Source organism: Thermomonas sp. (assembly GCF_047606765.1).
GTDB lineage: Bacteria > Pseudomonadota > Gammaproteobacteria > Xanthomonadales > Xanthomonadaceae > Thermomonas.
Map to the genome: position 1 here is coordinate 1 of NZ_JASGED010000087.1, position 48,712 is coordinate 48,712.

Below are 48,712 nucleotides of genomic sequence, written 5' to 3' on the forward strand. Positions count from 1 at the left end.
CGCACCACGTCTTCCACGCTGCGGTTGTGGCCGAGGTGGATCACCTCCGCGCCCTGGGCCTGGATCAACCGGCGCATGATGTTGATCGCGGCATCGTGGCCGTCGAACAGGCTGGCGGCGGTGACGAAGCGCAGCGGCGTGGCGTCGGGCTGTTGCTGCGGCACATGCTTGTCGAAAGGCGTAGCGGCGGGCGTGCTCATGCGCGGCGTTCCGGCGTGTTGCGAAGATGGTTTCGATTGTAACCCTGCCCCCGCGCGTGGCCCTGGGCCATACCCTTGCGTATTCAGACCGGCATCGGACGATGGCTTAGAATGCGCGCCCTGCGCCACCCGCCCTGCCCGTCCAAGGCGCATCCACCGGGTTTCCAACCTCCTCAACCACCGTCGGCACCGATGGCTTCCACGCGGTACCGGCCGGAGTTCTCCCATGATCTTCGAAACGCTCGACACCTTCGGCCACGAACAGGTCGTGTTCTGCCACAACAAGGACGCCGGCCTGAAGGCGATCATCGCCATCCACAACACCGTGCTGGGCCCGGCGCTGGGCGGCACCCGCATGTGGCCGTACCGGAGTGAAGCCGAAGCGCTGAATGACGTGCTGCGGCTGTCGCGCGGCATGACCTACAAGAACGCAGTGGCCGGCCTGAACATCGGCGGCGGCAAGGCGGTCATCATCGGCAACCCGGCCACCGACAAGTCCGAGGCGTTGTTCCGCGCGTTCGGCCAGTTCGTGGAATCGCTGGGCGGGCGCTACATCACCGCCGAGGACGTGGGCATCGACGTCAACGACATGGAATACGTCTATCGCGAAACCGAGTACGTCACCGGCGTGCATCAGGTGCATGGCGGTTCCGGTGATCCTTCGCCGTTCACCGCCTACGGCACCCTGCAGGGCCTGCTGGCGACACTCAACCGCAAGTTCGGCGACGAAGACGTGGGCAAGTATTCCTATGCCGTGCAGGGTCTGGGCCACGTTGGCATGGAATACGTGAAGCTGTTGAAGGAACGCGGCGCAAAGCTCTTCGTCACCGACATCAACCAGTCGCTGGTGGACAAGGCCGTGTCCGAATACGGCGCGGAAGCGGTGGCACTGGACGACATCTACGACGTGCCGGCAGACGTGTATTCGCCCTGCGCGCTGGGCGGCACCGTCAACGAACAAACCCTGCCGCGCCTGAAGTGCAAGGTCATCTGCGGCGCGGCCAACAACCAGCTGGCGAGCAACGAAATTGGCGATGAAGTGGTGCGTCGCGGCATCCTGTACGCGCCGGACTATGCGGTGAATGCCGGCGGCGTGATGAACGTGGCACTGGAGCTGGACGGCTACAACCGCGAGCGCGCGATGCGGATGATGCGCACGATCTACCACAACCTTTCGCGCATCTACGAAATCGCAGATCGCGACAACATCCCGACCTACATGGCTGCCGACCGTCTTGCCGAAGAGCGCATCGAGAAGATCGGCAAGCTGAAGCTGCCGCTGGGGCGTGGGCGCACCCGTTTCCAGGGGCGCATTCGCGGGCATTGACAACCCGCCCTGCGTTATCGGCTTGATCGTAGGTATCGAGCTTGCTCGACACACAGTGCGGAGCAAGCTCCGCACCTACGGCCAAGCCCATTGCATTGCGCCACCCATCACACCTGTGAGACCTGCACATGCGTCCATTTCCCCTCGGCGATGACATCGATGCCCTGCGCGAGGCGGTGCGCCGCTTTGCCGAAACCGAAATCGCGCCGCGCGCGGCGAAGATCGACGAAGACAATGCCTTCCCGCAGGATCTGTGGCCGAAGCTCGGCGAAATGGGCCTGCTGGGCATCACCGTGCCGGGTGCGCATGGCGGCAGCGAAATGGGTTACCTCGCGCATCTGGTGGCGATGGAGGAAATCAGCCGCGCTTCCGGCTCCGTGGGGCTGAGCTATGGCGCGCATTCCAATCTGTGCGTCAACAATCTGCATGCCAACGGCAACGATGCACAGCGCGCGAAGTACCTGCCGAAGCTGTGCAGCGGGCAGTTCAAGGGCGCGCTGGCGATGAGTGAGCCGGGCGCAGGCTCCGACGTGGTGGGTTCGATGAGTTGCCGCGCCGAGTTGAGAGGCGATGTGTGGGTCGCCAACGGCAACAAGATGTGGATCACCAACGGCCCGGAAGCCGACGTCCTCATCGTCTATATGCGCACCGCCAGCCGCGAGCTGGGCAGCAAGTGCATGACCGCCTTCATCGTCGAAAAGGGCATGCAGGGCTTTTCCACCGCGCAGAAGCTGGACAAGCTGGGCATGCGCGGCAGCAACACCTGCGAGTTGGTGTTCGAGAACTGCGAGATCCCGCAGGAGAACGTGCTGGGCGAAGTCAACAACGGCGTGAAGGTGCTGATGAGCGGCCTGAACACCGAGCGCCTTGTGCTGTCAGGCGGGCCGCTGGGATTGATGCAGGCGGCGCTGGACATCGCCCTGCCTTATGTGCGCGAGCGCCGGCAGTTCGGGCAGGCCATCGGCACCTTCGGCATCATGCAGGCCAAGATCGCCGACATGTACACCGCGCTGCAGTCCAGCCGCGCCTTCGCCTATCAGGTGGCGCGTGATTACGACGCCGGCCACAAGAGCCGCATCGACGCCGCGTCCTGCCTGCTGCATGCAAGCGAAGCGGCCGTGCAGGTGGCGCTGGAAGCCATCCAGACCCTCGGCGGCAACGGCTACATCAACGAGTTCGCCACCGGGCGCATCCTGCGTGATGCCAAGCTGTACGCGATTGGCGCAGGCACCAATGAAATCCGGCGGATGCTGATCGGGCGCGAGTTGTTCGCCGGCAACAGCTGATCTGGTTTTCTCCCTCTCCCGCTTGCGGGAGATGGCTGGAGAGGGGTAATCCCTCACTTGAGGACTCGGCGCTGCGCGCCTCGAACCCCTTCCCAGCCTCCCCCTGCAAGCAGGGGGAGGAGTTGACGCTCAAAACCGATACAACGCCTGCACCGACGCCATGCTGCTTTCATTCACGTCACTGCGGCGGCGGCTCAGGTCGAAGCGGAACACGGCATTCCCGCTCACGGCATTCAGGCCGATGCCGAACAACTGGCTGCGCTGCGCCAGCCCGATGCCTTGCAGCGGTGCCCACTGCGACAGGCCGGTGTAACTCGCATCGAAAGCGAAGCCGTCCGCCGACAGCGTGCGCTGCCATTCGGCGCGCGCATCCGCAGTGAACGCGACATCACCCACGCGCCAGCCGCGCGTGGCGCGCATGCCGCCAAAGGCCTGCCAGCGACTGCTGTCCCATGCGTTCGCACGCAGGCCAAAGCCGGTCGCGCTGCCTTCGGCGAAGCCATCGTTGGCGATGCGCACGTACTGGCTGCCGAGATACGGCGTCAGCGCGAACGCACCGGCATCGAAACGCCTGCCCACTTCACCGGACAGCGCGAGGTAATCGCCGGACAGCTGCGTCGCCACGGCATCGCGCAGCGCGCCGAGTTGCAGGTTGCGCTGCATCTGGCGGTCATAGCTGCCTGATGCAAATTGCGCCCGCGCCTGCCACGGCCCCTGCCAGCTGGCTGCGTATAGCTGCAGCTCGCGCTGGCGACCACGGCTGCGATCCCCGAACGCGCTCAGCCAGCTGGATTGTTCAAGGCGGTTCATCGCCACGCCCAGCACCGCATGCTCGCCCAGCCGCCAGTCGTTGCCGATCATCTCGCCGGCGGCATCCATGCTGACGCTGTCGAAACCGGCCTGCGCCAATACGCCGCCGCTGGACAGGTCGCGATACCAGCCGCCACTGGCCTGCGGGCGGCGCGCCAGCGTATCGATGCGACCATCCAGCGTGCGCCGGCCCGCGTCGATGGCATCCAACGTCATCGATGCCGACGCAGCATGCAGCTCGCCCGACAGGCTGCGCAGCGAGGCATCCGCACTTGCAATGCTGGTGGACTGCTGCAACGCGCCTGCGGCATCGATGAACGTGGCACCGATGCCGACGGGCTGCAGCCCGGACAGTTGCCCGTCGATGGCCTGCATCGCCGATTCCACGCGCGCCGCCGAGGCGATGCTGATGCCATCCAGACCCAGGCCCGCCACGGCATTGGCCACGTTGATGCGGTTGATGTTGAGGAAGACGTTGTTGGCGTCGTAGCCCAGCGACGCATCCAGGAACACGTTGGACGCTGCCTTCAACGAGGAGAAGCTGCCGCTGACGCCGCCATTGGCGGTCAGCAGGGTTTCCTTCGCACTGGTGGTGTAGCCGGTCTTGACCCCGAGGATGGACATGGTGCCGGCAAGGCTGGCGCTGCCGGTGACCTGCAGTTTGCTGCCCAGCCAAACGCCAAGATTGCCGGTGGAAGACTGGGTGTAGTTGCCGGCGATGCTGGCAGGCGTGCTTGCTCCGCTCAGGAACTTGCCACTGTTGCTGACGTTGCCGCCAAACGCGCCGCTGGCCCAGACCGTACCCGCGCTGGCGATGGTGAGATTCGACTGCAGGCCCTTGCGCACATCCAGCCCGCCGGCGTTGACCTGGGTCGCGCCGGTGAACTTGCCGGCCTCGGCCAGGGTCAGATTGCCGCTGCCGTTCTTGACCAGCCCGCCGCTGCCGATGATTTCGTTGCGCCACACCGAATTGCCGGTGAACGACACGCTGAAATCACCCCATGCGAAGTTGCTCGGGCCCATCGCCGCCTTGGTGACATCCAGCAAGCCCCAGCCAAAGACCGTATCCACGCCCGCTGCGCCGAGATCCTTGGCCCCGCCAAGAATCGCCTGGCGCACCTGGTCGTTGGTGAAATACGGGAACGCCGCCCACACCACCGCCGCAGTACCGGACACCTGCGGCGCGGCATACGACGTGCCACCGCCTTGATACAGGCCACTGGTGGCCTGCGAAGTCGCGTCCGGGTCAATGAAGACCACGTTGCCCGGCGCGACCAGGCAGTAGTTCATGGCCGGCCCGCATTCCTGCGAATAGCTGGTCAGTTGGGTCGGATTGAGCGGATCCAGCGCGCCCACCGTCAGCCAGCCCTTTTCCAGCTCCGCATCGTTCGCCAGCGTGGGCAGCATGGCGTTGTCGGAAGGTTGCGAACGGAAACGCGAATCCTCGCCACTGTTGCCGCTGGCAAACACGATGATGCCGCCACGGTTCACCGTGAAATCCTTCCACGCCGTCGCAAGCTCGGTGGTCAGCGCCGGATCGTTCCAGTACAGACCACCCCACGAGTTGTTGATGATCTTGGCACCGGCATTCGCCATTTCCGCGTTCAAATCGCGGAAAAATGCGCCGTAACCATCGCCTGCCGTGATTTCGTTGCCCTCGCCAGAACCATCGTCGCTCGGCGGTGCATCACTGATGATGCGCGAGGAGACGATGGAGGCATCCTGCGCCACGCCACCGCCCCAGGTGGCGGTATTGCCCGAATTGGTGCCATCGCTATTGAGGTAATTGCCCAGCGCCGGGCGACCGGCGGCGAGCGACGCCACCACGGTGCCATGCCCGACGGCGTCATCCACGCTGAGATCGTTGCCGCATGCTGCCGTGGTGCAGATGTGGATGAAGCTCTTGGTCACCCGTCCGCTCAGCGTGGGGTGGTTGCGGTTCACGCCGGAATCCATGAAGCCGATGGTCACGCCCTGCCCCTTCAAGCCGGCGCCCAGCGCGCCCGCCGCATTGGTCAACAGCAGGTGACGATTGAGGCTGTTGTTGGTCAGCGCAAGCGGAGCGGCCAGCGTTGGAATGGTCGGCGGATTGACCGTCAGCGTGGCATCGTTGGCAACCGTGGGCGTGAAATCCAAGCCGGTTGGCGGCGTGGGCGTGCTGGGGGTTGTTGGCGTCGAGCGCACATTGCTGCCGCCGCCCCCGCACGCCGCCAGTGCCAGCGCGATGGCGCAGGGCAATACGGCAGCCGCATGCAGGCGGCGGATTGACGATGTGTTAGATGCGTTGCTGTTCATGATGTTCCTTGCTTCCCCGTTGCGCAGGCCACCGTTCTGGTGGATTGCTTGCGCGCCCTTTGTAAGCCCCGCGCCTGATTCGCGCAATGCGGGATTCCCGTATCCCGGCAAGCGGTCGCATTTCACGCAATAATCGGCGCTTCCGGCCATCCGGCCTCCTGCCCGGAGCTTTCCTCATGAGCGACGTCGTCATCGTTGGTGCCAAGCGCACCGCCATCGGTTCCTTCCTCGGCCAGTTCACCGGCACGCCCACGCCGGCACTGGGTGCAGCTGCGATCTCCGCCGCGCTGGCGCAGTCCGGCATCCCGGCGGACAAGGTGGACGAGGTCATCATGGGCTGCGTGTTGCCGGCCGGTCTCGGCCAGGCACCGGCGCGGCAGGCCTCGCGTGCCGCCGGCATCCCCGATGCCGCCGGCTGCACCACCATCAACAAGGTCTGCGGCTCCGGCATGAAGGCGGTGATGCTGGCCCACGACATCATCAAGGCCGGCTCCGCGCAGACGGTGGTTGCCGGTGGCATGGAATCGATGACCAATGCCCCGCACCTGCTGAACGGCTCACGCACCGGCCTGCGCTTCGGCAACGGCGAACTGGTCGATCACATGGCCTGGGACGGCCTGACCAATCCCGAGGACGGCAAGGCGATGGGCGTGTTTGGCGATGCCACCTGCGCCCAATATGGCCTGGATCGCGCCACCGTCGATGCCTTTGCCGCCGAAAGTGTGAAGCGCGCACAGGCCGCGCAGGCCGCTGGCGCGTTCGCCGCCGAAATCGCCCCGGTCACGGTCAAGAGCCGCAAGGGTGACGTGCTGATCGACAAGGACGAGGAACCGGGCAAGATCGACCCGGCCAAGATCCCCGACCTGCGCCCGGCCTTCGGCAAGGAAGGCGTGCTGACCGCCGCCTCGTCCTCCAAGATTTCCGATGGTGCCGCCGCACTGGTGGTGATGTCGTCCGCTGCCGCCACTGCCGCCGGCGCAACGCCACTGGCGCGCATCGTCGCGCACGCCACCCATGCGCAGGCACCGGAATGGTTCACCACCGCGCCGGTTGCGGCCATCAAGACGGTATTGGACAAGGCAGGCTGGACGGTGGCCGACGTGGATCTGTTCGAAGTCAACGAAGCCTTTGCCTGCGTGGCGATGGCGCCAATGAGCGACCTTGGCATCCCACATGGCAAGCTGAACGTGAACGGTGGTGCGTTGGCCTTGGGCCATCCCATCGGCGCGTCCGGCGCACGCCTGCTGGTCACCCTGATCCATGCGCTGAAAGCCCGTGGTGGCAAGCGCGGCGTGGCTTCGCTGTGCATTGGCGGCGGCGAGGCGGTGGCACTGGCACTGGAACTGGCGTAAACACCGCCGCAAGCACTGAACGCACAACGCAAAAAAAATCGTCTAACCGCTTGACACGCGACAATGGCTTGTCATCATGTTAGGGGCGCGCGGTTCGCGCGTTGTCCTAACACCCCATTCATCCAAGGAAATCGCATCATGTCCATCAACAAGATCCTGCTGGCGATGGCGCTGGGCCTGGCTCTGACCGCTTGCAACAAGCAGGAAGCCGCTGCCGAAGCCACCGCCGACGCCGCTGCTGCTGCCGACGCTGCCCAGGCCACCGCCGACGAAGCCGCTGCCACCGCCGACGCTGCCACCGCTGACGCCGCCCAGGCTGCTGCCGACACCGCCGCCCAGGCTGCCGACGCTGCTGCCGCTTCCGCTGAAGCCGGTTCCGCCGAGGCTGCTGGCCAGGCTGCCGATGCCGCCGAGCAGGCTGCCGACGCTGCCGAAGCCGCTGTCGAAGAAACCAAGTAATCGAGACGGCGACTCTTCGCCCTATCAATTACGCAGAATCGGAGAAGCCGTCGGTACGCCGACGGCTTTTTCGTACCCCCGGCCCGCCGGGGTTGTTGTAAGTCAGTGAACGACCCGCCGGCCCTGCCGGATCGCTAAGCGCACTGGCGTTGCCTGATCCGAAAACCGCTGTAATTTCAGACAACCCTTTCTGGAGAGAATCATGAACACCAAGCTCTACGTGCTCCTTGCCGCTGGCGTCCTCGCTCTGTCGGCCTGCAAGAACGAAGCCACCGAAGCCGCTGCCGCCGACGCGGCTGCCGCATCCGAACAGGCTGCCGACGCTGCCAGCGACGCCGCCGCTGCTGCCGGTGACGCTGCCGCCGCTGCTGGCGACGCTGCCGCTGCCGCTGCCGACGCAACCGTCGATGCAACCGCCGACGCCGCTGCTGCCGCCACCGACGCGACTGTTGACGCTGCCGCTGCTGCCGGCGACGCCGCTGCCGCTGCCGGTGACGCGACCGTTGACGCCGCCAAGGACGCAGCCGCTGCTGCTGCCGGTGCCGTCAAGGATGGCGCTGCCAAGGTCGAAGAAGCCGCCAAGAAGTAAGCCGCTTCGCGACATTGCTGTACAAGGAAGGCCCGCTTCGGCGGGCCTTCTTCTTTTTGGGGCGTTATCCTTGCCGGCTACGCATACATGGCCTGCCGCATGCCCGCGCTGACCTCGCAACTCGATACCCGCTCGCAGGATTTCCTCGACAACACCGCGCACCATCGCGAACTGGTGGCCGAACTCGACCGCCGGCTGGCCCGTGCGGCGGACGGTGGCGGCGAGAAGGCGCGTGCCAAACATGTCGAACGCGGCAAACTGCTGCCGCGCGAGCGCATCGACGCCCTGCTCGACCCGGGCTCGCCCTTCCTTGAAATCGCGCCACTGGCCGCCGAAGGCATGTACGACGATGCCGCGCCTGCGGCAGGCATGGTCTGCGGCATCGGGCGCGTGTGCGGGCAGGAAGTCGTCATCGTCGCCAACGACGCCACCGTCAAGGGCGGCACCTATTTCCCGATGACGGTGAAGAAGCACCTGCGCGCACAGGACGTGGCACGCGAGAACAAGCTGCCCTGCATCTACCTGGTCGATTCCGGCGGCGCGTTTTTGCCCTTGCAGGACGAGGTGTTTCCCGACAAGGAACACTTTGGCCGCATCTTCTACAACCAGGCGCGGATGAGCGCCGAAAACATCCCGCAGGTCGCGGTGGTGATGGGCAGTTGCACGGCCGGCGGCGCCTACGTGCCAGCGATGTGCGATGAATCCGTGATCGTGAAGGAACAGGGCACGATCTTCCTCGGTGGCCCGCCGCTGGTGAAAGCGGCCACCGGCGAGGTGGTGGATGCCGAGACGCTTGGCGGCGCAGACGTACACACCAGCATTTCAGGCGTGGCCGACCACTTCGCCGAGGACGACCGGCATGCGCTGGAAATCGCGCGCGGCATCGTTGCCAGCTTCAACCGCAGGAAAGTGCTGCCGGTGGCAACCCAGCCCGTGCGCGAGCCGCTCTACTCCGCCGAGGAGTTGTACGGCATCGTGCCGAAGGACGCGCGCCGCCCGTTCGACATCCGCGAGGTCATCGCCCGCGTCACCGACGGCAGCGAATTGCAGGAATTCAAGGCGCGCTACGGCAAGACGCTGGTGACCGGCTTCGCGCACCTGCACGGCTACCCGGTTGGCATCGTCGCCAACAACGGCATCCTGTTCGCGGAAAGCGCGCTCAAGGGCGCGCACTTCATCGAGCTGTGCAACCAGCGCGGCATCCCGCTGGTGTTCCTGCAGAACATCACCGGCTTCATGGTCGGCAAGAAGTACGAGCAGGCCGGCATCGCCAAGGATGGCGCGAAGATGGTGACGGCGGTGGCCTGTAGCCATGTGCCCAAGTTCACGGTGGTCATTGGCGGCAGCTTTGGCGCAGGCAACTACGCGATGTGCGGCAGGGCTTATGGGGCAAGGTTCCTGTGGATGTGGCCGAACGCGCGCATCAGCGTGATGGGCGGCGAACAGGCCGCCAGCGTGCTGGCAACGGTGAAGCGCGACGGCATCGAAGCAAAAGGCGGTGTGTGGACGCCCGAGGAAGAAGACGCCTTCAAGACGCCGATCCGCCAGCAGTACGAGGATCAGGGCAACCCCTACTACGCCACCGCGCGGCTGTGGGACGACGGCATCATCGACCCTGCCGATACCCGCCGCGTGCTGGGGCTGGGGCTGTCCGCCGCGCTCAACGCGCCTATCGAAGACCGGACACGCTTCGGCGTGTTCCGGATGTAAGCCACGATCTTGCAGGCCGGGATGTGATGTCCATCGCGCTCAACGACTTGCGCGATGATCTTCCCGCATTCAGGAAGATAGTTGCGCTAAATCGGTGATAGCCTCGGCAGTCCGCCCCCGAGGAGATTGCCACATGGCTATCTGGAAAGACCCGAGTCCGGCCCCCAAGGCCAATGAACCCGCCCGCTTCGACCTGGCATCGCCGACGCCCACCGACGAGCCTGTAGCACCAGCATCAACGCCCACGCCGATCCGCGCGGTGGAAACTGCCGCGCGTGAATCGGTGATCGCCGCCGATCTCGCCATCGAAGGCAAGATCGAAGGCAGCGGCCACGTCCGCATCGCCGGCAAGTTCAAAGGCGACGTCAAGGTGCAGGGCAACCTGACCATCGAACAAGGTGCCAAGGTCGCCGGCGGCGTGTCCGCCAACAAGGTGACATTGGCCGGCGAGCTGGAAGGCAACATCGCCTCCGCCCAGCAGGTGGAATTGCAGCAGAGCGGCGTCATCAATGGCGACCTGAAGGCCGGCACCCTGACCGTGGCGGCTGGCAGCCGCATTCGCGGCCATGTGGAATGCGGCTGGGGCGACAAGGATGGCAAGTCCGCAGGCAAGCCGGAGAACGGCAGCGCCGCATGAGCGCCATCCGCCCGGGAACGGCAGGTGCCACCCGCACCTGCCCGCACTGCAAAGCTACCATCCTGGAAAGCTCGGCGGTCTGTCCGGCCTGCCGTGGGCATCTGAAGTTCGATGCCCCGGCCATCGACGCCGCCCAGCGCTTCGTGCCGCTTAAAGTGGAAGGCACGGTGAACGCGCTGGATGACAATGCGTTCGAGTACACGATGGTGGTGGTGATCCGCAACGAACGCGGCGAGGAAGTCGGTCGCCACGTGGCGGGCGTCGGCGCGGTGTTTCCCGGCGAATCACGCAGCTTCAGCGTGACGGTGGAAGCGGTGCCGGCAAGTGGCAAAAAGCGGTTGAAGCACTAGCTAGGCGCTTAGGCGCAAGACCCTGCCGCCGTTCATTCCAGAACCCGAGGAAACAACCGGCGTGCCGATGAAGAAAAAAGCCAGCCGAAAAAGAAGACGAAGCCCCGCAGTGCGGGACTTCGCTGCCTTTCAAAACATACTGGCTATTTGAACTTGCAAACTACGTCGGCATTGCCCCAGTTAACTTGCAGAGCGTATGAGTCAGCCGATTTCAGTGGCACCACTTCCGCAACCAGGTCGCCTTTACAATAACGGTCAATGCCCCCATAAGCCACTTGTGCTTTTCGCCACCCATTGGCTTCCATTCGCTTCTGACCGTCCGCGGTTGTGAGCGCATCACCTGTCGCTCTCATATGCACACGTGCAGAGATGTAGACAGATTTCTTGTCGAATATTTCAACCTCGGACGACCTTGTGCCAGGGAAAGCCACAGTCACTTCATCCAACTCTCTGCAAATGGTCTCTCGGCTTGGTCTGGAAGATTTTCTCAAATAGCGCATATGACCAATGACGAGGTAAAAGCAGGCCGCGATAAAAGCCAGGCCGATTACATTCACGAAAATAGGTCGCAGTGACATCCTCACCACCCCGGCAACGACCACGGCGTTTGGGCACCGACGGAACCAGGCGAGACTTCTACACCAGCACCAACTCCATAGAGAATCGCACCGCCGCTACCAGGGGAATAGGCGGCACCACCGCCGATGACGCCGTGTGCTGTGGCGGAATAGCCAAGACCAGTAAGGAACTTATCCGTCTTAGCACCCCGTTCTTTTGCATCAGGGCAATTCGAGATCAGGTTTCCTGCATTTAACGAAAAACCAAGTCCACGTACCGGGTTTGGATACGCCCTTCCAATTCCGCCGGACGCAAAGATGTTGCCGCTACGGCTCAACGCGATGCTGCCCCCAAATACATATAGCGACCCCGATAGCTGAACGAAATCAGGCCCACGCGCTCCATTATGAGCTGCCATGTACGCATCACGTTGCGGCCCTGGCGGGAAAGTCCACGGCCCAATGCCTTCCAATCCAAGAGGATCCACGAACGATATTGGATTCCCGCCAACATAGGCATACGTGTTAATCCCGCCCCGCAGCCCAATCGGATCGCTCTGGAGATACCGCCCGCCGGCGTCGGGCAGATAATCCCGGTAGCCGTTGTGCCAGATGCCCGATTCGGCATCAAAGTACTGCCCCGGAAATCCGAGGTTGAGTCCGCCGATGCTGTCCGTGGTGACGCTTCGGTCGAATGCGGTATTGCTGGCCTTCCACACAATGGCCTTGCTGCTGTTGGTTGCCAGTTGCGGTCTGCCCAGATGGTCGTTGTGGAGGTAGTAGATCTGGTTGTTACGCACCATGGCGATGGGTTCGCCACCGTTCCAGATATAGCTGGTCCAGCCGTTGGCGTTCTTTTCCGCCAATAGCTGGTTCTGGCCTGCGTAGATGTAGCGGGTGTCGGCCACGGCCGGGCCGTACTTCGCCACCCGCTGATCCAGTGCATTCGTCGTGTAATAGGTCGTGGCACCTGACTTGGTGTGGCTTGCCAGCCTGCCAAATGGATCGTAGGTCAACGTATTGGTGACGCCATCCGTGCCGGTAAAGGCGGTGATGTCCCCGTTCGGGTTGTGGGTGAAGCTCCGGGTCAGGCTGCCGGTTACCGCCTGCGTCAGCCGGTTGTTTGTGCCGGCGATGGTGTAGGCCGTCGTGCTGGCCGGGCTGGTATTGCCCATGCTGGTGCGGTTGCCCACTGCGTCATGCCCATAGGTGGCAATATTGCCGCCCGCCAGTTCTGCCCGTGTCAGCCGCGAGAGCGCATCGTACTGGTACTGCTGGGTCTGATTGGCATCCACGCCATTGGTGATCGCCGTGATCCGGTCTGCCACATCAAAGCCGTAGGTCAGGCTCTGGATTGGCGTGCTGCCGTGCTTCGTGCTGATCCCGGTGACCCTGCGGTCGATGTCGTAATTGGTCGTCCGCCACAGGCCATTGCCATACCCCATGTACGCGGGTGGCCCCAGATACTGGTAACTATCGATGTGGGCAATGGTCTGCGTGCTGCCGTTTACCGTCGCGGTAATGGCGGTCAGATTGCCTGCGGCATAGCCGTAACCCACGCTGATCCCGCTGGGATAACCAATCCCGGATAAACGCCCCATGCCGTCGTAGCTGTAGGCCGTCCAGTCGTCATAGCTCATGCCTGCATTGCTGTCATGCCGAATCGAGACTTGCCCCTCCGGTGTATAAGCAAAGTGCGTCCAGACGCCGGCACTGCCATCCAAGCCACAGAGCATGCCTTTACCGTTTGTGCACCAGTCGTAACTGTATGCGCGACTTTGACCGCCACCCGTCACTGCCACCAACCGGCCCAGCGTGTCGTAACTGTAGGTCAGCGTGGACAAGTCCGCGCGCTGTGCCTGCGTTTGCTGCCCGGCACTGTTGTAAGTGAAGGTGGTCATGCCCGTGTCCGGGCTGGTCTGGCTGAGCAGGTTGCCCAGGCCGTCATACGCATAAGCCGTGACGTTGTTGCGGGCGTCGCGCACCAGTGCGGTCAGCCCCAGCGGCGTGTAGCCCATCAGGGTGACGCCACCGTTGGCATCGGTCACGCTGCTGACCCGGCGATGGCGGTCGTAGGCATAGCTGGTCGTGTTGTTCAGTGCATCCTTCACCCAGTCCACATCGCCATTGGCGTTGTAGTGGTAAGTAATGCTTTGACCGTTCTCGCCCTTGCGCTTGCTCAGGAAACCACCGGCATCGTATTCGTAGCTGACCTTGTGCTGGGTGGTCGTATAGAGAACCGGCATGAGCTTGTTGCGCGTCTCGTCCCACATCCTCGCCTGATAGCGATACGTGGTTGTCTCGCTGGTTGGTTGCGAGAGCAGGTTGTAAACGAAAGCCTGCTTCCGGGTTTCGACGCGGTTATATTCGTAATCGAGATCACCGAATTCGCCGATGTCTTCCAACTCCTCCGTTTTGGACACCGAAGTCACCCGGTCATAGGCATCGTAATTGGTTTCGATCCAGTTGCCGTCCGGCGTGGTGACCTTGATCGGGCGTCCACGATTGTCGTAGGTGGTGGTCGTGGTCTGCGCCACCCCGTTTACCGTCCGCGTCTCGGTCAGCACCTGCCCCCGCGCGTTGTACGTATAGCTGACCACTGCGCCGTTGGGCGAGGTGATCGTGCCGGGCTGGCCCAGCGCGTTGTAATTCGCGTAGGTCGTGGCGTGGTTCAGGCTGTTCTTCACCTCCAGCAGATTGCCGGCGCTGTCATAGGTGGAGGTCACGGTGTCGCCAGTGCCGGACAACGGGCCATCCACTGTCATCGTGGCGATCAGGCCATTGGGATGCACGATGTAGTCGTATGTGGTGGTCAGCGTACCCACGGTACCGCCGCCGTGGTTGGTCACCGCTACTGATTGCAGCAGCCGGGCGCGCGGGTCGCCGTCCGGATAGTAGGTGTAGGTGGTGGTATTCAGCGGCTGGCTGGTGCTGGTGCCAAACACCTTGATCTGGTTCAGGCGCGTCTTGCGGGTCGCATCCCAGATGTATTGCGTGATCTGCTGCTGGTCGGTTTCCCCGTTCGGGCCGATGCCGGTGATCTTCTGGACAATGCGGTTGTCGGCATCGTACGTGTAGTCCGTCTTGACCTCATCGCCATCCAGTTCGTAATCCACGTTGCCGTTGGTGTCATACACGGTTTCACGTACGCCACCTGCGCAAGTGCCCGATGGTGGGCGGGTGATACCCATGACGCGGCGTGCGCCATTAATGGTTGCGATGTCGTACACCGTCGTTTGCCCGAGGGCATTGGCAACCTCGGTCCTGTCATTTAAATAATTGAAATTGCTGCGTTCGACACCACCCTCGAGCCCCGACCATTGGACTCGCCCGTCAGCAAGATACTGGTAACGGGAATAACGCACTCCGTTAATCGAGATGCCCGTCAGGCGCCCCGCATCGAAATTGTCTTCGTAATGATAGATGCGCGTACCAAGCCCGTCCGGGTACACGACGCTGGCAAGAAAGCCGGCGGAACTGTAGCCATAGCCATAAGCTTTGCCGTTCGGCGCGGTGATCGCCACGACCTTGCCACCCGACCATGTCAATGAAATTGACCGACCGGAGGTATGGGTAATTGTCACCAGCTTGTTATTGGCATCGTAGGCATATGCAAGACCGATCCCGCGCTCGCCCAGAATCTTCTTCGGCTTGCCCTTCGAACTGAAAAGATGACGGGAACCATCCAGATAACTGACGATCCACTCACCATCAACAAACTGTAGGGTATCGCCCTCATCAGATGTCCAGACACCATCGCTCAAGCGGAAATGTGTTGCATATCCTGATGGATTATAGGCATGCACCGTCCGCAAAGGCTTGCCATTTGGATTACAGGTCTCATCTCGATCCAGCCATGCCCAGCAAACGTAATTTTCGTACTCGAATACCAAGGTGTAGTCGAAACTGGCGCTCCAGGACTGCCCAAATGCACCAATCTTGCTGTTGCTCCCGGTGTAGAGCCTCACTACCTGCAACGCCACGCCATCACCCATTGGGGTGATGTCGCCTTGCGGGAGGATTTTCTCGCCCGTCGCAATCAAGACCGGATGGGACGTCGCCATGACGCCTGGCTCGATCGACTGCGCGGCATCACCACTCCCCTTGCTTTTTTCACAGCCGGATTTCTGTAGTTTCTGGGCCTTTCCACCCACCCGGCCCACTGTCTGGGCATAACCGCCCACTTTATCGCGCGACCCCATGTAACTGGCATCCATGCCCCAGATGGGGCCTGACCAACCATATACGCTAAAAGATGCCCTGCTGCCCACAGCGGTTACTGTTTCAAGCGTCTTGATGCATTCACCCGGATGCGTCTGATCTGGACCCCATCCTGATGGGCATGTGCCATCCGGGCCAACAACCATGGCCTGCACCTTCCATGGTGCCAACAAGCTACCGAGTCCCAGCGCGCCACATACCATGTATTTCCAACATGTCGTACTCATGAATCTCCTTTGTGCCTTTTACTGCCAACGCGCGCATGAATACCCATGTCTGGCGGATCATGCCTGCGTCTTAAGACTCGCAAGACACACTCTTCACCACTCGCAACGAGTACCTTTCACCGCACCGATTCCCCCTCACAGAGGAAGATTGTTATCCACGATTGAAATCGTTTGCAACCCTTCCTCGCCGCGCCGGACTACGGCGCACACGCTTCCGTCATTCCCGCTTTTGATCGTCATTCCCGCTTTCGCCGGAATGACGGCATCGCTAGTCGCAGCTATCACACCCACCACAACCACCGCCGCCTGCCTTCGGCGCAGGCGCGATGAAACGGCCTATCGACTTCACCCATCCCGCCCTGCCCTCGCGCAGCAGCGGCAATGCGATGGCGACGCGCAGCTTGCGGGTGGTGGCGGGCAACTGCGAACGCATCACGATGGCGACGCTGGCAAGCACCACCAGCGCCACGATCAGGTATTGCGCCAGCAGCCCGGCGTCCATCTCATCCAGCACCGAGCGCCACCGCAATGCGGTAGGTCACGCACGAGGCCAGATACGCCAGCACGAACAGATAGCCTGCCGCCAGCGCCATCGTCTTCCACGAGCCGGTTTCGCGCTTGATCGCCGCCCAGGTGGCGAGGCACTGCGGCGCGTAGATGAACCACACCAGCAGCGACAAGCCGGTCGCCAGCGACCAGCCATCCTGGATCAGCGGCGTGAGTGCCTGCGCAGCGGCATCGTCATCCGCCGCAGACAGTGCATAGACGGTGGCAAGTGACGACACCGCCACCTCGCGCGCGGCAAGGCCGGGAATCAGCGCGATGCAGATCTGCCAATTGAAGCCGAGTGGCGCGAACACCGCCGCCAGCGCATGGCCGATGCGGCCTGCGAAGCTGTAGTCAATCGCCGGCAGCGTGGCATCCGCCGGCGCAGCCGGGAACGTGAGCAGCACCCACAGCAACACGGTCAGCGCGAAGATGATCCCGCCCACGCGCTTGAGGAAGATCATCCCGCGCTCCCACAGGCCGATCAGCACATCGCGCGGATTGGGCAGGCGATAGGACGGCAGCTCCAGCAGCAGCGGATGCTCGCCCTTGTCGCGCTTCCACTTCTTCATCACCCACGACACCGCCAGCGCACTGAAGATGCCGGCCATGTACAGGCCGAACAGCACCAGCCCCTGCATGCTGAAACCGCCCCACACGTCACGCGCAGGAATGAAGGCACCGATCAGCAGCGCATACACCGGCAAGCGCGCCGAGCAGGTCATCAGCGGCGCGACGAGGATGGTGGCAAGGCGGTCGCGCGGATCCTGGATCGAGCGCGTCGCCATGATGCCGGGGATGGCGCATGCGAAGCTGGACAGCAGCGGGATGAAGCTGCGCCCGGACAGGCCCGCGCCGGCCATCAGCCGATCCAGCAGGAACGCCGCGCGCGGCAGGTAGCCGGATTCTTCGAGAATCAGGATGAAGGCGAACAGCACCAGAATCTGCGGCAGGAACACGATCACCCCGCCAAGGCCGGCGATGATGCCCTCGACCAGCAAGCTGTTGAGCGGGCCTTCCGGCAGATGCGCGCCGGCCCATGCGCCCAGCGCTTCGGTGCCGGCCTCGATCAGATCCATCACCGGCGTCGCCCAGGCATAGACCGCCTGGAAAATCAGGAACATCACCACGCACAGCGCCAGCAGGCCGAACACAGGATGCAGCAGCCAGCGATCCAGCGCGTCGTCGATCTTCGCGGTGCGCGCGGGCATGCGCACGGTGGCGGCAAGCAGGCGGCGGGTTTCCTCGTGGATGTCGCTGCCTTCCGGCAACGCGGAAGCTGCGGTAGGCGGATTGGTTGCGAAGGCATCAAGCTTCGTCACCAGTGCATCGGCGCCATGGCGCTGCACGGCCACGGTTTCCACCACCGGCATGCCCAGTTCGCGCTGCAGGGCATCGACATCGATTTCGATGCCGCGACGTCGCGCGGCGTCGGCCATGTTCAACGCCACCACGATGGGTTTTCCGAGTTCGCGCAGCTCCAGCACGAAGCGCAGGTGCAGGCGCAGGTTGGTGGCATCGACCACGCACAGCAGCACATCCGGCGCGGCTTCGCCCGGATAGAAGCCGCGGATCAGGTCGCGGGTGACGGCCTCGTCCAGACTCGCCGGATTCAGGCTGTACGCACCCGGCAAGTCCAGCAGCGCATAGCTGCGGCCGGACGGCGCATGCAGCCGCCCTTCCTTGCGCTCCACGGTGACGCCCGCGTAGTTGGCGACCTTCTGGCGGCTGCCGGTGAGCAGGTTGAACAGGGCGGTCTTGCCGCAGTTCGGGTTGCCGACCAGGGCGATGCGCGGCGTGCTGGCTGCGGTGTTCATGCGCCGGCTCCCTGCTGCCGCAGGCGCACGCGCGCGGCTTCCGAACGGCGCAAGGCAAAGCGCGTGAAGCCCACCTGCACCAGCAGCGGTTCTGCGCCCAGCGGGCCAGCGGCCACCACTTCCACCTGCTCGCCGGAAACGAAACCCAGCTCACGCAGGCGGCGGGCGATGGGATCGTTCGGCGCGCGATCTTCCACGGCGTCAACGATGGCCGGCGTGCGGCGGGAAAGTTCGGTCAGGGTCATCGGTCGCCTGCGGCTGCCAGACAAATGGGAATTGTTCTCAATTCTAGCATCCAGGCCTGCCGGTATCATTCGCAACTGACGCATCTGTCCGTTCCGGAACCGCGCATGAGCCAAGCCCTGCAACTGCACCGTGACGGTTGTGTTGCCCGCCTGCGGATGACCCGCGCGCAGGTACACAACGCCTTCGATGCCGACCTGATCGCCGGCCTGACCGCCGCGCTGGACGAGGTGGCAATGGATGCCGCCATCCGCGTGCTGGTGCTGGAAGCCGAAGGCCCGTCGTTCTCTGCCGGTGCCGACCTCAACTGGATGCGCGGCATGGCCGCTGCCAGCGAGGAAGAAAACCGCACCGACAGCCTTGCCCTGGCCCGCCTGATGCGCACGCTGGACGAACTGCCCAAGCCCACCATCGCCCGCGTGCAGGGCGCGGCCTTCGGCGGCGGCGTGGGGCTGGTGGCCTGCTGCGACATCGCCATCGGCACGACGGAAGCCAGGTTCGGACTCACCGAATCCAAGCTGGGCCTGCTGCCGGCGGTGATCTCGCCCTACGTCATCAACGCCATCGGCCCGCGCCACGCACGGCGCTATTTCGCAACTGCTGAAATCTTCGACGCCACCGAAGCCCTGCGCATCGGGCTGCTGCATGAAGTGGTCGATGCCGACGCGCTGGACACCGCCGTGCAGCGGCAGATCAGCCTGCTGTTGAAATCCGCCCCAATTGCAACAGCCACTGCGAAGCAACTCGTCCGCGCTGTCTGCGCACATGCCGACGGAGCAAAACACGACGCCGACAACGCCGCACTGATCGCCCGCCTGCGCGTTTCGCCGGAGGGACAGGAAGGGCTGTCCGCCTTCCTCGACAAGCGCAAGCCAGCGTGGGTGCTCTAAAGCCATGTTCAACACCATCCTCATCGCCAATCGCGGCGAAATCGCCTGCCGCGTGATCCGCACCGCGCGCAGGCTGGGCATCCGCACCGTCGCCGTGTATTCGGAAGCAGATGCCGACGCACAGCACGCGCGGCTCGCGGACGAGGCGCACTGCATCGGTGGCCCGCGCCCGCAGGACAGCTATCTGCGCGGCGATGTGATCCTTGATGTTGCGAAAAAAACCGGCGCGCAGGCGATCCATCCCGGCTACGGCTTTTTGTCCGAGAACGCCGATTTTGCCGACGCCGTGCAGGCTGCCGGCATCGCCTTCATCGGCCCGGCAGGCAGCTCGATGCGCAAGATGGGCAGCAAGGCCGGTGCCAAGGATCTGATGGCGGCGGCGGGCGTGCCGGTGGTGCCGGGTTACACCGGCGAAGACCAGTCGCCTGAACTTTTGCAACGCGAGGCCGACCGCATCGGCTATCCGCTGATGATAAAAGCCGCGCACGGCGGCGGCGGCAAGGGCATGCGCATCGTGCGGCAGGCCAGCGAGTTCGCGGCCAACCTGCAAAGCTGCCAGCGCGAGGCTGCCAGCGCCTTCGGCCGCGACCGCGTGCTGCTGGAGCGCTACATCGAGCATCCGCGCCACATCGAGATCCAGATCTTCGGCGATGCACACGGCAACGCCATCCACCTCGGCGAGCGCGAATGCTCGGCGCAGCGCCGCTACCAGAAGGTGCTGGAGGAATCGCCCTCGCCCTTCCTCACGCCCGAGCTGCGCGCGCGCATGGGCGCGGCGGCGGTGCTGGCGGCGCGCGCCATCGACTACGCCAACGCCGGCACGGTGGAGTTCATCGTCGCGCCGTCGGGCGAGTTCTTCTTCATGGAGATCAACACGCGGTTGCAGGTGGAACACCCTGTCACCGAGGAAGTGACCGGTCTCGATCTGGTCGAATGGCAGTTGCGCATCGCCGCTGGCGAAGCAATGCCGTTGCAGCAGGATCAAATCACCCAGCGCGGCCACGCCATCGAAGTGCGGCTGTACGCGGAAGACCCGGATGCCGGCTTCCTGCCCGGCTCCGGCACGCTGAAGACGCTGCGCCTGCCCCCTCCCCAACCCTCCCCCGCAAGCGGGGGAGGAAGAGGATATGGACATGTGCGCATCGATTCCGGCGTGATCGAAGGCGACACCGTGACGATCTTCTACGACCCGATGATCGCCAAGCTGATCGTTTGGGACGAGGATCGCCCGCGCGCCCTCGCCCGCCTGCGTGATGCGCTGGCCGAAAGCAAAATCACGGGGCCGAAGTCGAACATCGCCTTCCTCGAACGGCTGGTGCGGCACCCGGCCATCGTGGAAGCACGCATCGACACCGGCTATCTGGATCGTCACCTCGACGAGTTCCTCGCGCCCGCCGAAACCGACACATCACTGCTGCTGGCCGCTGCCACCGCGCAGCTGCTGGCGCAGGAAGCCGAAGCCCGCAACATCGCAACGCAAGGCAACGATCCCACATCGCCCTGGGCCATCGCCGATGGCTGGCGTCTGGGCCATGGCGGCATCCGCCGGCTGGCCTTCGCACATGGCGATGCTCGCATCGAACTGACCGCACACGGCCACGATGGTGACTACGTCATCGAACTGGGGGACGCATCGCATGCGGTATCCGGCGCGCGCCTTGAAGGCGATGCCCTCAGCGCACGCATCGACGGCAGCATGCGCCGCTTCCGCGCCACCTGCGGCAACGGCGAGGTACTGGTGCATGACAGCCAGCAGCGCCTGCACCTGCACGCCGAGTCCGTCTATCGACATGCAGATCAGGCGTCGGGCAGCGCCGACCACCGCATCCGCGCGCCGATGCCGGGCCGCGTCGTTGTCGTGCAAAAACAGACCGGCGATGCCGTCAGCGCGGGCGATGTGGTGCTGGTGATCGAGGCGATGAAGATGGAGCTGGCGCTGAAAGCCCCGCGCGATGGCGTCATCGCCGAAGTCCGCGCGAAACCCGGCGATTTCGTCGAAGGCGATACCGTGTTGGCGACGCTGGAGTGATGCCATGAGCCTGCCTATCGACGTTCGCATCGTAGAGGTCGGCCCACGCGACGGCCTGCAGAACGAAAAAACCGACATCGGCACCGCCAACAAGATCGCGCTGATCGACCGGCTTTCGCGCACCGGCCTGCGCAGTATCGAGGCCACCGCCTTCGTCAGCCCGAAATGGGTGCCGCAGATGGCGGACGCCGCCGAGGTGCTGGCCGGCATCACGCGCGCACCCGGCATCGCCTATCCGGTGCTGGTGCCGAATGAGCAAGGTTACGAACGCGCGCGCGCGGCAGGTGCGGAGGAAGTCGCGGTGTTCACCGCCGCGTCCGAAACCTTCAACCTGAAAAACACCAACGCCGGCATCGATGAATCCCTGCAACGCTTCGCGCCGGTGCTGGCACGGGCCAAGGCCGATGGCGTGAAGGTGCGCGGCTATGTTTCCACCGTGCTCGGCTGCCCGTATCAGGGCGAGGTGCCGCTGGCCGAGGTGGTTCGCGTGGCGCGTGCGCTGCATGACATGGGCTGCTACGAGATTTCGCTGGGCGACACCATCGGCATCGGCACGCCACACAAGGCGCGGGCGATGCTGAAAGCGGTGGCATCGGAAGTGCCGATGGGCGCGCTCGCCATCCACTTTCACGACACTTGGGGACAGGCGCTGGCCAATGTGCTGGCCTGTCTGGAGGAAGGCGTTGCCGTCATCGACAGCGCGGTATCCGGCGCAGGTGGTTGCCCGTATGCGAAAGGTGCCAGCGGCAACGTGGCGACCGAGGATGTGGTCCATATGCTGCACGGGCTTGGCATCCGCACCGGCATCGACCTGCCCTTGCTGGCCGAAACAGGCCGCTGGCTGGCGGGCCTGCTGGGCCGCGAAACCGGCAGCAAGGCAGGCAAGGCGCTGGCAGCGCAGGCCTGATGCGGCACCGTCTCCGGTAAAATCGCGGTTTTCCGCCAGCAGGATTCCCCATGCAGATTTCCAGTGCGCGCGCCGTGGTCACCGGCGGCGTTTCCGGTCTTGGCTTCGCGGTGGCGAAGCGTCTGGTCGAAAACGGCGGCAAGGTCGCGCTGTTCGACGTCAACGACGACAAGGGCGCTGCCGCCGTCACTGAACTGGGCGATGCCAATGCCCGCTATTTCAAGACCGATGTCACCGACGAGGCCAGCGTTGCCGCGAATGTCGCCGCCGCAAAAGCGTTTCTGGGTGGCCTGAACGTGGCGGTGAACTGCGCCGGCATCCTCGGCGCGGGCCGCGTGCTGGGCCGCGAGGGCGCGATGCCGCTGGCGCAGTTCCGCACCACGGTGCTGGTGAACCTGGTCGGCAGCTTCAACGTCGCCAAGGCCTGCGCCGAGCTGATGCAGCACAACGAGGCCGGCGATGACGGCGAGCGCGGCGTGATCGTCAACACCGCGTCGGTCGCGGCCTATGAAGGCCAGATCGGGCAGGCTGCGTATTCGGCGTCGAAGGGCGGCGTGGTCGGCATGACCCTGCCGATGGCGCGCGAGCTTGCGCGCTTCGGCATCCGCGTGATGACGATTGCGCCGGGTGTGTTCTGGACGCCAATGGTCGATGGCATGCCGGACAACGTGCGCACCTCGCTGGAAGCCACCATTCCCTACCCGGCGCGCCTCGGCAAGCCCGCGGAGTTTGCCGATCTGGTGGCCTACATCCTTGGCAATACCTATCTCAATGGCGAGACGATCCGCCTTGATGGCGCGACGCGGCTTGCTCCGAAATAACAACCACCCTCACCCCTGCCCTCTCCCGCCAGCGGGAGAGGGGGAGACACGCATGAAGGCTTACGACATCAAGAAAGGCAACGTCGTCGAACACAACGGCGGCGTTTATCAAATCCGCGACATCGAGCGCAGCAGCCCGCAGGGCCGTGGCGGCAACGTGCGCTTCCGCTTCGTCATGTATGCCATTCCCGGCGGCAGCAAGCTGGACGCCAGCTTCGATGGCGACGACGACCTGCGCGAAGTGGACATGAGCCGCAGGCAGGCCACGTTCTCGTACAAGGACGGCGAGGCCTTCGTGTTCATGGACGACGAGGACTACACGCCCTACACGCTGGATGCGGACGTGATCGGCGACGACGCCGGCTACATCACCGACGGCCTGACCGGCATCTACGTGCAGTTGATCGAAGACGCGCCGGTGGCGATCCAGTTGCCGCAGCACGTCACGCTGGAAGTGGTGGACACCCCGCCGGAACTCAAGGGCGGCACCGCCACCAAGCGCCCGAAGCCGGCCAAGCTGTCCACCGGCATCGAAATCATGGTGCCGGAGTACATCGTCAACGGCGAGCGGGTGCTGGTGAACACCACCACCGGCGAGTTCGGCGGGCGCGCGGAGTAAGAAGGGCGCGCTACCTCATCTCGTCATTCCGGCGAAAGCCGGAATCCAGTTCCTAGGGAAGCTCTGAACAACTCCCGAAACGTCATTCCGGCGAAAGCCGGAATCCAGCTTTTTCAATGACTTACCAAAGAGCTAGATTCCGGCTTTCGCCGGAATGACGGCTTGTTCAGACCTTCCCTAGTTCCGTGAGAAAAAGCTGGATTCCGGCTTTCGCCGGAATGACGAGCTAATAGCAAATGACCTCAGCCATCGCCCCCGTCACCCTCTCCGGTCACGGCATCCGCCTGGAACCACTGTCGCGCGAGCACATCGCGCCCTTGCAGGACGCGGTGGACGACGGCGACATCGGCGCGCTGAACTACGTCAACGTGCCTGATCGCAATGGCATCCCCGCGTGGGTCGAACAGGCATTGGCGATGCGCGATGCCGGCCAGCACCTGCCCTTCGCCATCATCGCGGGAGGGCGCGTGGTCGGCAGCACGCGCTTCTATGACATCGACATGAGCGTGCCGACGCTCGCCATCGGCTACACCTTCCACGCGGCATCAAGCTGGCGCACCCACGTCAATACCGCGAACAAGCGGCTGATGCTGGGGCATGCCTTCGACACGCTGGGCGCGCAATCGGTGTTTTTCCACACCAGCCACCTCAACCTGCGCTCGCAGGCGGCAATTGAACGACTTGGCGCAAAACTCGATGGCGTGCTGCGGGCGCACAAGCGGCACAAGGATGGCAGCCTGCGCGATACCTATACTTACTCGATCATCGCGCCGGAATGGCCGGCGATCCGTGATCGACTGGATGCTCGATTGATGTAGTGCATGCCGAGCAAGCTCGGCATCTACGGATTCCCGCCCCTTGTAGCAGCGGGGCTTTCCCCGCTGTGCCATCCCGCTTCAAGCCGGATCAAACAGCTTGCCGGGATTCATCAGCCCGTTCGGATCAAACACCGCCTTGATCCCGCGCATCGCCGCGATTTCCGCCTCGCTGCGCGTTGACGACAGATAGGGCTTCTTCACCAGCCCGATACCATGCTCGGCGGAAATGCTGCCGCCATGCGCCTGCAACACCTGCGCCAGCAGCTTGGTGACGCGCTCGCAGTCGGCCACGAAATCCGCCTGCGCCATGCCATCGGGCTTCAGGATATTGATGTGCAGGTTGCCATCGCCGATATGGCCGAACCACACCACGTCGAACTGCGGGTATTCGCGCCCCAGCAGCGCCTGCGTTTCGGCGAGGAAGGCCGGCATCGCCGAAATCCGCACCGAAACATCGTTCTTGTACGGCACGTATTTCGCGAGGCTTTCGGTAATGCCTTCGCGCAGCCGCCAGAGCTGCGCCGCCTGCGTGTCGCTGGCGCTGATGATGCCATCGCTGACCAGTCCGTCGTTCATGCATTGCTCGAATGCCGCCAGCGCTTCGGCCTCGCTGGCTTCATCGCTGGCAAACTCGGTGACCACGTAGAACGGATGCGCTTCGTCAAACGGCGGCTGCGCGCCATGCGCCAGCACATGGTGCAGCGCGCGGTCGGTGAGGAACTCGAAGGCCTGCAACTGCAGCCGCGCGCGGAATGCCGCAAACACCTGCATCAGCGCATCGAAGCTGGGCAACGCCAGCAGCATCACATTGGTCGGCGGCGGCGGGTCGGCGAGCTTGAGCGTGGCTTCAACGATGATGCCCAGCGTGCCTTCGGAGGCAATCGCCAGATGCCGCAAGTCGTAGCCGCTGGAGTTCTTCACCAGCGCGCGGCCCACCTCCAGCAATTCGCCGCTGCCGGTGACCAGTTTCAAGCCGGCAATCCATTCGCGGGTGTTGCCATAGCGCACCACGCGGATGCCGCCGGCATTGGTGGCGATGTTGCCGCCGATGCTGCACGAGCCACGCGCGGCAAAATCCACCGGGTATTGCAGGCCATGCTCGCGTGCGGCGTCCTGCGCCAATTGCAGCGGGATGCCGGCCTGCACGGTCAGCGTGCGATCCACCGCATCGAAGCCCAGCACCTTGTTCATGCGTTCCAGGCTGATGACCAGTTCGCCATCTGCCGCCACCGCGCCGCCGGACAGGCCGGTGCGCCCGCCCGAGGGCACCACGGCCACACCGTTCGCATTCGCCCAGCGCACCAGCGCCTGCACCTCTTCCACGCTGTCCGGCAGCGCGACCGCCAGCGGTGCGGGCGTCCAGCGGCGTGTCCAGTCGCGGCCGTAGTGTTCAAGGTCGGCGGGTTCGGTTTTCAGGCGCAGGCCGGGCAGCGACCGTTGCAGGTCGGCAAGGCGGGAGTCGGTCATCGGGGGCGTGGGAGCAGGCGTGGAAGCCGCAAGCCTGCCAGCGGCGGCGCGATGCGTCCAGCGCGCCGAAGCCGCACCGTGCGTCGGTTTCTGGCGCAACGTTTGTGCGACCCGCCGCCGCATGAGCCCTGGCGCAAATGGAATGACGCAGTGCGGCAAAAACGCGCCGGCATCTGGCATAGTGCGGCTCCCCTTGCCGCACCGCGCACCGATGGCCCCGAAGAAGACCTCGTACCCCAAGCAGGACATCAAGATCCTGCTGCTGGAAGGCATCAGCCCCAACGCGGTGGAAACCTTCCGCGCCGCCGGCTACAGCAATATCGTCACCCACGCCAAGTCCTTGCCCGAGGACGAGCTGCGCAAGGCCATCGCCGACGCGCATTTCATCGGCATCCGTTCGCGCACCCAGTTGACTGCCGACGTGCTGCTTGATGCCAGACGTCTGCTCGCCATCGGCTGCTTCTGCATCGGCACCAACCAGGTTGATCTGGAAGCGGCGGAACTGGCCGGCATCCCGGTATTCAACGCGCCCTATTCCAATACCCGCAGCGTGGCCGAGCTGGTGCTGGCCGAGGCCATCATGCTGTTGCGCGGCATCCCGCAAAAATCCACGCAATGCCATCGTGGCGGCTGGAGCAAATCGGCTGCCGGCAGCCACGAGGCGCGCGGCAAGACCCTGGGCATCGTCGGCTACGGCCACATCGGCACGCAGGTCGGCGTGCTGGCAGAAGCGCTGGGCATGCAGGTGTTGTTCCATGACATCGAAACCAAGCTCTCGCTGGGCAATGCGCGCGCGGCGCGTGATCTGGACGAACTGCTGGCGGCGTCTGATGTGGTGACGCTGCACGTGCCGGATACGGCGGCAACGCGCTGGATGATCGGCGCGGAACAGTTCGCGAAGATGAAGCCGGGCGCGCATTTCATCAACGCCGCGCGCGGCACGGTGGTCGATATCGATGCGCTGGCCGAGGCGCTGCGCTGCGGCCACATCGGCGGCGCGGCGGTCGATGTGTTCCCCGAAGAACCCAAGGGCAACGACGACCCACTGACCTCGCCGCTGTGCGGCATCGACAACGTGATCCTGACCCCGCACGTCGGCGGCAGCACGCTGGAGGCGCAGGACAACATCGGGATCGAGGTCGCGGCCAAGCTGGTGCGCTACAGCGACAACGGCAGCACGCTGTCCGCCGTGAACTTCCCCGAAGTCACCCTGCCCGAGCATGCCGGCAGCCATCGCCTGCTGCACATCCACCGCAACGTGCCGGGCGTGCTGTCGCGGATCAACGAAATCTTCGGCCAGCGCGGCATCAACATCGACGGCCAGTTCCTGCGCACCGACCCGAACGTGGGCTACGTGGTGATCGACGTGGCGGCGGACGATGCGCAGGCCAGTGAACTGCGCGCGGCGCTGGCGGCGATTCCGGGGACATTGCGGACGCGGGTTTTGTATTGACGTAGGGGCGACACCCCCTGTGGTCGCCCTGATGGTGGGCAGGCACGGGGGCCTGCCCCTACGAACGCGACGTACGCGCCAACCACTTCTGCGCCATGCGCCGCACCGATGGGTCGGTACCCGCCTCGGCTGCCAATTCCTCGATGCGCCGCCATGCCAGGTCATGCGATTCCTCGCTGACCGTGTAACGCTCATCCTCGCCCGCGTGGACGACATAGCGCACGTCATAGTGCCAATGCGGCGGCACGCCCATGTGTCCGGGGATCCAGTGGCGGTCAAGGTCGAAGATTTTGCCTTCGATGCGAAGGCCGGGCAGGCCGGACTCCTCCTGCGCCTCTTTCAGCGCGGCAATGCGCAGGTCGCGCTCACCGTCGGCATGCCCGCCCAGTTGCAGCCACAGGCCCAGCTTGCGGTGATGGGTCAGCAGCACGCGCTGGCCGCTGCGGTCCACCAGCCAGCAGGATGCAGTGAAATGGCCGGCCAGGCGCTCGCGACGAAAGGGGTTTTCGGCATCGCCCAGCAGCTCGGTGAACAGCGCCACGGTGCTGGCCTCCACCGGCCAGCGGGCCGCGTAACCGGCAAGCTCCAGAGCGAAGGCGTCGTCGGGATTGGCATCCATGCGCAGGTGTGCGAAATAAATGAATGGGGCGGCATTATCGCCCGCCGGCACCTGCGGTGCTTGTGTCGATTGGGCGTGTGCGTATAAGGTCGCTCACTTGCGGCCCGCGAGCGCGGCACCGCCCTTGCACCAGAACCCGGGGGAACCACCTGATGCTGTTTGAACGCACGAAACCGCTGGATCTGATTCTCGAAACCGCCAGCAAGCGGTCGCTCTCCCGCCAACTTGGCGCCTTCGATCTGACCATGCTCGGCATCGGCGCGGTCATCGGCACCGGCATCTTCGTGCTGACATCCGTCGCCGCCAACAAGGCCGGCCCGGGCATGATGTATTCCTTCGTGATCGCGGGCATCGTCTGCGCGCTGACCGCGCTGATCTACTCCGAAATCGCGGCAATGGTGCCGGTCTCCGGTTCCGCCTACACCTATTCCTACGCGGTGCTGGGCGAAGTGGTCGCCTGGATGGTCGGCTGGGCGCTGATCCTTGAATACGCGGTCGCCGCGGGCGCGGTGTCTGTCGGGTGGTCTGGCTATGCCAACGGCTTCCTCGCCCATCACGGCATCGGATTGCCCGACTTCCTGACCGCCGGCCCGTTCTGGGTCGAGCACGTCAAGGACGTCGGCGCCATTGTGCACATGGTGGACGGCGTCGAGCACAAGGGCGGCTTCAACCTGATCGCCTTCCTGCTGGCCCTGCTGGTCACCTGGCTGCTGGTTGCCGGCACCAGCAAGTCGGCCAAGGTCACCGCCGTGCTGGTGATGATCAAGATCGTGGCCCTGCTTGCCTTCATCGTGCTGGCCTTCCCCAAGGTGCAAGGCAGCAATTTCGAGCCGATGCTGCCGAATGGCTGGGGCACCCCACTCTCCGGCGTGGGCGTGCTGGGCGCGGCGGCGTCGATTTTCTTCGCCTATGTCGGTTTCGACGCAGTTTCCACCGCTGCGGAAGAAACCAAGAATCCGAACCGCAACATCCCGATCGGCCTGATCGGCTCGCTGGCGGTTTGCACCGTCATCTATCTGTTCGTGGCCTACACCGCTGTCGGTTCGGCGGGCGCACAGCCGGGCGGCGCGCTGTCGGAAAGCAAGGAGCCGCTGGCCTTCGTGCTGCGCGACATCGGCTACCCGCTGATCGGCGACATGGTTGGCTGGGCCGCGATCCTGGCCCTGCCCTCGGTCGTGCTGATGATGATGTTCGGCCAGACCCGCATCCTGTTCACGATGTCGCGTGACGGCCTGCTGCCGGAAAAGCTGGCCGCAGTGCATCCGAAGTACAAGACCCCGCACGTCATCACCTGGATCACCGGCATCTTCGTGGCCTTCTTCGCCGCGCTGTTCCCGGTGGACATCCTGGCCGATATCTCCAATGCCGGCACCCTGTTCGCCTTCGCCGCAGTGGCGATCGGCGTGATGATCCTGCGCAAGACGGAGCCGGGCCGCGCGCGTCCGTTCAAGACCCCGCTGATCTGGATCGTCGGCCCGCTGGCTGTGGCCGGCAGCCTGCTGCTGTTCTTCAGCCTGGGCTGGAACCCGACCATCAAGTTCTTCTGCATCTGGGCGGTGCTTGGCCTGATCGTCTATTTCCTTTATGCCCGCCGCCGCAGCCACCTGGCTCCCGGCAATGCACACCTGCTGCAAGGCCACAAGGCGGCAAATCTGGAGCCTGACCCGCTGGTGCAGGAAGGGCCGAACGCCGGCCCGTGAAGTAACGGAATGATTCGATGACGAAAAACCCGGCCATTGGCCGGGTTTTTCTTTGCGCAACCGCTTGTCGAATCAGGAGGCCAGTGCGTAATCCAGCGCCGCGCAGACCGATGCCGCCTGCGCGTCGTTGCATTGCTCAGGCGTGGCGCGCGGGCTGTCGGGATAGACCTCGGTGGTCGTGGTGTAGCGCGCGCCGGTGATGCCGCCGCACAGGCCCAGCGGAACGTAGTCGTATTCGATCACGCCATGCGCAACGACCTTTGATCCGATGATGGTGCCATCCGGGTCTGCCGGGGCGATGTGGGTCACCTTCGCCACTGCTTCGATCACCGCCTGCTGGAATGCCGGCTGCGGATTGCGTGCATCGGCGCACAGATAGAAGCCATCGGCAATGGTGCCCGGCTCGAACGGCTTGCCATCGCGCGCGGCCAGCGCCGGGCGGAACTCGGTTTCATCGCTGTCGGTGGTTTCGTGCAGGTCGATATGCAGCAGGAAGCGCCCGCGCAGCGGTTGCACCAAATCCCACAACGCCGCCGATTCACCCGCCGGGCTGCCGGCGAAGAAATTGCGGTTCGGATCGAGCGCGTGCGGGTTCCAGCGCTGGATGCGCTCATAGGCCCACGGGCTGACGCAGGGCGCGATGAGCAGATTGCCCCGCCCCGCGTAATCGGCCGCATGCCGCTGCGCGAACTGCAACGCACCGAGCACACCGCTGGTTTCGTAGCCATGCACGCCACCAGTCACCAGCGCAGCCGGCAGCGCATCGTTCCAGTCGCGGCTGCGCAATGCGAACAGCGGGTAGCGGCCATCGTCGCCATAGTCCAGTTCACCGTACTGGATCACGTCAAGCGCGCTGCGCAATGAATCGATCTGCGGCAGCACGTCATCAAAGTAACTGCGGCGCTTCGCCTTCGATGCCCGCCACGCGGCTTTTTCGGCATCGCCCCAGGGCAGTCCGGGTGTGCCGTTGGTGGCTGCAATCGTGATGTTCGACACGGGCTGGCGTCCTTTCGTGGTGGGTACTCGGCCTGCATTGTAGAGCCGGCCCGAAATGGGTCTAGACTGCGGGGGAACAGTCGCCTCGGAGGGGCTGCACGATGGTCACTCTCCTGCTTGCAGCCTTGCTGGCAGCGCAATCCGCGCCGCCGCAGCCAACGGTCGCCGCGCCAACGCCTATCGCCAAAGTCATGGCGGCACCCGCCATCCCGCCCGCCCCCGAAACCGTCATGGCAGTGCCGCCTGAATTGCGGGCGATCGTGCAGCAACGGGTCATCGATGCCAGCGTCTCCCGCCAGAAACGGCTGGAACGGCTGGCCGCGTTGATGTTCGATGCGGATGGCCTTGGCATCGAATACGAAGCCTCCGCCACCCACACGGTCGCCGAGGTCTTCCAGACCCGCAAGGCCAATTGCCTGACCTTCACCTTGCTTGCAATCGCACTGGCGCGCGAGGTGGGGCTCGAGGCGTTCCCGCAGGAAATCGAGCGCACGCTGACCTGGGATACCGACGATGGCAACGTGTTCGTGCAGAACATGCACGTCAATGCAGGCGTCGTGGCCGACAACCGCCGCTTCACCATCGACGTTGCCAGCGACCAGTTGCTGACCCACTCGCCGCCAGAACGCATTTCCGATGCGCGCCTGCTCTCGCACTACTACAACAACCGGGCGATGGAGCTGATGCTGGACGGCCACGATGCGGATGCTGCCGCATGGCTGGACAAGGCACTGCAGCTGGACGCCCATCACGCCAGCGCCTGGAACAACGCCGGTGTACTGGCACAGCGCAGTGGCGACCGGATCGAAGCCGAACGCAACATGCTGAAGGCACTGGCACTCAACCCCACGCACAGTGGCGCACTGGCCAACATCGTGGCGCACTACCAGCGCATGGGCGACACACGCAACGCTGACGCCTGGCGCAAGCGCGCGGAGCAGGCGCGTCGCAACGATCCGCTGCATCAGTTCCTGCTCGGGCATCTGGCGGAAAAACAGGGCGATTACGCCGTTGCCCTGGAGCGTTACCGCCGCGCGGTGAAGCTGGACAACAACCAATCCCTGTTCCATCTGGCCTGCGCACGGTTGTGGCTGCGGGCGGGCGACATCCCACAGGCCATCAACGCGATGGCGCAGGCGCAGAAACTGGATAGCGCCCATCGCAACCGCTATCAGGCCAAACTGGACAAGCTGCGCAAACTGCAACGCTGACGGCACGGCCATGCGGGGCAGCAACGATTTCCGCTGATAATGGGCACATGCCCCGCTACATAGGCCCATTGCTCACCCACGACAACGCCGCAGCACTGCTTGCCGCGCGCGCTGCCGGCAAGTCCGCGTGGACAGGTTCGCTCGATCTTGGGCGCAGCAGCGGCACCGCCACGCTGCGCGAGGACGGCTGGGCATGGAACGGGCTGCACTTTCCCTATCCCGGCAAGCTGAAGGAACGCACGATCTACTGGTGGGATGGCGAAGCCTTCGTTGCGGTGTCGCGCTATGCCGGTTCGCTGATCAAGCTGGTGCCGACGCAGTGGAACGTACCGACCTTCGAAATCGACGGCATCAAGATGCTGCCGACATCGAAGGAATCGCCGCTGGACGATGCGCGCCGCAAGGTCGCGCTGATCGCACCGCAGGGCAAGACCGTTCTGGACACCTGCGGCGGGATGGGTTACTTCGCTGCCTGCTGTCTTGATGCGGGCGTGGCGAAGATACAGTCCTTCGAAAAGAACCCGGATGTACTGTGGCTGCGCACGCTCAACCCGTGGTCGCCCAATGCCGAATCACCCGCGGCCGGTGGCCGTTTGCAGCTTGCGCATGGCGACGTGTCGCAAGCGATTGCAACGCTGCCCGATGCCTCGTTCGATGCCGCATTGCATGACCCGCCCCGCTTCGGCATTGCCGGTGAACTGTATTCGCAGGTGTTCTACGACCAATTGGCGCGTGTGCTGAAACGCGGCGCGCGGCTGTTCCACTACACGGGCGCGCCCAACAAGCTGACCAGTGGCCGCGACGTGCCGCGCGAAGTGGCGAAGCGGTTGCAGAACGCCGGCTTCCGCGCCGAACTTGCGCTGGATGGCGTGCTGGCGGTCAGGCGCTGAGGCGTTCGCCCTCGCCCAGCAGCGCGGCCATGTCCGTGTCCTTCTGATCCCACAGCCCGTTCATCCACTGCTGGAAGCGGGCGCGGAAGGCGCGGTCGTTCTGGTAATCGCCGCACAGCAACTCCGTGGGGATTTCGCGCTGGCGAATCTGCACGCAGACCTCGGGCACGCCGTCCGCCAGCAAATCGGCCAGCGACGGCCGTCCACCGGGATAGGCGATGGTGACATCCAGCACCGCATGCAGGCCCTGCCCCATCGCGTCCAGCACGAAAGCCACGCCGCCGGACTTCGGCTTGAGCAGATGCCGATACGGCGAGGACTGCCGCGCATGCTTGCCGGGGGTGAAGCGCGTGCCCTCGACGAAGTTCATGATCGACACCGGAATCGCGCGGAACTTCTCGCAGGCGCGGCGGGTGGCTTCGATGTCGCGCCCGGCAAGTTCCGGACGCTTGGCGATCTGCTTCTTCGTGTATCGCCCCATGAACGGGAAGTCCAGCGCCCACCATGCAAGCCCGAGCAGCGGCACCCAGAACAGTTGCCGTTTCAGGAAGAAGCGCAGCAGCGGGATGCGCCGGTTGAACACCTTCTGCAAGACAAGGATGTCCACCCAGCTCTGGTGATTCGCCAGCACCAGATAGTGGCCGTCCATGCGCAGGTCGGCATCGCCATGCACGATCAGGCGCGTCTGCGTGAATGTGTCCCACAGCCAGCCGTTGAAGCCGATCCAGCTTGCGGCAAGGCCGGTCAACAGCGAATTGGCCGCAAGCCGCAGGCGCTCGAACGGCAGCAGCGCTTTCACCAGCGCCACCAGCAACAGCGGAAGAACGTGCAGCGTGGTGCTGGCCGCAACCAGCAGCAAAATCAGGACGATGCGGAGCTGGCGCATGGCGTGGTGGTGTTGAGTGAGGGGTCGCAGGGCACGGCATCCGCCGGATGGTCTTCCAGCCGGTACTGCGTGCTGGCACGCACTTCGCCACGCCAGCGGTCGAAGGCGCGCACTTCGATGCGGTGTTCACCGGCATCCAGCCTGGTCGGCAGCGCACCGCGCCACAGATGCGGCGATGGCTGCGCCTCCGGCGAACGGTCGTAGCCACGCAAGCTTTCGGCTTCATCGTCGCGGCGGTTCTCCGCCAGCAGGCGTGGGTCGGGTTGCAGCACTTTCTTCATCGGCATCCACTCGCCACTGTCGATGCGGAACTCGACACGGGTCTCGTCATCGCCCATGAACACATTGGCGAACACGCCCCAGGCCGGATACGCGCCGCGCCGCAGCACCTTCGGGGCATGCAGGCCGATCTGCACATCGTCCGGATCGCGCGCATTGAACCAGCGCAGGTCGTAGCCGCCACCGGCATGCAGACCCAGCAGCGCGTAGCCATTTGGCGTGCCGTCCGCCATCGAGGCATCGGGGATGCCCTGTGCATCCGGCACGCCCGACCAGTACGAGCCGCAGGCCGCGCCGACGTTGTATTCGTGCAGACGCCCTGCGCCGTGCCAGCCGCTTTCCGGGCCGTGATGGAAGTGCCGCTGGGCGTGGCTGTGCGCGCTCAGCACCAGCACATGCGGGAACGCTTGCAACAACGCGAACAGGCGCTCGCGGTCGGCATCGCGGAAGGTGTCGCGGCCCTCGTCATCGAACAGCGGAATGTGCATGGCCAGCACCAGCAGCCTGTCCTTTGGCAAGGTGGGCAACCAGCGTTCGAGAAAGGCAAATTGCTCCTCGCGGAAGCCGCCGATGTAGGCCGGCCGCTGCCCCGGCAGCAGGATCACGTCGTCCAGCGCCACGAAGTTGGCAAGCGCCGTTTCGCGCGCAAACGTGTCCGGGCCGATGTGGCGATGGAAGTTGTGCAGGGATTCTGCATCGCTGGTCGCGCCCGGATCGACATCGTGGTTGCCCGGCACGAACAGCCACGGCACGCCCAGCCGCTGGGTTTGCGCCTTCACCGCCGGCAGCAACGGCACCGCGTCATCGACCAGATCGCCCAGGGTGATGCCAAGACCTGCCCCATGCCTGCCGATCAGCGGCTCCACGATGTCGCGCCGGTAGTAATCGACATCCTCGACCGTCTGCACCTGCGGATCGCCGGAGACCAGCACCTGCGCCGTGGCATCGCCGATGGCGCGCGGCACCCTGCGGTACTGGATGCAACCCGGCCCATCCTGCGTGGTGTGCCGGCGTGGCATGGGCAGCGGCGATTCCACGTCAACCGGAACGCAGGTGGAAGGGGCTGCATGCAGTTGGGCCACTGCGAACAGCAGCAGCATGGCAATGGACATCCTCGACATGCCACGCATTATGCGCGGGCAGCCCCGACTGCACTAGAATCCTGAACGATGGGGAGCATCTTCCGACCGTTGCGGATGCAGGCCGCCTGGCATGTGCTGGGCGCATGGCTGCTGGCTGCACTGGCCCTGTCCTGCCTGGCAAGCCCGGCGGCAGGCGCAGCGGAGCCGCTGGAACTGCGCCCCGGCGAATCCAGCTACCCGCTCAGTCCGAAACTCACGTACTGGCACGATGCGCAGGCAAATGCCGGATACGGCGATGCCTTCCAGCACGCCGACAGCGGCGGCTTTGCACCGCTGCCGGATGGCAGCCCGGCATTCGGCTTCCAGACTGGTGCCTACTGGTTCCACCTGCCGCTGCGCAACCTGCAAGCCGACGAACCGCGTTGGCTGCTGGTGCAGGAATACGCATTGAGCGACAAGCTGGACCTGTATGTGCGCTACCCGGACGGGCGCATCGTGCATGAAACCGGCGGCGACCATGTGTCGTTTTCCAGCCGTTACATCCGCTACCGGCATCCCAATTTCCGCATCGACCTGCCGCACGACGAACCGGTCGAACTGCTGCTGCGCGTGCAGAGCCAAAGCTCGATGCAGGTGCCCCTTGTGCTGTACACCCCACGCGCGCTGGCGGAGGTGATGCGCGACGCGCAACTGTCCACCGGCATCTATTACGGCATCGTGCTGGCACTGCTCTGCTACAACCTGGTGCTGTGGCTGATGCTGCGCGATGCCGGCTATTTCTGGTATCTGCTGCATACCGGCGCGTTCGGGCTGGTGCTGTTCACCCTCAATGGCTACGGCTTTGAATACCTGTGGCCCAACTCGCCGTGGTTGGCCGACGCCTCGGTGCCAATGTCGATCTGCCTTGCGCTGATCGGCATGCAATTGTTCACACGCAGCTTCCTGGAACTGCGCGAACGCTGGCCGGCGGGCAACCGGGTCAGCCTGTGCCTGGCCGGCTTCTTCCTGGTGCTGGGCATCGCCTCGTTCTGGTTGCCCTACCGCATCGCCACACCGGTGGCCTCACGCGCGGTGTTGTTCGGCGTGGTCTGGATCATCGCCGCCACCATCGTGATGCTGCGGCGCGGCTATCGTCCCGCGCAGCTGCTCCTGCTGGCATGGACGCTGTTCCTGCTCGGCACCGCCGCCTTCACCCTGCTTGCCTTCGGTGTGCTGCCCGTCAACTTCTGGACGCACAACGGCGTGCAAATCGGTTCGGCGCTGGAAATGCTGCTGCTCTCGCTGGCACTGGGCACGCGCTATGCCAGCCTGCGCAACGAGAACATCCGCATCGTGCAGGAAACCAACGAGCGGCTTGAACGCAGCGTCATCGAACGCACGCGCGAACTGCGCGCAGCCATGGCACAACTGGGCGAAGCCAATGTGCAATTGCGCGAGTACAGCCGGCGCGACCCGCTGACCGGCGTGTACAACCGCCGGCACTTCCGCGAAGCATTGCAATCAATGCTGGATGCGCGCCGCGACAGCGGCCAGCCGCTCGCGCTGCTGCTGCTGGATCTGGATCACTTCAAGCGGATCAACGATGGCTACGGCCATCTGGCCGGCGACGAATGCCTGGGCGCGGCGGCACGCTGCATCGAGGATGTGGCGACGCCGCGCGGTGGCCTTGTGGCGCGCTTTGGTGGCGAGGAGTTCGTGGTGCTGCTGCCCGGCTTCCAGCCGCCGGAAGCGCTGCAACTGGCCGAAGCGATCCGCCTGCGCATCCAGCAGACACCGGTCATCTGCGGCAGCAATGCGATCCGGCTCAGCGTGAGCATTGGCGTTCACACCATCGCCGGTGATCGCGGCAGTGCCCCGGAAGACGCGATCCGCAATGCAGACGAAGCGCTGTATCGCGCCAAGGACGATGGCCGCAACTGCGTGCGGCATTCGATGAGCGTGGCCTGACAGCCTCAGCCGCGCCGCGCTTCCAGCACGCGCAGCGCATCGGCCAGCGACAGCCCGCGCGCGCGCAACAACACGATCAGGTGGTACAGCAGGTCGGCAGCCTCGCCCAGCAATGCGTCCTCGTCCTGCGCTACCGCCGCCAGCGCGGTTTCCACGCCTTCCTCGCCCACTTTCTGGGCCATGCGGCGAATGCCGGATTCAAACAATTTGGTGGTGTAACTGCCTGCCGGACGCTCGCGTTCGCGCTGCGCGATCAATGCATCGAGCTCCGCCAATTCGTCGCTCGGAGCGGCGGGAAAACAGCTGACGCGCTTGAGATGGCAGGTCGGGCCGCGCGGATGCGCCTGCACCAGAAGGGTATCGGCATCGCAATCGGTTTCGATGCCGGCAAGTTCCAGCACGTCACCGGAGCTTTCGCCCTTCATCCACAGTCGCTGTTTGCTGCGGCTGAAGAAGGTGACCTTGCCGCTGCCCAGCGTGGCGGTGAGCGCTTCGCGATTCATGTAGCCCAGCATCAGCACGCGCCGCGTGGCCGCGTCCTGCACGATGGCCGGCAGCAGGCCGTCCTGCTTGTCCCACGCAAGCGCATCAATCTCGAAGTTCACAGTCGCACCTGAATGCCCTGCCCGTGCAGGAACTGTTTGAGCGCGGGGATTTCCACCGCGCCGGAATGGAACACGCTGGCGGCCAGTGCGGCATCCACGTCGGCAACGCGGAAAGCCTCGGCGAAATGCTCGGCTTCACCTGCGCCACCGGAAGCAACCAGCGGCACGTCGCAGGCCGCGCGTACTGCCTGCAATTGTTCGATGTCGTAGCCCGTGCGCACGCCGTCGCTGCCCATGCAGTTGAGCACGATCTCACCCGCACCCAACACCTGCGCCTCACGCACCCAATCCAGCGTGCGCTTGCCGGGCGCGCGCATCGCATCCGGATTGCCGGTGTGCGTGCGCACGCGCCATTGCCCGTCCGCCTCGCGCACGGAATCGATGCCCACCACCACGCACTGCACGCCAAAGGCCTCGGCCAGTTCGGAAATCAGTGCGGGCCGTTCCAGTGCCGGGGTGTTGATCGAAATCTTGTCGGCACCGGCCAACAGCACCGCGCGCGCATCCTCAACGCTGCGAATACCGCCCGCCACGCAGAACGGAATGTCGATGACGCGCGCGACCCGCTCCACCCAGCCACGCTCCACGCTGCGCCCCTGCGGGCTGGCGGTGATGTCGTAGAACACCAGTTCGTCCGCACCGGCATCGCGATAGCGCATCGCCAGTTCCACGATGTCGCCCATGTCGATGTGGTCGCGAAAACGCACGCCCTTGACCACGCGACCATCGCGCACGTCAAGGCAGGGAATGAGGCGGCGGCTCAGCATGCCAGCGCCTCGCACAAGTCAATGCGGCCTTCCAGCAGCGCCTTGCCCAGCACCGCGCCTGCGCAGCCTGCATCGCGGCATGCGGCCACGTCGGCCACGTCACGCACGCCGCCGCTGGCCTGCACCGCAAGCGCCGGTGCGATGGCGCGCAGATGGCGATACAGGTCGAGATTGGGGCCGGCCAGCATGCCGTCGCGGGCAATGTCGGTACACAGCAGGTGGCGCAGGCCGGCATCGGCATAGCGCACCGCCAACTCATCCAGCGTTTCCGCTGCGGTTTCCGTCCAGCCATGTACCGGCAAACGCCAAGCATCGGATTCGTCCTGCCGCGTATCCAGCGCAACGGTGATGCGTTCACCGCCAAACTCGGCCAGCCACGCCAGCACCGTGTCCGGCGCGCGCACTGCCAGCGAACCGATCACCACCCGCGCTGCGCCGGCATCGAGGATCGCCGCCACGTCGTCGCGGCTGCGCACGCCGCCACCGGTTTGCACTTTCAAGCCCGTGTGCCTGGTGATCTCGCGCAGCAGCGGCAGCAGCGTGTAGCCGCCAGCGCGCGCCGCATCCAGATCGACCAGATGCAACCAGGTCGCGCCGGCATCCGCATAGCGCGCGATGAAGGCCAGCGGATCGTCGCCATAGCGGGTTTCATCGGCATAGTCGCCCTGCCGCAGGCGCACCACGCGACCGTCGCGCACGTCGATGGCGGGATAGAAGATGAAGCTCATGCGCGGCCATCCCATTGCAGGAAGTTGGAAAGCAGCCGCGCGCCAACGGCGGCGGAACGCTCGGGGTGGAACTGCGCGCCGGCAACATTGCCACTGCGCACCATCGCGGCGAAGCGCTCGCCGTGCGTGCAGGCGGCGATGCAATCCTGCGTGACGGGCGCGGCATAGCCATGCACGAAATAAGCTTGATCGCTTTCGCCAACGCCGGCCAGCAACTGTGAATCGGTCACTTTTTCCAAAGCGTTCCAGCCCATATGCGGCACCCGCAAACCCGCGCCACCGGCCAGCTTGCGCACGCGCCCCGGCAACAAGCCGAGACATTCGACATCACCCTCTTCGGACGATTCAAACAGCAATTGCATGCCCAGGCAGATGCCAAGCAGCGGCACCTGCAGCGCACGCAAGGGTTCCAGCAAGCCGCGCTCACGCAGCAACACCATTGCGGGCCGCGCCGCGCCAACACCGGGCAGGATCACCCGCTGCGCATCGCGCAAGCCGTCGCCATCGCGCACGATGCGCGCATCCACACCCAAGCGTTCCAGCGCATAACGCACCGAACCGAGATTGGCACCGCCCGCGTCAATCAGTGCAACCGCGCTCACAGCATGCCCTTGGTCGATGGCAATTCCGCGCCTTCGCGGCGGATCGCCTGCCGCAGTGCGCGCGCAAGCGCCTTGAAGCAGGCTTCGACCTTGTGGTGGTCGTTTTCGCCCTGCACTTTCATGTTGAGATTCAAGCCCGACGCATCACAGAGCGAACGAAAGAAATGCGGCACCAGCTCGGTGGGCAAGTCGCCAACACGTTCGCGCTTGAACTCACCTTCAAACACGAAATACGGGCGTCCACTGAAATCCAGCGCGGCGCTTGCCAGCGTTTCGTCCATCGGCAGGGTGAAGCCATAGCGGCCGATGCCGCGCTTGTCGCCCAGTGCTTCGCGCAGCGCCTGCCCCAGCGCAAGCCCGGTGTCTTCCACCGTGTGGTGCTCGTCGATGTTCAGGTCGCCATCGGTGCGAACGTCCAGCGCAAAGCCGCCGTGCTTGCCGATCTGCTCCAGCATGTGGTCGAAGAACGGCAGGCCGGTTTGGATGCGCGGCTCGGCCACGCGGTCCAGATCCACTTCAACGCGAATCTTCGTTTCCTTCGTGTTGCGCTGGACCACGGCACGGCGCGGCGCATCGGCAAGCGCATGCGCAATGCCGGCCCAATCCCACTCGCCGCCGAATTGCGCGGTGGCAAGCTGGAAGCCACGGATGCGCATGTTTTCTGCAAACTCGATGTCGGTAGGACGATCCCCCACCATCGCCGAGCGCGCCCAGTCTATGCCGCGATCCTGCAGATAGCCCAGCATCATGCCGATGCCGGGCTTGCGGGTCGGCTTGTTCTCGTGCGGGAAGCTTTCATCGATCAACACGTCACGGAAGCGAATGCCCTGGCTTTCGAACACCTGCATCATCAAGTCATGCGGGCCATCGAAGGTGTCGCGCGGATAGGCATCAGTGCCGAGTCCGTCCTGATTGCTGACGATCACGAACTGATAGCCGGCATCGCGCAGTTTCAGCAGCGCCGGGATCACGCCCTGCACGAAGCGCAGCTTTTCGAAGGCGTCGATCTGGAAATCTTGCGGCTCCTCGATCAGTGTGCCATCGCGATCCACGAACATGATGGGCGTGCCGCTCATGCCGCTTTCTCCGTACCGCTTGCAGCCAGCGCGATCAGCACGCACCTGCATTCTCCCGACGTGCCGATGCTGATGCGCAGGGCGTCGCCGAGTTGTGGCATCGCGCGCATGTCGCGCACCACCACGCCCGCTGCAAGCAATGCGGTGAAGGTGGCATCGGCATCGGCAAACCGCACCAGCAGGAAGTTGCCTGCGGAGGGATAGACGCGGCGCACACCCGGCGATTGGCGCAGGCGGTCGGCCAGCCACATGCGCGATTCCAACACCTGCGCAATGCGTTCCGAGGTTGCAGACAGCGCCTGCGGTTCCAGCGCTGCCAGCGCTGCATCCACGACGGGCTGCGGCATCGGATACGGTGCCTGACAGCGGCGCAGGGCTTCGATCATTTCGGACGATGCCAGCACGCAGCCCACGCGTGCAGCGGCCAGCGCATGCGCCTTGGACAGGGTGCGCAACACAGCGATGTTGTCGTGTTCGGCAAGCAGCAGCGTCGCCGAAGGCGCATCGGCATATTCGATGTAAGCCTCATCGACGACCACGATGCAGCGGCCCTGCAAGCGCTTTGCCAGTGCGGCGATGTCGTTCAATGCCAGCAATTCGCCGGAGGGGTTGCCGGGCGAGCACAGGAACAGCAGCGATGCGCCGCTTTCCAGCGCAGCATCGCCCATCGCTTGCAGGTCTGCGCACAGGCCGGCATCACCATCGCGCAGCGGCACTTCCACGATGCCCGCAGCGTGCAGGCGCGCACACACCGCATACATGCCGAACACCGGCGGCGCGATCACGATGCGGCCCTGCCCCGGCGTGCAGAACGCACGCACCAGCAGATCGATGCCTTCATCGCTGCCGCGCCCCACCAGCAGTTGCGCAGGCGCAACGCCATACAGCGCAGCCAAACCTGCGCACAAGGCCTCCGGTTGCGGCTGCGGATAGCGGCGCAGCTTGGCATCAATATCCGAAGCATTCGCCCAGGCCGATTCATTGGCATTGAGCCAGACCTCGCCCACCAATTTGTCAGTGCGGGCCGACTTGTATCCGCCGAAGCCGCGCAGGTCTTCGCGCAGCAATGCTTGCGTTGTCGTGCTCATGCCGCACGCTCCAGCCGCAGTTCCACAGCGCGTGCATGCGCCTGCAGGCCTTCCGCATGCGCCAGCGTGGCTGCGCACGGGCCGGCTGCACGGATGCCGGCACGGCTGGCGTCCTGCACGGTGATGGCTTTCTGGAAACTCGCCACCGACAGCCCGCTCCACGCGCGCGCCGCGCCGCCAGTGGGCAGGACGTGGTTGCTGCCGCTGCAATAGTCGCCGAGCGCTTCCGGCGTCCAGTCGCCAAGGAAGATGCTGCCGGCATTGCCGATGCGTTCCAGCCATGCGCGCGGCTCGCGCACGGACAGGATCAGGTGTTCGGGCGCGTAGGCATCACTCACCTCGATGGCCTGCGCGATGTCGCGCACCAGCACCAGCCGCGATGATTCCAGCGCGCGGCGTGCGATATCGGCGCGCGGCAGGCGTGCAAGCTGCGCTTCAACTTCGAAGGACACCGCATCCAGCAGTTCCGCGCTATCGGTCAGCAGCAGCACCTGCGAATCCGGGCCGTGTTCGGCCTGCGACAACAGATCGGCAGCGACGAAGGCCGCATTTGCACCGGCATCTGCAATCACCAGCACTTCGGACGGGCCTGCGGGCATGTCGATGGCGATACCACCGGGGCGCTGCGCGGCCTGTCGCTTGGCTTCGTCCACCCAGCCGTTGCCCGGCCCGAAGAGTTTGTCGCAGCGTGGAACGCTGGTGGTGCCCAATGCCATCGCCGCAATCGCCTGCGCACCGCCGAGCTTGAACACGCGCACGCCGGGTGCCTGCTGCGCCGCCAGCAACACGGCGGGATCGGCGCTGCCGTCCTTGCGTGGCGGCGTACACAGGATGATCTCGGCGCAGCCGGCAAGTCGCGCCGGGATGCACAACATCAGCGCGGTCGATGGCAGTGGCGCACTGCCCGCCGGCACATACAGGCCAACACGCGGGATGGGCCGCAGCACGCGCTGGCACAGCAGGCCCGGCGCGGTTTCCACTGCATACGGTTGCGCAATGCCGGCGCGATGAAAGGCTTCAATGCGCGATGCAGCTTCGGCAATGGCCTGCTGCACCACGGCGGATACGGTTGCTCGCGCGGCGTCTAACTCACCCACGCACACTTCGAAATCCTGCAAGCCCACGCCATCGAAGCGCGCGGTGAACTCGCGCAGTGCGTCGTCGCCACGTGCTTCGACGGCATCGAAAATCGCCTGTACGCCCGTGCTCAGCGCATCCGATACCGCCTGCACCGGGCGTTGCAGCACGGCAGCGCGCGCATCTGCATCCAGCGCGTTCCAGTCGATGCGCTTCATGCCAGCATCCGCTCCACCGGCAGCACCATCAGGCCACGCGCGCCGGCGCGCTTGAGGTCTTCCAGCCGTTGCCAGGTCATCGCGCCGTGGCACAACGCCTGCAAGGCCAGCGTGTCCGCGCCATCGACCGCGCACATGGTTGGCGGTTCGGCATCCGGCAGCAGTTGCAGCAGTTGCTTGACCGCATCGCGCGGGGCCTGGAACAGCAGCAATTTGCTGTCGCGGATGCGCAGCACGCCGTCCATGCGCCGCAGCAGCAGGTCGGCCAGCTCCGCACGCACGTCGCCGAACGGCTGCGCCGGGCCGGCCAGCACCGCTTCGCTGCGCATGATGTCCAGCACCGGCTTGAGCTGGTTGGCGGCAAGCGTTGCGCCGCTGGATACCAGATCGCAGACCACGTCGGCCTGCCCGAGGCGCGGCGCGATTTCCACCGAACCATTCAGCACCACCGGCTGCGCGTCCACGCCCTGCGCGCGCAGCCACGCACGCAACTGATTGGGATAAGTGGTGGCGATGCGCTTGCCGGCCAATTGCTGCGGGCCTTGCCAGTCCCAATCCTCCGGCACCGCCAACGACAGGCGGCAACCGCCGAAACCCAGCGCGCGCCATTCGCGGAACAGCTCCGGCTTGCCGGTTTCCACGCGCTCGCCAGCTTGTTCGGCCAGCACGTTGCGACCGACGATGCCGAGGTCGCACACGCCATCGGCAATCAGGCCGGGAATGTCGTCATCGCGCACCAGCAGCAGATCGATGGGCAGCGATTCGCCATAGCAGAACAGCTTGTCGCGGCTTTCGCGCCAGCTCAGGCCGGACGAGGCCAGCAGCGCACGCGCCGGTTCGCTCAGGCGTCCGGATTTCTGGATGGCGATGCGCAGTCGGTCGCGCACCGCAGGATTCGCGGCAGGTGTCATGGCGGGTGCCTTAGTGGGAGTCGGTGATGCCAAGGCGGCGGGCGGCGGTGCGGTAACCGCCGGTGCCGCGTTCAAGGCAGCGCGCAACGCGACCGATGGTGGTCACGCTGACCAGCGTGCGGTCGTGGATTTCGCGATACGGCACGCCCTGCAACAACTGCGGCACCACCCGCCAGCGGTCGCCCATGGCTTCCAGTTCGGCGGGGGTACACAGGTCTTCGAGGAAGGACTGGATCTCCTTCGGGCCTTTGAGTGCAGCCAATGCCTCCCCCAAGCCTTCGATGGCGACGGCGGCGTCATAGGGCATCAGGGGTTCGGCGCGGTGTTTCATCGCAGTGATTTATCGAATTAATGTGTTAGCGCATTAATACGTTAACCTGCGATTATGTGCAGCGTCAACCCCAACGATCGGGTCGTGCAGAACAAGCCTTCTCAGGAAAGAACGAAGCCGGGGGTATCAACCCAACGCCGCCCGCGCAGCCGCCAGCACGCTGCCGTCGGCCACCATCCTCACGGCGGTGGCGACTTCGCCGTCCAGTGCGCGGTCGCGGTCGAGGAACGGGATGCGGGCGCGGATGGCGGCATGCGCTGCGGCCACGGCCCGGCCCGGCCTGAACTCGTCGGCATCCGCCAGTTGTGCGCGCAGGGCATCGACCTCGGCGAGGAAGGCGGCGCGATCCGCCGCATCCGGCAGCGGCCCGCCCTGCACTTTTGATGCGAAGGCTTCGGCATCGGCACGGCCGGCCAAATCGCGGGCGGCATTAATCATGTCGCGGCGCAAGTCGAGCGCCTGCGCGGCGGTGTAAAGCTCCAGTCCCAGCACCTTGCCCAGATCGTACGCCATCGCCAGCACGTGGCGGGCCTCGTTCGCGCCCATCGAGACGTGGTCCTCGGCATTGGCTGATGTTGGCACCGAATAGACGGAGGCCGGCATCGCGCGGCTGGCAAGGTCGTTGACGATGGCTGCCGCCGTGTATTGCACGATCATGTGGCCGGACTCCGTGCCGTCCTCGTTGCCGATCAGGAATGCCGGCAGGCCGTCATTGGTGGCGGGATCGACCAGCTTGTTGAGGCGGCGCTCACTGATCGAGGCCAGCACCGGGATCGCCGCCTTCAGGTAGCTCATCGCCAACGCCAGCGGCATGCCGTGGAAATGCCCGGCGGAAATCACCTGCTGCTCGACGTGCTCGGCCTGCGCATCCGGGAACACCAGCGGGTTGTCGGTCACTGCGTTCAATTCGATGTCGAGCACGCGCTTGGCCTGCTCCAGCGCATCGCGCACCGCGCCGTGTACCTGCGGGATGCAGCGCAGCGAATAGCTGTCCTGCGGCTGGTGCTTCTTGCCACCACGGAACGGCAGAAAGCGCTGGTAGAACTTCTCGCGGCCGTGGCGCTGGGTCAGCGGCACCCAGTCCCAGCCGATGTCGAAACTCAATGCCTGCGCCGCCGGGGTGTCCCAGCTTGTCGGCAACCATTGGCGGAACTTCGGTACAAGGTGATAGGCGATGTCCGACAACGTGGAGCCTTGCAGCAAGCGCAGCAGGTTGGTCGCCGTCTTTACCTGCCCGGGATGCGGGCGCAGCGCATGCACTTCCGGCGCGAACGCGCCAAGACGGCCAGCGAAAGCGTCAATGGTCATCGCCGCCGCAAGATCGGCGGTGTCCAGCAGGTCTTCCAGTTGCTGCACCGCCAGCACGCCGGTCGCCAGCATTTGTGCGGTGCCGTTGTTCAGCGCCAAACCTTCCTTGTACGACAGCTCAACCGGCTTCAAGCCCTTGCGCGCCAGCGCGTCGGCACCGGACATGCGCTGTCCATTGACAAAGGCTTCGCCGCCACCCAGCAGCACGATGGCCAGATGCGACAGCGGCGCAAGATCGCCCGATGCACCAACGGAACCAAGCTGCGGCACCACCGGCACGATGCCGGCATTGAGCATGTCAGCAAGCGCCTGCAAGGTCTGCACGCGGATGCCGGAATGCCCGCGCAGCAGCGTGTTGATGCGGATGCACAGCATCGCGCGCACAACATCCGGCGCGAACGGTTCGCCCACGCACACCGCATGGGTGACGATCAGGTTGCGTTGCAACTCGATATGCGGCGACTGCCCGGAAGGCTTCGCACCCGGCAGTTCATCGCGCAGCGGATGCGCGCCCAGCAGCTTGTCGGCATTGCTGCCAAAACCTGTGGACACGCCGTAGATCGGCTCCTGCTTCTCCACCTGCGCGGCAAGAAAATCCGCAGCACGCGCCACGTTGCGCAATGCACCTGCATCCAGCTCGACCGTGGCACCGTGCGCCACGGCGGCAAGCTGGGCGCGGGAAAGGGAGTATCCGTCGAGCAGGATGGGGTGCATTCGCGTGACTCGCTGTTGTTGTTCTCCTTCCCCTTCAAGGGGAAGGCCGGGATGGGGATGGGGGTTGCGGCAGCGTCGATTGACACCATCCACACCCCACCCTCCCCTTGAAGGGGAGGGCTTGAAGGCATTAACCAAGCGCGCGCAGTTGTTCGCGTTCGATCAGCAAGGTCGAAGCCAGCTCTGCCTCCGCCACCTCAAACTGCTCGCCCCGGCGCAGATCCTTGACCGCCACCACGCCGCGCGCGGCCTCATCCTCGCCGTGCATCACCACGAAGCGGATGCCGGCCTTGTCGGCGTACTGCAACTGCTTCGCCAGCTTGCGCGGCTCCAGCTGGGTTTCGACATTCAGCCCGGCAGCACGCAGGCGCTGCGACAAGCCCAGCGCGTGCGCGAGGCCCGCATCGTCCAGCAGTGCCATCAGCACATCGACCGAACTGTCGGCGGTGTTGACGATGCCGGCCTCCTTCAGCTGGAAGAACAGCCGGGTCAGGCCGATGGAAATGCCCACGCCAGGCAACTTCGATTTGGTGTAGTGGCCTGCGAGATTTTCGTAGCGCCCACCCGAACAGATCGAGCCGATCTGCGGATAGGCGTCCAGCGTTGTCTCATAGACGATGCCGGTGTAGTAATCGAGGCCACGCGCAATCGACAGGTTCAGTGCATAGCGCGACTCCGCCACGCCCAGCGCCTTCAGCTGCGACAGGATCGCGCGCAATTCGGCGCGCCCTTCCTCGAACAGCGGCGTGCCCGCGCCCAGCGCATCGAGTTTCGCCAGCGCGTCCGCATGCCCATGCGAGCGCACTTGCGAGAACGCCATCAACTTGTCGATGACATCAAAGGGCAGACCGAAGCCCTCGCCCGCCAGCGTCGCCCGCACCGCATCCGCGCCACGCTTGTCCAGCTTGTCCAGCTCGCGCAGTACCAGCATCTGCTGCTCGCCTTCGATGCCAAGGCCTTCGAAGAACCCGCGCAGCAGCTTGCGATGGTTGAGCTGGATGGTGAACTCGCCGATGGCCAGGCGTTCGAACACCGCCGCGATCACCGCCGGGATTTCGGCATCGAAACGCGGCGACAGCGCATCCTTGCCGATCACGTCGATGTCGCACTGGTAGAACTCGCGAAAACGCCCGCGCTGCGCACGCTCGCCACGATAGACGCGCTGCATCTGGTAGCGGCGGAACGGAAATGCGAGGTCATGCTCGTGCTCGGCAACAAAGCGCGCCAACGGCACAGTCAGGTCGAAGCGCAGCGCCAGCTCCGGCAGGCCGTCGCCGGATTTTTCGAGCGCACCCGTCGATTGCACGAAATAGACCTGCCGCTCGGTTTCGCCGCCGGACTTGGTCAGCAGCACTTCGGACAATTCCATCACCGGCGTTTCCACCGGCAGGAAGCCGAAGCGCTCGAAGGTCTGGCGGATCGTGTCCAGCATGCGCTGGAAGGCGATCTGGTCGCGGGGCAGCAGTTCCATCACCCCCGGCGGGGTACGCGGCTTGATCAAGGGGCACTCCGAGGCATCCAGGCAAGACGCCTAGTTTAGCCGCCGCCCGGCCCTCCCCGCCTGCCCACTTGCCCATCCCTCGGCCAGCCCCTAAAATGCGCGGCTCTGCACCGTCGGGGTGTAGCTCAGTCTGGTAGAGCGCTACGTTCGGGACGTAGAGGTCGCAGGTTCGAATCCTGTCTCCCCGACCAATCAAATCAATGATTTGCGAAAAACCGCCGAAAGGCGGTTTTTTTGTGGCCAACATCGGCAGCACCCATTGCACAATGAGGTCAGACCGACCTTACGACGCCACGCGCCAGAACCCACATACTGCCTCTACAAGCCCGTGAGAAGGCAGTGGCAATTCGGTTAATCCCTTGTTAATGTCGGCCTGCCGGGGGATCCGGTTCACGTATCGCAATGAATACCTCACAGGGGAAATCTTGATGGCTACCCGTTTGAACACCCGCTTTGCCCGCAGCCCGCAGCCCGCAGCCCGCAGCCCGCAGCCCGCAGCCCGCAGCCCGCAGCCCGCAGCCCGCAGCCCGCAGCCCGCAGCCCGCA

Annotated in this window: 42 protein-coding genes and 1 tRNA gene; 20 read left to right on the forward strand and 23 right to left on the reverse strand. The window is 64.7% G+C overall.

The features are described from left to right. Positions 1–200 (reverse strand): cobalamin B12-binding domain-containing protein (locus QM612_RS08170; RefSeq protein WP_415253404.1); only part of this gene is annotated, 200 nt, incomplete at its 3' end. Between the two features lie 226 nt (positions 201–426). On the opposite strand from QM612_RS08170, the gene QM612_RS08175 reads away from it, so the two are divergent. Together QM612_RS08175 and QM612_RS08180 are read left to right on the forward strand one after the other, a co-directional pair. Then, a complete protein-coding gene (locus QM612_RS08175; protein ID WP_415253405.1) occupies positions 427–1,527 on the forward strand; it encodes a Glu/Leu/Phe/Val dehydrogenase dimerization domain-containing protein in 1,101 nt (366 codons plus the stop codon). A 128-nt stretch (positions 1,528–1,655) separates the two neighbouring features. Continuing rightward, positions 1,656–2,813 (forward strand): isovaleryl-CoA dehydrogenase, encoded by a 1,158-nt coding sequence (locus QM612_RS08180; protein WP_415253406.1) that lies wholly within the window; start codon positions 1,656–1,658, stop codon positions 2,811–2,813. A 129-nt stretch (positions 2,814–2,942) separates the two neighbouring features. On the opposite strand, the gene QM612_RS08185 is transcribed toward QM612_RS08180, so the two are convergent. Next, positions 2,943–5,918, reverse strand: coding sequence for a S8 family serine peptidase (locus QM612_RS08185; RefSeq protein WP_415253407.1), 2,976 nt, complete (start codon positions 5,916–5,918; stop codon positions 2,943–2,945). Positions 5,919–6,094: 176 nt separating this feature from the next. On the opposite strand from QM612_RS08185, the gene QM612_RS08190 reads away from it, so the two are divergent. The 6 genes from QM612_RS08190 (at position 6,095) to QM612_RS08215 (ending at position 11,015) form a co-directional block, all read left to right on the forward strand. Beyond that, complete coding sequence (locus tag QM612_RS08190; protein WP_415253408.1) at positions 6,095–7,270, forward strand: thiolase family protein; 1,176 nt, start codon at positions 6,095–6,097, stop codon at positions 7,268–7,270. A 138-nt stretch (positions 7,271–7,408) separates the two neighbouring features. After that, a complete protein-coding gene (locus QM612_RS08195; protein WP_415253409.1) occupies positions 7,409–7,729 on the forward strand; it encodes a hypothetical protein in 321 nt (106 codons plus the stop codon). Between the two features lie 202 nt (positions 7,730–7,931). Further along, on the forward strand, positions 7,932–8,318 hold the full coding sequence (locus QM612_RS08200) for a hypothetical protein (protein ID WP_415253410.1): 387 nt from the start codon (positions 7,932–7,934) through the stop codon (positions 8,316–8,318). Positions 8,319–8,417: 99 nt separating this feature from the next. Next, positions 8,418–10,028 carry a carboxyl transferase domain-containing protein gene (locus QM612_RS08205; protein WP_415253443.1) on the forward strand — a complete coding sequence of 537 codons (1,611 nt, stop codon included), beginning with the start codon at positions 8,418–8,420 and terminating at the stop codon, positions 10,026–10,028. Between the two features lie 133 nt (positions 10,029–10,161). Continuing rightward, complete coding sequence (locus QM612_RS08210; RefSeq protein ID WP_415253411.1) at positions 10,162–10,665, forward strand: bactofilin family protein; 504 nt, start codon at positions 10,162–10,164, stop codon at positions 10,663–10,665. Beyond that, entirely contained in the window at positions 10,662–11,015 is a 354-nt protein-coding gene (locus QM612_RS08215; RefSeq protein ID WP_415253412.1) for an FxLYD domain-containing protein, read from the forward strand. The genes QM612_RS08210 and QM612_RS08215 overlap by 4 nt, the downstream gene beginning before the upstream one ends. 143 nt (positions 11,016–11,158) lie before the next feature. Here the strand turns inward: QM612_RS08215 and QM612_RS08220 are convergent, their stop codons facing one another. The 5 genes from QM612_RS08220 to QM612_RS08240 all read right to left on the reverse strand — a co-directional run bounded on the left by QM612_RS08220 (position 11,159) and on the right by QM612_RS08240 (position 18,628). Continuing rightward, entirely contained in the window at positions 11,159–11,593 is a 435-nt protein-coding gene (locus QM612_RS08220; protein WP_415253413.1) for a hypothetical protein, read from the reverse strand. A 2-nt stretch (positions 11,594–11,595) separates the two neighbouring features. Beyond that, on the reverse strand, positions 11,596–15,789 hold the full coding sequence (locus QM612_RS08225) for an RHS repeat-associated core domain-containing protein (RefSeq protein ID WP_415253414.1): 4,194 nt from the start codon (positions 15,787–15,789) through the stop codon (positions 11,596–11,598). A 499-nt stretch (positions 15,790–16,288) separates the two neighbouring features. Beyond that, positions 16,289–16,522 carry a DUF6587 family protein gene (locus QM612_RS08230; RefSeq protein ID WP_415253444.1) on the reverse strand — a complete coding sequence of 78 codons (234 nt, stop codon included), beginning with the start codon at positions 16,520–16,522 and terminating at the stop codon, positions 16,289–16,291. Position 16,523: 1 nt separating this feature from the next. Beyond that, positions 16,524–18,383 (reverse strand): ferrous iron transporter B, encoded by a 1,860-nt coding sequence (feoB, locus tag QM612_RS08235; protein ID WP_415253415.1) that lies wholly within the window; start codon positions 18,381–18,383, stop codon positions 16,524–16,526. Next, complete coding sequence (locus QM612_RS08240) at positions 18,380–18,628, reverse strand: FeoA family protein (RefSeq protein WP_415253416.1); 249 nt, start codon at positions 18,626–18,628, stop codon at positions 18,380–18,382. Before QM612_RS08240 ends, feoB begins: the two co-directional genes overlap by 4 nt. A 105-nt stretch (positions 18,629–18,733) precedes the next feature. Between QM612_RS08240 and QM612_RS08245 the strand changes: the two genes are divergently transcribed. The 6 genes from QM612_RS08245 (at position 18,734) to QM612_RS08270 (ending at position 24,710) form a co-directional block, all read left to right on the forward strand. Then, a complete protein-coding gene (locus tag QM612_RS08245) occupies positions 18,734–19,516 on the forward strand; it encodes an enoyl-CoA hydratase-related protein (protein ID WP_415253417.1) in 783 nt (260 codons plus the stop codon). A gap of 4 nt (positions 19,517–19,520) precedes the next feature. Next, the gene (locus QM612_RS08250) at positions 19,521–21,545 is read left to right on the forward strand and encodes an acetyl/propionyl/methylcrotonyl-CoA carboxylase subunit alpha (RefSeq protein ID WP_415253418.1); all 2,025 of its coding nucleotides are present in this window, start codon (positions 19,521–19,523) and stop codon (positions 21,543–21,545) included. Positions 21,546–21,549: 4 nt separating this feature from the next. Beyond that, positions 21,550–22,452: a hydroxymethylglutaryl-CoA lyase gene (locus QM612_RS08255; RefSeq protein ID WP_415253419.1), complete on the forward strand. Its 903-nt coding sequence runs from the start codon at positions 21,550–21,552 to the stop codon at positions 22,450–22,452. Between the two features lie 50 nt (positions 22,453–22,502). Beyond that, the gene (locus QM612_RS08260) at positions 22,503–23,273 is read left to right on the forward strand and encodes an SDR family NAD(P)-dependent oxidoreductase (RefSeq protein ID WP_415253420.1); all 771 of its coding nucleotides are present in this window, start codon (positions 22,503–22,505) and stop codon (positions 23,271–23,273) included. Between the two features lie 52 nt (positions 23,274–23,325). Then, on the forward strand, positions 23,326–23,892 hold the full coding sequence (gene yeiP / locus QM612_RS08265; RefSeq protein WP_415253421.1) for an elongation factor P-like protein YeiP: 567 nt from the start codon (positions 23,326–23,328) through the stop codon (positions 23,890–23,892). Between the two features lie 236 nt (positions 23,893–24,128). Next, positions 24,129–24,710 (forward strand): GNAT family N-acetyltransferase, encoded by a 582-nt coding sequence (locus QM612_RS08270; protein WP_415253422.1) that lies wholly within the window; start codon positions 24,129–24,131, stop codon positions 24,708–24,710. 78 nt (positions 24,711–24,788) lie between these two features. Here the strand turns inward: QM612_RS08270 and QM612_RS08275 are convergent, their stop codons facing one another. Then, positions 24,789–26,177, reverse strand: coding sequence for an FAD-binding oxidoreductase (locus QM612_RS08275; protein WP_415253423.1), 1,389 nt, complete (start codon positions 26,175–26,177; stop codon positions 24,789–24,791). A gap of 211 nt (positions 26,178–26,388) precedes the next feature. On the opposite strand from QM612_RS08275, the gene serA reads away from it, so the two are divergent. Further along, complete coding sequence (gene serA, locus QM612_RS08280) at positions 26,389–27,630, forward strand: phosphoglycerate dehydrogenase (protein WP_415253424.1); 1,242 nt, start codon at positions 26,389–26,391, stop codon at positions 27,628–27,630. Positions 27,631–27,688: 58 nt separating this feature from the next. Here the strand turns inward: serA and QM612_RS08285 are convergent, their stop codons facing one another. Beyond that, positions 27,689–28,249: an NUDIX hydrolase gene (locus QM612_RS08285; RefSeq protein WP_415253425.1), complete on the reverse strand. Its 561-nt coding sequence runs from the start codon at positions 28,247–28,249 to the stop codon at positions 27,689–27,691. Positions 28,250–28,401: 152 nt separating this feature from the next. Between QM612_RS08285 and QM612_RS08290 the strand changes: the two genes are divergently transcribed. Next, positions 28,402–29,949 carry an amino acid permease gene (locus tag QM612_RS08290; RefSeq protein ID WP_415253426.1) on the forward strand — a complete coding sequence of 516 codons (1,548 nt, stop codon included), beginning with the start codon at positions 28,402–28,404 and terminating at the stop codon, positions 29,947–29,949. 72 nt (positions 29,950–30,021) lie between these two features. On the opposite strand, the gene QM612_RS08295 is transcribed toward QM612_RS08290, so the two are convergent. Further along, the gene (locus QM612_RS08295; protein WP_415253445.1) at positions 30,022–30,936 is read right to left on the reverse strand and encodes a M14 family metallocarboxypeptidase; all 915 of its coding nucleotides are present in this window, start codon (positions 30,934–30,936) and stop codon (positions 30,022–30,024) included. 110 nt (positions 30,937–31,046) lie between these two features. Here QM612_RS08295 and QM612_RS08300 point away from each other — a divergent pair, with 110 nt between their 5' ends. Then, the gene (locus tag QM612_RS08300) at positions 31,047–32,156 is read left to right on the forward strand and encodes a tetratricopeptide repeat protein (protein ID WP_415253427.1); all 1,110 of its coding nucleotides are present in this window, start codon (positions 31,047–31,049) and stop codon (positions 32,154–32,156) included. Positions 32,157–32,203: 47 nt separating this feature from the next. Further along, positions 32,204–33,046, forward strand: coding sequence for a class I SAM-dependent methyltransferase (locus QM612_RS08305; protein WP_415253428.1), 843 nt, complete (start codon positions 32,204–32,206; stop codon positions 33,044–33,046). On the opposite strand, the gene QM612_RS08310 is transcribed toward QM612_RS08305, so the two are convergent. Both QM612_RS08310 and QM612_RS08315 read right to left on the reverse strand, forming a co-directional pair. Beyond that, entirely contained in the window at positions 33,036–33,932 is an 897-nt protein-coding gene (locus QM612_RS08310) for an acyltransferase (protein ID WP_415253429.1), read from the reverse strand. The genes QM612_RS08305 and QM612_RS08310 overlap by 11 nt on opposite strands. Continuing rightward, positions 33,908–35,332, reverse strand: a complete 1,425-nt coding sequence (locus tag QM612_RS08315) for a calcineurin-like phosphoesterase C-terminal domain-containing protein (protein WP_415253430.1) — start codon at positions 35,330–35,332, stop codon at positions 33,908–33,910. Before QM612_RS08315 ends, QM612_RS08310 begins: the two co-directional genes overlap by 25 nt. A gap of 48 nt (positions 35,333–35,380) precedes the next feature. On the opposite strand from QM612_RS08315, the gene QM612_RS08320 reads away from it, so the two are divergent. Beyond that, entirely contained in the window at positions 35,381–37,240 is a 1,860-nt protein-coding gene (locus tag QM612_RS08320) for a 7TM diverse intracellular signaling domain-containing protein (protein WP_415253431.1), read from the forward strand. Positions 37,241–37,245: 5 nt separating this feature from the next. Here the strand turns inward: QM612_RS08320 and hisIE are convergent, their stop codons facing one another. The 11 genes from hisIE to hisS all read right to left on the reverse strand — a co-directional run bounded on the left by hisIE (position 37,246) and on the right by hisS (position 48,166). Further along, on the reverse strand, positions 37,246–37,845 hold the full coding sequence (gene hisIE / locus QM612_RS08325; RefSeq protein WP_415253432.1) for a bifunctional phosphoribosyl-AMP cyclohydrolase/phosphoribosyl-ATP diphosphatase HisIE: 600 nt from the start codon (positions 37,843–37,845) through the stop codon (positions 37,246–37,248). Next, positions 37,842–38,612, reverse strand: coding sequence for an imidazole glycerol phosphate synthase subunit HisF (gene hisF / locus QM612_RS08330; RefSeq protein WP_415253433.1), 771 nt, complete (start codon positions 38,610–38,612; stop codon positions 37,842–37,844). The genes hisIE and hisF overlap by 4 nt, the downstream gene beginning before the upstream one ends. Then, complete coding sequence (hisA, locus tag QM612_RS08335) at positions 38,606–39,340, reverse strand: 1-(5-phosphoribosyl)-5-[(5-phosphoribosylamino)methylideneamino]imidazole-4-carboxamide isomerase (protein WP_415253434.1); 735 nt, start codon at positions 39,338–39,340, stop codon at positions 38,606–38,608. Before hisA ends, hisF begins: the two co-directional genes overlap by 7 nt. Further along, positions 39,337–39,942: an imidazole glycerol phosphate synthase subunit HisH gene (gene hisH, locus QM612_RS08340; protein WP_415253435.1), complete on the reverse strand. Its 606-nt coding sequence runs from the start codon at positions 39,940–39,942 to the stop codon at positions 39,337–39,339. The genes hisA and hisH overlap by 4 nt, the downstream gene beginning before the upstream one ends. Then, positions 39,939–41,018, reverse strand: a complete 1,080-nt coding sequence (gene hisB, locus QM612_RS08345) for a bifunctional histidinol-phosphatase/imidazoleglycerol-phosphate dehydratase HisB (protein WP_415253436.1) — start codon at positions 41,016–41,018, stop codon at positions 39,939–39,941. The genes hisH and hisB overlap by 4 nt, the downstream gene beginning before the upstream one ends. Then, positions 41,015–42,106: a histidinol-phosphate transaminase gene (hisC, locus tag QM612_RS08350; RefSeq protein WP_415253437.1), complete on the reverse strand. Its 1,092-nt coding sequence runs from the start codon at positions 42,104–42,106 to the stop codon at positions 41,015–41,017. The genes hisB and hisC overlap by 4 nt, the downstream gene beginning before the upstream one ends. Next, the gene (gene hisD, locus QM612_RS08355) at positions 42,103–43,401 is read right to left on the reverse strand and encodes a histidinol dehydrogenase (RefSeq protein WP_415253438.1); all 1,299 of its coding nucleotides are present in this window, start codon (positions 43,399–43,401) and stop codon (positions 42,103–42,105) included. Before hisD ends, hisC begins: the two co-directional genes overlap by 4 nt. Continuing rightward, positions 43,398–44,312 (reverse strand): ATP phosphoribosyltransferase, encoded by a 915-nt coding sequence (gene hisG, locus QM612_RS08360; protein ID WP_415253439.1) that lies wholly within the window; start codon positions 44,310–44,312, stop codon positions 43,398–43,400. Before hisG ends, hisD begins: the two co-directional genes overlap by 4 nt. A 10-nt stretch (positions 44,313–44,322) precedes the next feature. Further along, on the reverse strand, positions 44,323–44,643 hold the full coding sequence (locus QM612_RS08365) for a YerC/YecD family TrpR-related protein (RefSeq protein WP_415253440.1): 321 nt from the start codon (positions 44,641–44,643) through the stop codon (positions 44,323–44,325). Between the two features lie 126 nt (positions 44,644–44,769). Further along, positions 44,770–46,665, reverse strand: coding sequence for an HAL/PAL/TAL family ammonia-lyase (locus QM612_RS08370; protein ID WP_415253441.1), 1,896 nt, complete (start codon positions 46,663–46,665; stop codon positions 44,770–44,772). Positions 46,666–46,795: 130 nt separating this feature from the next. Further along, positions 46,796–48,166, reverse strand: coding sequence for a histidine--tRNA ligase (gene hisS / locus QM612_RS08375; protein ID WP_415253442.1), 1,371 nt, complete (start codon positions 48,164–48,166; stop codon positions 46,796–46,798). 114 nt (positions 48,167–48,280) lie between these two features. Here hisS and QM612_RS08380 point away from each other — a divergent pair. Further along, positions 48,281–48,357, forward strand: a tRNA-Pro gene (locus QM612_RS08380). Positions 48,358–48,712 lie beyond the last annotated feature (355 nt).

Bases quoted from the DNA above. Each gene is read 5' to 3' on its own strand.
- feoB (WP_415253415.1), bottom strand. From the start codon at position 18,383: ATGAACACCGCAGCCAGCACGCCGCGCATCGCCCTGGTCGGCAACCCG.
- QM612_RS08320 (WP_415253431.1), top strand. From the start codon at position 35,381: ATGGGGAGCATCTTCCGACCGTTGCGGATGCAGGCCGCCTGGCATGTG.
- QM612_RS08270 (WP_415253422.1), top strand. From the start codon at position 24,129: ATGACCTCAGCCATCGCCCCCGTCACCCTCTCCGGTCACGGCATCCGC.
- QM612_RS08175 (WP_415253405.1), top strand. From the start codon at position 427: ATGATCTTCGAAACGCTCGACACCTTCGGCCACGAACAGGTCGTGTTC.
- QM612_RS08200 (WP_415253410.1), top strand. From the start codon at position 7,932: ATGAACACCAAGCTCTACGTGCTCCTTGCCGCTGGCGTCCTCGCTCTG.
- QM612_RS08290 (WP_415253426.1), top strand. From the start codon at position 28,402: ATGCTGTTTGAACGCACGAAACCGCTGGATCTGATTCTCGAAACCGCC.
- QM612_RS08240 (WP_415253416.1), bottom strand. From the start codon at position 18,628: ATGACCCTGACCGAACTTTCCCGCCGCACGCCGGCCATCGTTGACGCC.
- QM612_RS08205 (WP_415253443.1), top strand. From the start codon at position 8,418: ATGCCCGCGCTGACCTCGCAACTCGATACCCGCTCGCAGGATTTCCTC.
- QM612_RS08250 (WP_415253418.1), top strand. From the start codon at position 19,521: ATGTTCAACACCATCCTCATCGCCAATCGCGGCGAAATCGCCTGCCGC.
- QM612_RS08370 (WP_415253441.1), bottom strand. From the start codon at position 46,665: ATGCACCCCATCCTGCTCGACGGATACTCCCTTTCCCGCGCCCAGCTT.
- QM612_RS08195 (WP_415253409.1), top strand. From the start codon at position 7,409: ATGTCCATCAACAAGATCCTGCTGGCGATGGCGCTGGGCCTGGCTCTG.
- QM612_RS08210 (WP_415253411.1), top strand. From the start codon at position 10,162: ATGGCTATCTGGAAAGACCCGAGTCCGGCCCCCAAGGCCAATGAACCC.
- hisB (WP_415253436.1), bottom strand. From the start codon at position 41,018: ATGAGCGGCACGCCCATCATGTTCGTGGATCGCGATGGCACACTGATC.
- yeiP (WP_415253421.1), top strand. From the start codon at position 23,326: ATGAAGGCTTACGACATCAAGAAAGGCAACGTCGTCGAACACAACGGC.
- QM612_RS08255 (WP_415253419.1), top strand. From the start codon at position 21,550: ATGAGCCTGCCTATCGACGTTCGCATCGTAGAGGTCGGCCCACGCGAC.
- QM612_RS08225 (WP_415253414.1), bottom strand. From the start codon at position 15,789: ATGGATGCCAGTTACATGGGGTCGCGCGATAAAGTGGGCGGTTATGCC.
- QM612_RS08315 (WP_415253430.1), bottom strand. From the start codon at position 35,332: ATGTCGAGGATGTCCATTGCCATGCTGCTGCTGTTCGCAGTGGCCCAA.
- QM612_RS08285 (WP_415253425.1), bottom strand. From the start codon at position 28,249: ATGGATGCCAATCCCGACGACGCCTTCGCTCTGGAGCTTGCCGGTTAC.
- QM612_RS08310 (WP_415253429.1), bottom strand. From the start codon at position 33,932: ATGCGCCAGCTCCGCATCGTCCTGATTTTGCTGCTGGTTGCGGCCAGC.
- serA (WP_415253424.1), top strand. From the start codon at position 26,389: ATGGCCCCGAAGAAGACCTCGTACCCCAAGCAGGACATCAAGATCCTG.
- hisD (WP_415253438.1), bottom strand. From the start codon at position 43,401: ATGAAGCGCATCGACTGGAACGCGCTGGATGCAGATGCGCGCGCTGCC.
- QM612_RS08190 (WP_415253408.1), top strand. From the start codon at position 6,095: ATGAGCGACGTCGTCATCGTTGGTGCCAAGCGCACCGCCATCGGTTCC.
- QM612_RS08260 (WP_415253420.1), top strand. From the start codon at position 22,503: ATGCAGATTTCCAGTGCGCGCGCCGTGGTCACCGGCGGCGTTTCCGGT.
- hisG (WP_415253439.1), bottom strand. From the start codon at position 44,312: ATGACACCTGCCGCGAATCCTGCGGTGCGCGACCGACTGCGCATCGCC.
- hisA (WP_415253434.1), bottom strand. From the start codon at position 39,340: ATGAGCTTCATCTTCTATCCCGCCATCGACGTGCGCGACGGTCGCGTG.
- QM612_RS08300 (WP_415253427.1), top strand. From the start codon at position 31,047: ATGGTCACTCTCCTGCTTGCAGCCTTGCTGGCAGCGCAATCCGCGCCG.
- QM612_RS08245 (WP_415253417.1), top strand. From the start codon at position 18,734: ATGAGCCAAGCCCTGCAACTGCACCGTGACGGTTGTGTTGCCCGCCTG.
- hisC (WP_415253437.1), bottom strand. From the start codon at position 42,106: ATGAGCACGACAACGCAAGCATTGCTGCGCGAAGACCTGCGCGGCTTC.
- QM612_RS08365 (WP_415253440.1), bottom strand. From the start codon at position 44,643: ATGAAACACCGCGCCGAACCCCTGATGCCCTATGACGCCGCCGTCGCC.
- QM612_RS08185 (WP_415253407.1), bottom strand. From the start codon at position 5,918: ATGAACAGCAACGCATCTAACACATCGTCAATCCGCCGCCTGCATGCG.
- QM612_RS08180 (WP_415253406.1), top strand. From the start codon at position 1,656: ATGCGTCCATTTCCCCTCGGCGATGACATCGATGCCCTGCGCGAGGCG.
- QM612_RS08215 (WP_415253412.1), top strand. From the start codon at position 10,662: ATGAGCGCCATCCGCCCGGGAACGGCAGGTGCCACCCGCACCTGCCCG.
- QM612_RS08275 (WP_415253423.1), bottom strand. From the start codon at position 26,177: ATGACCGACTCCCGCCTTGCCGACCTGCAACGGTCGCTGCCCGGCCTG.
- QM612_RS08305 (WP_415253428.1), top strand. From the start codon at position 32,204: ATGCCCCGCTACATAGGCCCATTGCTCACCCACGACAACGCCGCAGCA.
- hisF (WP_415253433.1), bottom strand. From the start codon at position 38,612: ATGCTGAGCCGCCGCCTCATTCCCTGCCTTGACGTGCGCGATGGTCGC.
- QM612_RS08230 (WP_415253444.1), bottom strand. From the start codon at position 16,522: ATGGACGCCGGGCTGCTGGCGCAATACCTGATCGTGGCGCTGGTGGTG.
- QM612_RS08220 (WP_415253413.1), bottom strand. From the start codon at position 11,593: ATGTCACTGCGACCTATTTTCGTGAATGTAATCGGCCTGGCTTTTATC.